The organism is Evansella sp. AB-rgal1 (assembly GCF_041820985.1).
GTDB lineage: Bacteria > Bacillota > Bacilli > Bacillales > Salisediminibacteriaceae > Evansella.
In genome coordinates this window covers 173,014-230,684 of sequence record NZ_JBGUAU010000003.1, presented here as the reverse complement: position 1 = coordinate 230,684, position 57,671 = coordinate 173,014, and the positions used below count along the sequence as shown (strand labels likewise).

Here is a 57,671-nt window from a genome sequence, read left to right as displayed (position 1 = left end):
GTTTATCTCCTTTGTCTAAACCAATTTATTATGAACAAAGAATATCATAGTAATTGACTATAAACAAAGAAGGAGCATTCATATACGTGAATATGAACACTCCTTCCTATTTAACGATTTTGTAAAAATACTCGTAACGCTTTTTCCATTTGTTGAACATCTTCCTCTGATTCGGAATGTACCACTATGTGATCGCCTTTTACTTCCAAACTCATGTTATGGAATCCTTGTTCATGTAAAAAGTCAGTAATAGCAGTTACGTCTTCATTTTGAGCAAACAGAGTGTGTTTCCCCATATAGTCATTGTTTACATAAACATCATAGCTATCCTCATTCATTTTTGATCCGTTATCATAATACTCTCTTCCTGCAAGAAAATAGATAGGTAATCCAAAACCATTTCCTATATTATTTTGTAGCATTGTATAACCTCCTTTACGCTTATTTTTTCCATTATTAAAGAAACAATGTACTAAAATAATAATTTCACAGCGCAAAAGTTAGAATTATCTGATTATTCCCTTGGTAATAATGTATTTCCTAATATTGTTGGTTTCTATTCCATTCGCTTCTGTCCACTCCTTTCCTGTGGGGAGTTGCCGAGCCTCCTCGAACGCAAGCGTTCTGCGGTGTCTCGCCTTTACTCTACTTCCCACAGGAGTTCGTGGACTTACGCTCATTCCATAGGAAGTTGATGTTACTTAAACATCTAATAATAATGATTTTCATACGCCATGGTGCCAGTTTTCTTTTTGCATGGGGGGGCGGCTTGGTAATTACGTTTTTAATTAACTTGTATTACTAACTTTAAACATTCTAAAAATATAAAAGCCCACTTCACAAATCTAAATGTGAAATGGGCGTTAATTGATATTAATAATTGTGATTTGATCATTAAAAATCCAACAGACTATCACTATTTGGGTCATCACCATCATCGTAGATGGATAGTTTTTCTTTTGAGCTCTTTGGACTTACATGGCTTTTCGTTTCTACATCTTTTCTTACATCTGCAACAGTGGCGTGTTTTACATTCGGTGTAACAAATGATTCCGTTGAGGTTGATGATAGTAACAAATCACAATAAGTTTTAATAGCTATCGCTTGTTCTCGATATGCTTGTGAATTGGGTTGATCCTCAAGAATAGCCTTTAAGCGTTGTAATTCCTGTTCCATTTTTTCCACAACAATTTTTGCTGGGATATTCATACACTCACCTCTTACTTCGTAAGCTCTAAGAATGTAGTTAGATCTTCTTTTACAAGATCTATGGCCTTTTGCCAAAACTCAGGTTGTGTTAAGTCAACATTCATATGCTTTTTCGCTAATTCTTCTACTTCCATTCGACCAGTGTCTCTTAATAATGCAATATATTTATCTTCAAATTTAGTGCCTTCTTCTGCAGCTTGAGCATAAATTCCAAGGCTGAACAGATATCCGAACGTATACGGGAAGTTATAGAATGGTACACCTGTAATATGGAAGTGGAGCTTCGATGCCCAGAAAGTTGGTGAATACTCCCCTAATGAGTCACAGTATGCTTCTTTTTGAGCATTCAGCATTAACTCATTTAACTTGGGTACACTTACTAAACCTTTTTTGCGTTCTTCATAGAAATTCGTTTCAAAGATAAAACGAGAGTGAATGTTCATGAAGAAGGCAATACTACGGTTTAATTTATCATCTAATAACTGGATTTTTGCGTCATCCGTTTTTGCTTGTTTGACCGTTGCATCGGCTACAATCATTTCCGCGAATGTTGATGCAGTTTCTGCTACGTTCATCGCATAACGTTGCGACATTTGTGGTAGATCGTTCATCACATATTGGTGATATGCATGGCCCAACTCATGTGCTAGTGTTGCAATGTTGCTTGCTGAACCATCATACGTCATAAAAATACGAGATTGTTCACTTAATGGGAAGCTCGTACAGAATCCACCAGGACGCTTTCCAGATCGACTTTCTGCCTCAATCCACTCATCTTCAAATGCCATTTTAGCAAAGTCAGCCATTTTTGGACTGAAGGAACGGAACTGATCGATGATTAGATTTGCAGCATCATCATAACTTACTTCTTCTACATTTTCAGAAACAGGAGCACCTACATCGACAAAGTCTAATTTATCTTGTCCTAAAATTTCCGCTTTACGCTCTAAGTACTTCAAGAAGTCTGGTTTGTTTTTTGTAATCGTATCCCACATCACATCTAGAGTTTCTTTTTTCATGCGGTTTATTTTTAATGGCTCTTTATGAATTTCTTCCCAACCTCTAGCTTCATATGTGTTTAAACGGAAGCCCGCTAAATGATTTAATGTATTTCCAAATAGCTCCGATTCTTTTTCCCAAGCCTTTTCATATTGTTCAAAAACATGTTTTCTTACTTCTCTACTTTTATCGTTCATTAAGTTAGCAGCTTGACCAACAGAGTAAGATTTTGTCTCTCCATCTTTTTCGATGTCCACAGTCATTCGACCAACTAGTGTATTATAGAAATTCCCCCACGCATGGTAACCATCAACAGCTAAGGAATCAATAAGTTTTTCTTTATCTCCTGAAAGTTTCTCTTTTGCATTCTCTCTTCTTTCATTTAAGTTAAAAAGAATGTCTTCCATACCATCTAATGTAACAAATTCCTTCCACTGTTCTTCATTAAACGCTAACAGTTGTTCATCAATAGAAGTTAACACGGCAGAGTACTTAGATCCTAATTGAGATATCGTTCCCGTTAATAGCTTTGCATTATCATCATGAACATTTTGAGCATTCAAGCAGCCAATAAACGCTCCTGCTTCTCTCACCTTTTTTCCAATTTCTTGTACTCGAACGATATTATCCGCAGTTACTTTTACAGTCACCTCTTTACTATCTATATCCTTTTGAAATTGAGTAATCTCTGTATCTAATTCAGCTAAGAATTGTTGTAAATGTCTAGAATCACTTCCGCCTTCAAAAATTGTGTCTAAATTCCATACTTGTTTATACTGTTCCGTCATGTCTAGACCTCCTATAATCGTTGTTCAAGATTTTTCCTAATCGTAGTATTTGATCCGATTCATAAATATGAACGCCGCTACTATCTTCCTGAGCGACTGTACACATAGCTTTTGCCAAATATGTTCCCTTTACAGGCTTATATTTTTCTAAAGGTCCAATGAGTAAAAGGGAAAAAGGTCTACCAACTAATTCTGCAGCTTTTTCTCCTAGCCTAAATTCTCCTCTATCCCCTACCAGTAGCGATGGTCGAAAAATATGAATGGATGGAAGCATCATTGAGATTAACTTCTCTTCCGTTTTACCCTTGACTTTACTATAAAAAAAGCGAGAATCACGATCTGCTCCTATGGAGGAAACAATAACATATTGCTTCACATCATTTTCCAAACCTAACTTTCCTATTGCAATCGGATATGTATAATCCACCTTCATAAATTGCTTCTTTGATTTTGCCTTTTTCATCGTTGTACCTAAACACACAAAAACATCATCAATGTTATGAAATAAATGATCATATTGATCAATTTTGTCAAAATCAATGATGTATTCAAGGACGAGGTGTTCATCATGATACTTTGTTTGCCTTCTCGTAATAATACGAATTTCGTTATACTGTCCACTTCGGATAAGTTCAAGTACAAGAAGTTCTCCTATTAAACCAGTAGCTCCAGCAACTAACGCTTTTTTCAAATTCTCCACCTCTTTGGAACCGTCATTAGTATCAATGTATCACGAATTGTCAAAAAAATGAAAGGATTATACTATGTGCTCCAATTTATTATTCCGATATTTTCTTGTTGCTACTGAGATTTAGAGTTTATTGTAGTTCTTATTCCTATTTAAGATTTTAGCAGATATATTTCGACAGACCCCCGCATTTATCAAGCTCATTCCGACAATAACAAAGACTGTTCCATATGAAAGTAATTTCAAATGGAACAGTCTCATTTTTCTATTGCTCTAGATAAAATTTATATAGTGCTTGAGTGCCTAAATCTTCATTTCCATCTTCTGCTAAGCTTTCATATAATTCCTTTGCTAATGCAACTCCATATGTCTCAAGACCAAGTTCTCTAGCAGAGTCCAACGCAATTTTTAAATCTTTAATAAAGTGCTTAATATAAAAACCTGGATTAAAGTCTCCCTCAATCATTCTAAGACCTAGATTACTTAGAGCAAAACTACGCGCTGCACCAGTTTCGATACTTTGTAGCACCTTCTTCTGGTCTAAACCAGCTTTTTTTGCATAAACTAACGCTTCCGATACCCCTAGCATCGTTCCAGCTATCACTATTTGATTCGTCATTTTTGTATATTGACCAGATCCCGCTGGACCTTGAAGCTGAATGTTAGTACCCATTTGTGCAAGTATAGGCTGAATTGTTTCAAATGCCTCTTCCTCGCCGCCAACCATAATAGAAAGTGTTCCCTCTCTTGCCCCTACATCGCCACCTGAAACAGGTGCATCGAATGCAAATACTCCTTTTTTCTTTGCTTCTTCACTAATTTGTTTCGCAAGTGTTGGAGTGGATGTGGTCATATCGATTACGTATGTACCTTTTTTTGCGTGAGCCAAAATACCGTCTTCCCCTAAATACACATCTTCCACGTCTGTTGGATAACCAATAATTGTGATGATAACATCCGATTTTTCTGTTAATTGTGCTACTGTATCACACCATACTGCTCCTTCAGCTATGAGCTCTTCTGCTTTTTCCTTTGTTCGATTATAAACGTTAAGTTCATATCCACCTTTTTGAATATTGCGGGCCATACTTTTTCCCATTACACCTGTTCCGATAAATCCAACTACTGGTTTTGTTGTCAAAATAATATCCTCCTTTAAAATTCGGTTCTATGTATTACTTTCCATCTGGGTTTTCCCAATCGATTTCTTGCATACCTGCATTTTTTAAAAATGTATTAGCTTTAGTAAATGGTTTGCTTCCAAAAAATCCTCTTCTTGCGGAGAGGGGGCTTGGGTGCGCTGATTCGATAATGAAATGATGGTTATTCGTTATAAGCTTCTTCTTTTCTTGTGCATGTTTTCCCCAAAGAATAAAGACTATTGGCGTTTTGCGAGAGTTTAAAACTTCGATAACTTTGTCGGTAAAGTTTTCCCAACCAATTCCTTTATGCGAATTTGCTTGGTGAGCTTCTACCGTTAAGACAGTGTTTAACAAAAGAACACCTTGATCTGCCCAAGTAAGTAGATTACCGTGATTGGGAATAAGACAACCGACATCCTCTTCAAGCTCTTTATATATATTAGCAAGTGATCTAGGAATAGGAACTCCTGGCTGAACGGAAAAACTTAAGCCGTGCGCTTGGCCTGGCCCATGATAAGGGTCTTGTCCTAAAATAACTACTTTCGTATTTTCATAGGACGTTCTCGATAGCGCATTAAAAATATCTTGTTGCTTAGGAAAAATTGTTTTTGCCTCATATTCTTTAATTAAAAAGCCTTCTAGCTCCTTAAAATAGTCCTTCTCAAATTCTTTTTGTAAAATCTCTGACCAATCTGAAGATAACACTGGAAGTACTATATCTTTTCACCACACTTTCCCAAAAAATCAACTGTTTTAGTTTCTCTCTTTCTTTCCCTCGCTATTATCAAAGCCTCATCCTTACGCGTTCTATGTGCTTCATTCCTTCTTTTGCTGATAAAGTAGATAATTGATTAGACAGGATGAATTTTTCAACTATTTCAGCATCCGTTTTCGAGTATTCTCGCAACGCCCAACCAATCGCTTTTCTTATGAAAAATTCTGTTTCATACTTATTGACTTCGATGATGTGAAATAGCAAATCCACATCCGTTTTCTCTTTATACTTCAATTGAAATAAGATGGCAGATCTACGGAGCCAAAAATTCTCATTGTTTTTCCAAAAAGGAATGTATTTAGTAATTAAGTCAGGTTCTCTAGAAAACAGGTGTCCGACAATATTTGGGGCAATCGTATCCACTGTGTCCCACCAAGACTTTGTTATTACTAATTCTTCCAGCCATGACATATGTTCGGGCACTATCCATTTCGTTTTTTTCACAAGAATGCTTAAAACAGCATACTGAAATTCTCGCTCTGGTAAGGACCAAATCTCTTTCAAAGATTCTAAAGGCAGCTCTTCTTCCTTCAATATCCCTGTTTCATCGTAAAACTTTTTTAGCAACTCTTTTCGTTGAGGAGTTTTTATCCCTAGGAAAGGGAACTTATTCTTCATATAATTTTCCATAGGAATTCGATTCTCTTCGTTTATTCCTTCTGAGAATATTTGAATTAACGTATCTTTATACATTCTTATTTCTCCCTTCAGCATAGTGAGACATAGAACAAGAGTCATAGAAGTATAACCGCACCATCAATTTAATAAATTTGTTATAGTAGTTTTTCACTATTGGTAAAGTGGAAATCACACCTTTTATTTGCTAGTGCATCTGAAACAGCGGCTAAAGGCAATTTGCCCTTTATATCAACACTAATACTTTCATTATACGTGTCAAAAAAAGAAAGAACAATTTTTGCCTCGTAGGGATTTAGCGGATGCACCGGTCCCGCGACATTTCAGCTTCAAAACCAAGTTCATTTGTCGCGGATGCACCGGTCTCGCGACATTTCAGCTTCAAAATCAGGTTCATTTGTCGCGGAAGCACCGGTTGCGCGACATTTCAGCTTCAAAACCAAGTTCATTTGTCGCGGAAGGGCCACTCCCGCGACATTTCAGCTTCATACGCAGGTTCATTTGTCGCGGAAGCACCGGTCTCGCGACATTTCAGCTTCAAAACCAAGTTCATTTGTCGCGGAAGCACCGGTCTCGCGACATTTCAGCTTCAAAACCAAGTTCATTTGTCGCGGATGCACCGGTCCCGCGACATTTCAGCTTCAAGACCAGGTTCATTTGTCGCGGAAGCACCGGTCTCGCGACATTTCAGCTTCATACGCAGGTTCATTTGTCGCGGAAGCACCGGTCTCGCGACATTTCAGACTCATACGCAGGTTCATTTGTCGCGGAAGCACCGGTCTCGCGACATTTCAGCTTCAAAACCAAGTTCATTTGTCGCGGAAGCACCGTCCCCGCGACAACCGCACAAGGAAAAAACGCGTAATTCCACAATCATTCTCTACAAAAATTCAAAGCTTTGGCAGTTCCTTTTGTAACTTGCTACAATACATATATGATATAATAACTATTCAGAGCAACCTGATCGGATAAATGGGGAAAAGGTGGAATAAACATGAAAAAAGCTTATATTATACATGAAAACAATGAGTGGACAGCTCCTTTACGTGCTGCATTACAAGCAGAAAATGTTCCCTTTGAAGAATGGCATTTACACGAAGGAACCGTTCCATTAGATGAAGCTCCTCCAGAAGGGGTTTTTTACAATCGAATGAGTGCATCATCCCATACGAGAGGGCACCGCTTCGCCCCCGAATTAACTCATGCTGTTCTCACTTGGTTAGAAGGGCACGGTAGAAAGGTACTCAATGGAAGGAACGCTTTACAACTTGAGTTGAGTAAGGTTGCTCAATATGAAGCACTAAAGCGTTTTGATATTTTAACACCGAAAACAACGGCAGCGGTGGGAGACAGTTCTTTGCTATCCGCAGCAGAAACATTCCCTACTCCTTTCATTACAAAGCATAATCGAGCAGGAAAAGGTCTAGGAGTTCATAAATTCGATTCGCCTACTGCTTTATCATCATGGTTAGAAAACGGACAACTTGAACCTTCTGTTGATGGAGTTATGTTACTTCAACAATATATTTACTCCCCTACTCAAACGATTACCCGTTGTGAGTTTGTTGGAGGAAAATTCATGTATGCTGTACGTGTCGATACTTCTGAAGGGTTTGAACTATGTCCAGCTGAGGCTTGTTCTATTGGAGATCAATTTTGTCCTACGGATGGCAGTGCTGCTCCAACAGTCAAGCCAAAGTTTGAAATAATCGATTACGACAATCCAATTATTGAAAAATATGAAACGTTTTTGCAATCTGAGGGAATTTACTTTGCTGGGATTGAGAATATTACCGATGAGCAAGGAAACATTTACACGTATGATGTAAATACGAATACAAATTATAGCCCACAGGCTGAAGAAGCTGCCAACAAGTTTTACGGAATGAAGGAAGTTGCACGTGCAATAAAAAGAGAATTAGAAGCTTTATAAATTACATTCACACCATTTTTTTAGTAGAATAGAAGTTACCATTGTAGTCTGGGAGGAATGACTGTGAAGCCAATTGACCCACGAAAGGTGCAAGAAACCCTTTCAAGTCTTATTAATAGAAAACTATATGTTCATTTAGAAACAACGAATGGTGCCTATGCCTCTCATAAAGACCAATCTTTCTTTTCCGCTGGTGCATTTATTAGAAACGCTCAGCTCACCTTTTTACAAGGATCCATAAAAGGAAACGGACCTTATCGAATCGGATTAGAAACAGAAATAGGTTGGTTATATGCAGAAGGACTCACTGATTGGGTGATTGATGACCAAAAGAGACTTTTATTTGCTGGTCATGATCCAGAAGGAAGACTAGCGATTGCTTTTGAGTTAAGCGAACTACCATTTCCTAAATAAATTCATGTGAAGCGGAGTGATTTTATGGAACGTCATGTATTAGTAGTTTTCCCACATCCTGATGATGAAGCATTTGGTGTTGCGGGAACTATTTTATCTCATACAGAAAATTCAACCCCTGTCACATATGTTTGTCTAACGTTAGGTGAAATGGGGAGAAATATGGGAAGACCTCTTATTGCTAATCGAGAAACTCTTCCGGAAATTCGAAAACAAGAATTAGATAAAGCTTGTGACATCTTAGGGATAAATGACCTAAGACGCTTTGGAATGCGGGATAAGACAATAGAGTTTACGGATCAAGAAGCGTTAATTAACCGTTTGCTAGATGTAATGGAAGAGATTAATCCATCCTTAGTCATAACGTTTTACCCAGGATATTCGGTTCATCCCGACCATGATGCTACAGGGGCAGCAGTTATTCAGGCAGTTCAACGCCTTCCAGAAAAAGATCGTCCTACCGTTCATACCATAGCATTTTCTCAAGGTTGTGAAGCAGTTATTGGAGCTCCCGACGTAATAATTGATGTAACACCTTATGCAGAAAAGAAAATTGCGGTAATGGAAGCTCACGAATCCCAAACAGCTGGAATGATTCCAACGTTAAAGAAGCAATTTAAGGAGAAAAATCAAGAAGCTATTAATAGAATTACGATGGAAAGATTTTGGACCTACCCACTTTAACATGAGAAATAGGTTTAGAAAGCGAGCATACGTTTTTATTTAAAACGTGAATGCTCGCTTTTATATCCTATAAATAGTAATTACACCCATGTTTAGAGTAATCCCTTCTAATTTCAAATATAATTTCCAGGAAATTTCTATGATTAAGAGTTGTTTTCCTCTAATTTCTCATACTTATAAGGCAACATTTTTTCTCCTGTCAATTGATGCAGGGCCTTCAACACTTTTGCAGACGAAAGTACAACAAATGGAAACGTTCGATAACGATTCGGAAAACGCGCAATGATTTCTACGTAAAGACGATCTGCTTCATATCGAATAATTTGATCTGCTTCAATGACAGTTTTAATTTTTTGAAAAACAGGAACAAACAGTACGAAACGTTTTGTAAAAACTAAATATCCTTTTCTCTCTTTTCTCATTCTTACAGCATCCACAATCAAGAAAGGTTTGTCTCCAACCATCGCCTTCACCTTTTGCTTCACCACGAAACGTGCCAACAGATCATAGCCGAATGATAGCATAAATGCTGCACTTACACATATGGCTACATACACCCAACCCCACTGCCAAAAAAGTAATGTTCCTGCTACTCCAAATAATAGCCAACTTACAACATATCGAAAATATTTTTCATAAATCGGTACGGATGGTCCAATCATACAAGTTCCTCCTTTTCTCTGTATTTAATTAGTTAATATAACATATTATTATCGTCATTAACGCTATATTCCTTTTTTGTTATAAAAATGTAATAAGCACCCCCTAAAAGAGACGGAATTCGCCTTTTTTGGAGATGCTTATCTTTCAACATGTCGCTTTTTGCATGAATTTTTACCTAAACCGAAATAAATCTCCGTAGATAATTTTGTCTGAGAAGAACAACTCCCATTCTCCCCGTTCCCTAATTTCACTACAATGAAACTCATCAACTATTTCTCCCGTTTCTATGGAAAAGCAGTCATTTTTGGAGATATATTTTTCTGAAATCACTGTTCCATCTCTTAAAACAGTAAAATCTGGTTTTTCTTCTGAAAACAAATCGCTTCCGAACATAATCTGATCGAACTGTTCCTGAATACCAAGTAAGTTTAGTACTGTCGGCATAACGTCAATTTGCCCTGAAACAGTGCTAATGGTGTTCCCGTTCATACCAGGGATATGGATGATTAGAGGAACTCTTTCTAATTTTACAGCTTCTATTGGAGTAATCTCTTTCCCTAAAAACTCGCCTACAGCTTCATTATGTGTGTCTGCTAAACCATAATGGTCTCCGTATAAAACAAGAATCGTATTTTCGTAGAGACCTTCTTCCTTCAGTCGTTCTACAAGAACACGCATTGCTTCATCTGTATATCGTACTGTCGGAAAATACCTCGATAGAATCTCACTATCACTTTCATACGGCGGTATAAAGTGGTCTTTTTCATCAAGCTCATAAGGAAAATGATTCGTTAAGGTTAATAATGTACTATAAAATGGTTGTGGAATATCTTTTATATATTCTATTGTTTGTTCTACAAAATCTATGTCCTTTAACCCCCAACCTACGGAGTTTTCTTCGGTAACTTCATAATGTTCAATAGAATAATATTTATCATACCCTAAGTTCTCATACATCACATCTCTATTATAAAAGGTCTTATCATTTGCATGAAAAGCAGCAGTAGAATAGCCTTTTTCCGATAGTATTTCTGGCAATGCTTTGTATTCATTGCTGTCATTCGTATGGAAAACAGCTCCTCTTCCTAAAGGATATAAGGAATTGTTCATCATAAATTCCGCATCCGATGTTTTACCTTGCCCTGTTTGATAATAAAAATTATCGAAATAAAAACTGTCCTCGATGAGTTCGTTTAGGAAAGGTGTTATTTCTTCCCCATTAATTGTTTCCCCGATCACAAAGTTTTCGAGTGACTCTAAAGAAACAACAATGAGATTCATATCTTTACCTTTAGCATAAAATTCACTACTTGGCGAGGTGCTATATTTCATTAGATGTTCTTCTACCCTCGACCAATCATCTTTTTCAGCGAAAACAGTTTGAGACGTCGTTGTAGTGTGAAGTAATACGTCATAAATATAAAAATTATATAACCCTATTTTTTGTACGATATGATCTCTATTAAAGGAGTGGGCGCGTGTTTCGGTAGTATCCACTTGAGAAATGACAAAAATCGTTACTAAGGCAATTCCCATAACTGCATACTTACTTTTCGACTTCCAGAAGCATGTTTGCGTTACTTGGAACCAACTTCGTTTTTTAATAAGGAAAAATAAAATGATAATTACATCAAGAAAATAAAAAATATCATACCACTGTATTAATTCCACGATACTTGTACTTAAGACCCCCATGTTCGCGCTCATGACTAACATTGGCAGTGTGATAATATCTGTAAATTCTCGATAATACACCATGTTCGCATACAAAACAGATGATAGTAAAATTGCTATACTAATGTAATACTTTGTTTGTAACTTTGGTTTTAAAAATGTTCCAACACAAAAAAGGAACAGCAAAAAGGCTAGCGGGTTAAAAGCAAAAATAAGTGTTTCTACAAATTGATTACTATTTATATGAAATGTAATACTAGAAACAATAAACGTCTTTAACCATAAAAGAGTGAGACAGAACAGCATAAAACTATGGTTTTTGACAAAGGCTTTCATAATGAGCATCCCTTTCTATTTCTTTACATTAATGTGGAATATAATTCCAACATTTTGAGTCACTATAGTTATTGACGAATCTCGTTGTGAAATAGTTTCACATATTTGTAGTTTTTCCCTTTTATATACCCTTTTTTGTTACGAAGTAAGCGCAAATCACACCATGAAGGTTGAAAGCATAGAAGACATCGTAAAGTATGAACGGATGTCGCACTTGTACACTTGGGTGAAAGGAGTGGACTGAAGCGAATGGATTTCAACTAACAAAGTTAGTCATACAAGATAAGTTAACCACTACTCAAGATTATGTATGTTCAGGGCAGCGTTTTAGGAAAACCGTTTGATTTTCTTCTCTACACATTACCTGATACAATATTCAGTAGTAAAAGATTACATATCGTCTATAATATAAATGGACTAATTTCAAAGATGGCATTGGTTCCCCTTGTTATTAAAGTATCTGGTCAAAGATCTCCACAACATATGTTCATGGAAGAGGATACTCGTGGTTTTCCAAAAAAGTACTCTTCAGAAAAACAAGGAGCAATACAGAGCCATAAAGAAAAGGGAGATGAACATGGAACAATTTGAACAAAAATTAGAAAAATACGCAGAACTAGCTGTAAAAATCGGTGTTAATATTCAAAAAGGTCAAACATTAGTGGTGAGCGCTCCAATTTCTTCTGCTGATTTTGTTCGTTTAGTTGCTAAAAAAGCATATGAAGTAGGAGCAAAAAATGTTCATGTAGAATGGAATGACGATGAACTTCTTCGAATGAAGTATGACATGGCCCCTTTTGAAGCATTTCAGGAATTTCCAAAATGGAAAGCAGACGGGTATGAGCAACTTGCAGAAGAAGGCGCTGCATTCATGACTGTGAAATCAACTGACCCTGAGCTATTAAAAGGTGTAGAACCAGAAAGAATTGCTGCAGCTAACAAAGCTTCTGGTCAAGCGATGGATACTTTTAGAGGATACATACAATCAGATAAAATTAGCTGGCTAGTTATTTCTTCTCCTTCGAAATCATGGGCAGCAAAAGTTTTCCCAGATGTTTCTGAAGAAGAACAAGAAGCAAAGCTATGGGAAGCAATGTTCGAAGCTACTCGAGTAAATACTGAAGATCCTGTTGCCGCTTGGAAAGAGCACGATCAAAATTTACAAAATAAAGCGAAATTTTTAAATGAAAAGAACTATCAACAGTTACAATTCAAAGCACCAGGAACAGATTTGTCCATCGACCTACCAGACGGTCATATCTGGCTTGGCGGTGGTGGACCAACACAAGATGGCGTTCACTTTGTTGCGAACATGCCTACGGAGGAAGTTTTCACTGCTCCGAAAAAAGATGGTGTTAACGGAACTGTATCAAATACAAAGCCATTAAATTACGGTGGAAACACAATTGATGGATTTACTCTTACATTTAAAGACGGAAAAGTCGTTGACTTTAAGGCAGAGGAAGGCGCAGATACATTAAAGCACTTGTTAGACACTGACGAAGGTGCTCGTTTCCTCGGTGAGGTGGCACTTGTTCCGCACAGTTCACCAATTTCTCAGTCTGGAATTCTATTTTACAATACGTTATACGACGAGAATGCATCTAACCACATTGCATTAGGAAGTGCCTATTCCACTTGTCTAAAAGATGGTGCAAAAATGTCAAAAGACGAACTTTCAGCACACGGCTTGAATACAAGTATTACGCATGTTGATTTCATGATCGGTTCCGCTGAGATGAATATCGATGGTGTAAAAGCTGATGGTTCTACAGAAGCTATTTTCCGAAATGGAGAATGGGCTGTTTAAAACATAATGAAAAGTTTCAGCCACTGGAATAGATTTATTTCAGTGGTTTTTTTTGTGGGTGTCCTTGCAATTTTCCGCTCAACTTATAGATTATCCCGATCGTACGGTGGAGATGAAGATATTATTTAGCTGAAATAATACCTTGCATTATTAAGTACTCTATATTACATTTAAATCAGCGAGGTGAAAAATTTGGAAATTAACAAAGAAGTTCTAAAAGGTCATATTGATACTCTCATTCTTTCCTTGTTAAAGATTAAGGCTATGTATGGATATGAAATAGCAAAGTTGGTTCGAGAAAAAACTAAAAACCAATTTGAATTAAAAGAAGGAACACTTTATTTATCATTAAAACGACTAGAGAAAAGCAAATGGATAGAGTCCTATTGGAGCGATGAACAAGGCCCAGGAGGAAGACGTAAATATTATAGATTAACCTCATTAGGTGAACATGGATTTGAAAATAAATGCAAAGAATGGGAATTTGTTAAAAATATTATTGATTCGTTTCTTGAAAGGGGAGAGAATAATTGAAACCAATTGAAGAGTACGTTAACAAGGTTTATCGGAATATGAAGGGGAACAAGAATGAAATACAAGATTTAAAAAATGAAATGAAAAGTCATTTAATTGAATCTGTTCACGAGTTGAAAATAGAAGGAAAATCTGAAAAGGAAGCAATCAAAATTGCTATTGACCGATTTGGTAAAGAAAATGAACTGCGTTCTTTAATCAATCAGGTATTTCAAACACAAAAAACATTTGGTAAAAGGCTATTGTATATTGGATTAAGTATTTTTCTTTTATCAATAATCATCTTCTTTATAACATTAATCCCAACAAACCAACTCCACGAAGAACAAATTGCAATCACTAACGAAATTTTAGAAATTATCCCAAGCAATGGACAATTAACAAAAGCAAATAAAGAACAGATTGAAGATCTCATAAAGAATGCGGAATTTTCTATTGGATCAGCGGTGGTAAAAAGCTATTTGAACGGTAATGAGGTTTTATACGAATACATCACATATGAAAACCCTCTTATGAGTAAATTTTACAGCGCTTATTACATTGGCAGAGGGTCAATTGGTGTATTTATAGAATCCGAGAATTATTCATTTTTGGGAGTATTAATTTTGCTCGTAGGTGGAACATCTTTTGTACTGTTTATTATATTATGGGTAATAATTAATACGTATAACAAACGACAAACAAAGTTATTAAACTAACATTGGTCAATACGAATTGGCATTCGGAACATTTCATTAAACACATATCAAAGTCGTAAATCTTTTAGTAATCCTCCCTATTCATATGGATCGAAATAACCATGTTCCTGCCTGTTGTTTTAGTTACTATTTAACGTGTGAATTACATTGTCTGTTAGAGACAGTTGGATATTTATGTTAAAACAAACGATACAAATATACAGAATTTGTAAAACGAAAACTTACTGAAAAGGAGGAAATATCAAATGGAAGGAACTATTCCAACACATATTGCTATTATGATGGACGGAAATGGAAGGTGGGGTAAACAAAGAGGACTTACTAGAAGTCAGGGGCATTATGCTGGTTCTAAAACTATGGAAAATATTATTAAGGACTCATTAGAAATAGGTTTAAAAGTATTGACATTGTATGCGTTTTCTACAGAAAATTGGACAAGACCTCCAAAGGAAGTTCAATACTTAATGGATTTACCTGCTAAGTTTCTAAATACAAAGTTACCTGATTTTATGGAAAATGATATAAAGATATGCATCTCTGGAGATATTGAAGGATTACCGAGTCATACTAAAAAGGCTGTAAAAAAAGCTGTTAGTGAAACAAAAAACAATAACAAGCTTATTGTAAATTTCGCGCTGAACTATGGAGGAAGACACGAGTTAATCTCCGTTGTAAAAAAAATACTAAGTGATATTCAAGATACAAAAATAACCATAGAAAATATAGACGAACAACTTGTAAATACATACCTTTACACCAGTGGTCTCCCCGAACCTGATATAATTATTAGAACTGGAGGAGAACAAAGAATTAGCAACTTTTTGTTATGGCAATCTTCAAAGTCAGAATTATGGTTTACTGATACATATTTTCCAGATTTCAATAAGAAGTTACTACTACAAGCAATTGAAGAAGTTAATAAAAGGAAAATAAAAGAATAGTTATTGCTATCATTATTGGATTCTATGTTCACCTCGGATATCATCCTAGTCACCTGTATTTTTCAATTGCACAGAGAAATTTATAGAAGAAAAGACCTTCGAATCAATCGGATTATGATTAATTTATAGATGAAAACCATTCAAATGAATCTTTCTTATTGCATATTCCCTCCCTACTCTATACATTATAATTATTGGTTTGGATAAAGGAGGCAGTATTTATATGAAAAAAGCTTTAACTATCGCAGGATCAGATACAAGTGGTGGTGCAGGTATCCAAGCAGATTTAACAACGTTCCATGAGCTTGGAGTATATGGAATGAATGCTTTGACTACTATTGTTACGATGGACCCTGATAACGGGTGGTCACACAATGTTTTTCCCCAACCTATAGAGGTTGTAGAGTCACAGCTGAATACCATCTTAGATGGAATAGGTGTAGACGCTGTAAAAACAGGTATGCTTGGATCTAGTGAAATGATTGAGTTAGCTGCGAGAAAAATGGAAGATTACGGATTAAAAAATGTGGTAGTGGATCCAGTGATGGTTTGCAAGGGAACTGACGAACCACTACACCCTGAACATACTGTTAGCTACCGGAACCATCTGGTACCAAAGGCAACCATTGTTACCCCTAACTTATTCGAAGCATCACAGCTTAGTGGAATATCTCCCATCTCCACGTTGAATGATATGAAAGCTGCTGCTGTAGAAATTAAGAAATTAGGTGCTTCCTATGTGCTGATAAAAGGTGGAAGTAATATAGGGGATTCTGCAGTGGATGTGCTATATGATGGTGAAACATTTGAATTGCTTGAGTCGGAAAAAATAGAAACTTCTTACACTCACGGAGCGGGTTGTACATATGCCGCAGCAATTTGTGCTGGTTTGGCAAATGGACTTGATGTGGTCACTTCCGTACGGCAAGCGAAAAAGTTTATCTCCAATGCAATTCAGGAATCATTCGCTTTGAACGAGTTTGTTGGACCTGTGAAACGATTTGCGAATAGAAAAGAAGAATTTACCAAACGATAGATGTTTTTAAGAGGATGTTTCGGGTAGTCTTACCTTGAAACATCCTTTTTTTTCACAAAAAATTCAATTATTCTCTTAACCTCAATAAGGAAGTCCATGTAAGAGTTTTCACCAAAAATTAATTTTTCAAAAGAATAAATAACGTTTCTAAATAATCTGAAAAATAAATACAATAGATTATCACATGTACAAGGAGGTAATTAGATGAAAGCAATTGAAAACTTTATTGGTGCTGTCAATGACATAGTTTGGGGTCCACCGATGCTTATTTTGATTGTCGGTACAGGTATTTTTTTAACGTTTCGTCTTGCATTTTTACAATTCCGTACTCTACCTTACGCTTTAAAACTTGCTTTCAGTCCTAAAGCTCAAGATAAGAAATCACCTGGAGATATTTCACATTTCCAAGCACTCACAACTGCTTTAGCAGCTACCATTGGTATCGGTAATATCGCTGGTGTAGCCACAGCTGTATTCTGGGGTGGACCTGGTGCAGTTTTTTGGATGTGGGTCTGTGCACTTTTTGGGATGGCCACAAAATATGCTGAAGCAATACTTGCTGTAAAGTACCGTGTTCAAGGAAAGAATGGCGAATTTTCTGGTGGACCAATGTACTATATTGAAAAAGGATTAAATCTCAAATGGTTAGCTGTACTATTTGCTATTTTTGGTTCTATTGCAGCCTTTGGGATTGGGAACGTTGTTCAATCAAATGAAGTTTCTTCTGTGTTGAAGAGTACATTTAGTATACCAACTTGGGTAACTGGTATTACTTTAACCATTCTTGCAGGCTTGGTTATATTGGGTGGAATAAAAAAGATAGGAAAGGTAACATCCTATGTTGTTCCTTTTATGGCTCTTTTCTATGTAGGAGCTGGACTAGTAATTATCTTTACTAATTTAAACTTAGTTCCTTCTGCAGTGAACCTTATTTTTACAGAAGCATTTACTGGTAGCGCTATTATTGGTGGAGGAATTGGGGCTGCTATTCGCTACGGTGTAACTAGGGGGGTTTTCTCCAATGAAGCAGGTTTAGGGTCTGCTCCAATTGCTGCCGCAGCGGCAAAAACAGACTACCCTGGTCGCCAAGCCCTCGTTTCCATGACTCAGGTATTTATTGATACCATTGTGGTGTGTTCTATCACTGGTATTGCTATCGTAATGGGTAACCTTTATGGTGGAGATTTAAATGGAGCAACATTAACATCACAAACCTTTGAATTCTTCTTAGGTGGAACTGGATCCGTAATTGTTGCTGTTGGTTTAGCATTCTTTGCCTTTTCTACCATACTTGGTTGGTCTTATTATGGTGAAAAGTGCTTTAATTACTTATTTAAGGAAGATAGAACAAAATTCTATCGAATCTTGTTTGTCCTGTTAATACTGGTTGGTGCCCTTGGTTCCAACGATCTTATCTGGGGATTCGCTGATGCAATGAACGCGATGATGGCCGTACCAAACTTAATTGGTCTCTTAGGTTTGTCAGGTGTTGTAGTTGCTGAAACACACCGATTCCTCAAGGTGGCCAAAGAGGAAAAAGCGGGGAAGAAAGCTTCCTAGATTGATGTAGTACTCCCGCTTTGAAAATTCGTGTTGTCTTTTTCATAGCATGTTGAGGGTCTGCCAATTTGGTGGGCTCTTTTTTGGTTGGGTTTTTGGGGTTGCTCGAGAGTGATTCATACGTTTTACTTCTTTTTTCTCCCGTTTGCTCTCAGATTTAACCTGCGACTTTGGTAGGCGCTACCTCGGTAGGCACTACCAAGTGACCTAGTCACTTTCTCACTCATGCTCCCGTTTACTCATGGATTTAACCTGGTCTTTTGGTAGGCGCTACCTCGGTACGCGCTACAAAATGACCTAGTCACTTTCTCACTTATTCTCCCGTTTGCTCGCGGATTTAACCTGCGACTTTGGTAGGCGCTACCTCGGTACGCGCTACAAAATGACCTAGTCACTTTCTCACTCATGCTCCCGTTTGCTCATGGATTTAACCTGGTCTTTTGGTAGGCGCTACCTCGGTACGCGCTACAAAATGACCTAGTCACTTTCTCACTTATGCTCCCGTTTGCTCGCGGATTTAACCTGCGACTTTGGTAGGCGCTACCTCGGTACGCGCTACAAAATGACCTAGTCACTTTGCTCCCTCATGCTCCCGTTTGCTCGCGGATTTAACCTGGTCTTTTGGTAGGCGCTACCTCGGTACGCGCTACAAAATGACCTAGTCACTTTTCTCCCTCATGCTCCCGTTTGCTCGCGGATTTAACCTGCGACTTTGGTAGGCGCTACCTCGGTACGCGCTACAATTTGACCTAGTCAAATTCTCCCTCGTTCTCCCGCTTGCTCTCGGATTTAACCTGGGCTCTTGGTAGGCGCTACCAGCTGACCGATATAATAGTAGATTCCACATACTAATAATTAACCAAATTGTTGAATAAAAATAAATTTTCTTATTGATTATTTTTTATTATTCTATTAAAATAAATTTTGTTGTATTTTTATTAATTTATGAGGTGATTATTTTGACTAATAATAACGGTAAAGAAACAGTGGTTTCCCGTTTTGCGATATGGAAGTTTCTTATTCCTTCCATCATAGGTATTGTATTGTTTATGGCTCCCTTTCCTGCTGGAGAGCGTAGCTTCAAAATCCCAGTTTCCATTATGGCTGATTGGTTAGGTGGACTGCTGGAAGGTGTATTACCAGTAATTATGATCATTCTTATTGCAGTGAGTGTGATTGGTGTGGTCATCCAGAAGTGGGTAAAACCAAAAGGAATGGTAAATAGTCCATTCTTTGTAAATTTATTTGATATTTCTCCACTGTGGTTTACTATTCGTATTGTCGCTTTCGTGTTAATTATTATGACTTTCTTTGAAGTTGGTCATGAATGGATATACGATGAATATACAGGTGGACTTTTACTTTACGATTTATTACCTATTCTCTTTACTATCTTTTTATTTGCTGGGTTGTTTTTACCATTACTATTAAACTTTGGTTTACTTGAGTTTGTTGGGGCTTTATTAACAAGGGTGATGAGACCATTATTTAGATTGCCAGGACGTTCATCTGTAGATGCACTAACTTCTTGGCTAGGTGATGGAACACTTGGGGTTATTTTAACAAACAAGCAATATGAGGAAGGATATTATTCAAAACGTGAGGCAGCGATTATCGGGACTACTTTCTCAATCGTTTCCATTACTTTCTCATTAGTTGTACTTGGATACGTTGGACTTGAGCACATGTTTTTCCAATTCTATTTAACTATATTTTTTGCTGGCTTAGTTGCAGCAATTATTATGCCGCGTATTCCACCATTATCTAGAAAATCGAATACGTATGTAAATGGAAAAGAAGCGCAGTTAGATGAATCCATTCCTTCTGGTCATACTTCTGTAAGCTGGGGTATAAAGTTGGCAAAGGTACGCGCTGATAAAAATAAAAGTGTGACAGAATTTTTCCAAGCTGGCTTTAAAAATGTGTTAGATATGTGGATTGGGGTTGTTCCTGTTGTTATGGCTATTGGAACAATCGGTGTAGTGATTGCAGAAAACACACCGTTTTTCACATGGCTAGGGGCTCCATTTGTTCCTGTACTTCAGCTGATGCAAGTTCCTGAAGCGGCAGCGGCGGCAGAAACACTAGTGGTTGGTTTTGCAGACATGTTACTTCCAGCTCTTTTTGCTGGGGATATTGAAAGTGAAATGACTCGATTCATTATTGCTAGTGTTTCCGTTACTCAGCTTGTTTACTTGTCGGAAGTTGGGGGAGTATTGTTAGGGTCAAAAATTCCTGTACGTTTTCGTGACTTAGTATTCATTTTCTTATTACGTACCATTATAACACTACCGATTATTACTTTGATTGCGCACATTATTTTTTAATATGCCAAACAAAAGCTAACGAGATGACTCATAACGTATTCACTTGTAGGGAAAAACGAGTGAACACCGGTGATTTCACAGGCTAAATTTCACAACCTGAATAACAGTATAATTCGAACGAAAAAAAGAACGGAGAATTTGTCTTCGTTCTTTTTTTCATAATTGTTTTTTCCACACACACACAAGAGAAAATCTTAACCAAGAAATTAACTCATAAAGTACAACATATTTGATTTTTCCATCACTTGAATAGCCAATAAAATTGTTTAACATACCTTACTATATGACCGCTAATAAGATTGTAATTAACAATGTGATTGCAGCTGATGATATTAATATCCCCTGAACATTGCCTTCTTTTCTCTTTTTTGTATTCTCATATTCTTTTTGAACTTTATCATGAAGATGTTCATCTGGTGGAATATGAACTGTGTAGGTTGGATTGCTCACTTTTCCTGCGTGATATACCGTTTGGTAAAAAGGAAAGGATCCAAAAAATAAAAGTAAAGTGACACCAAATCCCCACATTTTAATTATTTCTAAATCAAACGTGTTGGTATATAAAATAGAGATAAGTGCAATTAAAACATAGATTGAAAGAGATAGCAGAGTTCCATATTTAATATTTTTAATCATTAAATCCCCCTCCTCTCATTGCTATTTACGAAATAGTGAAAATTTGGTTTCAATCTCTTATTCATCTTAACGTCGATTACAAATAATTTAAGAAAAAAGTAAAAGCGCTTCTGCTATTTTCAGAAACGCTCCCTATAAGATTATAGTTTTCCAAGAATTCTCTTTAATTATTTTTTCCTGATTGCACTTCATAATTTCTTTGAATCATACCATTAGATTTAGCCATTCCAAACTTATTATAGTAAGCAACCAGGTCATCGTCGCAGCATAAGTCAACCATATATATGTCTTTTAACTCGCTAAGCATTCGTTTTACTAATTCTCTTCCAATTCCCTTCTTTTTGTACTCCGGAAGAACCTCAAGTAGTGGTATGTAAGCAGTAAGGACCTCATCACTTACGGCTGTAATAAACCCCACAACCTTCCCACTCTCTTCATCTAAAGCAACGATTACTTTCCAGCTATTTTTTAATAGTCGTAAATGCGTTTCTGGACTTGGCGGATTAGGCCAATCTACAAAAAATCCTTCCAACATTTCAGCAGTAATTCCATCTGTAGATATTTTATAAATCATATATATCAACTCCTAATTTATTTTTATCATTTAGAAAGTTGATGGGGATCAATAGAAAAGTAACAAAAAATTACCTCCAAGCTTTAATAACCTAATTTAATAATATACATAAAATACAATTCGACATATCAAATTAATTTCCTTTTTTACTACACATGTTAAAAACTATACTTTTGAGTTATAAAAATCTGTGCACTATTTATATATAATGAACCATAGTTATGGAGTTCCACTTAAATGATACAATCCACATTTTTCATCGAGAACTCACATTATTAATCTATTTTACGGAGGTGGATTGCATGGATACTGAGAGCACGGCTACTTCAGTTAATACCGTTGTAGAGAACACACAGGAGCAAATGTCTGTAGGAAGATGGTTCATCACGTTACTTTTACTGTCTCTTCCGTTTATTAACTTAATTCTTCTCTTTGTTTGGGGCTTCGGATCAGACAATCCTCGAAAAAACTATTGCAAAGCGATCTTATTATTTATGGTAATTGGCTTTATTTTTTCACTAATAACATCACTTGTCATTTTCTTTAGCTTTGGGGGACTTAGTTTGTTTCAGTTTTTCTAATCAGATTACAGAAGATATGTGGTTCTCACTACTATAAAGAAGGTAAAACCTTTTTTTGCGAATGGCTTGGTTCTCACTTTTGTGAGCCGAGCCGTTATTATTTTACTATCTATCTCTTTGTTTACAGGGAGGTAGCCACTATTCAATATCTAAATAAAAAACATAGCTTGCATTACCCTGCTCCCAACTTCCTAGAAGCTCAAAAATCTTTTTTCCCTCGTGAATGGAAAGGTTTAATTCCCTCTCTATTCCCAACACATTGTGTTCCGTATCCCATTCTCTTATCAGATATGTTATAGGCATGGTTGAAAATTCGATAGAAATATCTGCATCCGCATCTACTTTTTGTGGTTCTCTCCCTTCAACAATGGTTGAAGGTGAATCAGCATCTGCTTCGATACTTTCTGTGGTGCCATTTTCATACTTATAGGACCAGCTATACGTGCCGAGTACTGGGGTTACTTTTTCCTCACCTATAAAAATTTCTAAATTAGGTGGCTCTCGCAATTGGGCTGAAATTTCGTTTGTCTTATCATTGATGTTCGATGCACTGTTTGTTCCTGTAATATTATTAGAACACCCAAATAAAATTCCTATGAAGATAAGAATAAAAAAAACTTTGCCAAATTTCATTCTTTTCTCCTCCTTGTTTATCTGTTAGACGAAAAGAATTCAAATAAAGAGTCACTTTGGTAATATTTTTTACAGAATAGCAATCTTTATAGGGGTATCGGTATTTATTTTTCAGAAATAAGCAGATTCGTTGATTTAACAAAACGTTACAAGTTACAAGTAATTAAACATGGCTCCATTCGCAAAAAATTGTGAACGGAGCCATGTTCTATTTTGCAATAATGCTACTTCTCTTAATTAATATCCTTTCTTGAAGCATTTGTAAGACCCAATATCCGTAGATAATAATGTTCACTACTAATGTTAAACTAACCCAAGTTGGAGCCGATCCTATCAAATCGGTGATCATCCAAATGCATGTTATATACAATAAGATTCTTATGAGATTTAATCCCCATGAATTTTTATGTAAGAGTAGTATTTTCCAAGAAAAGGATTGTTCAGGAAATTTTTTAATAGAATTAACATACACAGTAAGGTAGAAAACAATAGTAAACATACCTAACATGAAAGGCGCAAATACCATAGCTAGACCTACTGCTGCAACGTTGTCAATGTCAGGGTAACTCTCTAATACAATAAGTGACGTCTCGTAAAGTTTGTACAAAGTGTAACAAGAAAAAAAGGAGATTAGTATACTCACAATAAATATTCTATTTTTATTTGGCTTCACGCTCTTAACTTCCTCCACCCCATTAGCAAAACAGCAGTGGGAATAGCTTAACCGCTCCCACTCGTTACTTCACTAATTACTTTTATCTTGAGAATCATTTTCCATTTTCTTCATTATGTAATCCACTTTCTCTTCCAGTTGTGTTAATCGTTTTTTATCTTCTTTACTTTTTCGTAGAAAAGAGACAACGAAAATGATAAGACCTATCAATAATACAAATGCAATTAATTGATATAAGACATTAATGACATTAATATTTACAAACATTACAACACCTCGTTTTCTTTTTTCAAAACTAAACTAGCTACTTCCGTTTTGCAGCCAAATTTTTAAATAACAACTCTAGTCAAATTTATAGGTTTGGCTCTGTTTTAATACAATTAGAAAAATAATACCTCCCAAAAATGTTATCATTGACACTATCAAAGTTGAAGTATCATAAAGTCCATCTAAATTATAATATATAGCATAAATGGAACCACTTACTAAACCAATCATCGCCGCATACGTTTCGATAGTGTAGTTTGCTAATAAATAACGAATTAGCTTACTGGTAAACAAAACCCCTATTACGATGCCTGTACCTATCGCTATTACAATAGGTAAATGAAATGAAATTAGAGAAGCTGTGGCTATTTCATATATTCCAAGTATAGTTAGGATTAAAGCACCACTTATTCCAGGAAGTACGAGAGCTGTACTTGCGAAAAAACCTGAAATCGTGAAGAATACATAGTCGCCAAGAGATAAGTTATTGAGGTCAATACTATTCATGTCCCCTAATAATTGTCCGATAATAACTAGGCTCAGAAACAAGAAAATGATTACATAGTGTTTTATTTGAAGGCTTCCTTTGGAATAACTAAGCGTTTCTTTATATAGGTAAGGTAAAAACCCTACAATAATACCCGCAAAAAACATGAGTGTTGGTGTACGATAAGCGTCTAATAGATAGCCAATTAAACGGAATGAAAACCAAAATCCTATTACCATTCCTGTTCCAAATGTAAATAAAAAAGGCAAAACTTCTTTTCTATGTTTCGTTGATAAACTACTTAACGAATATAGAAGTCGTTCATAAATTCCTAAAATCATTGCCACTGTACTACCACTAACACCTGGAACGGTTTCCGTTATTCCTACTGCCATACCTCGAAACAGAATTCCAAACATAATTTTTCCACACCTTAATGAGTTTTTACTTTATTCATAATCGCCATTTGCGTAAATTATTCGGACAACTTTGTTTGTTACATTTAATTTTAACATAATTAACCAAAACAGAATCCTTTAATTTACAATTCCCCTTTTAATAGATAGTATTTTTCTCGCACTAATATCGAAAAAATAGAAAAGAATACTAGATTAAACATTAAAAAAATGACTAACAAGTTGGAGTAACTTGTTAGTCAAAATTTATACTACTAATGAATCCTTTAATAAAACTCTAGTTCAATTTTTCATATCGGATTAAATACAAACCGTACTAGTTTCCTTTGTTTATAACCAATTCTCAATTATCTTTCATATACTAAATGATACATGGATCTTCTATGGGTTGGATTTTGTGGATCCACACCACAGCTCATTAGCCACCTCGCTGCATAATCTCTCGTTTGAGGTGTTATTTGTACCTCACAGCAATGGGCAAGTCTATCTACTAAACCGTACGCACCTGCTGGTGTACATAGATCATGATAGCTACACGAACGCAACACTTTATAGACTCGGTAAGCACATGCTGGGTTTGCAATACGTGAGCGAAATACGCTCATTAAATATGGGTCTACTCGTTCCATACTTTCACCACCTCTCTGTTTCCATTCTATGAAGAAAGATGGAGGTAGTAACGGCATATTCCCCGTAGCCTTGTACCTAAACTACTAATCATATAGTCTAGTTGGAAAATGTGCTTATAGTTTGCTGTGAAAATCTAGTAATACTAACTTTTCTGGTATGATTTACATTTGCAGACCGGGCATGGGTCAGTTTATGCGCGGTAGCTTTCTCTATACTCGGCTCAAGCGTCTTTATGCTCGGCTTTGGTCTTTTTATGCGCGGCATTCACACTTTTATGCTTGGCTTCGCTACTTTTATGCGCGGGTAGCATGCTCCATACGCGGGATTCCGCTCATTCCATAAAAGCCTACAGGAACAATCACAGTATACTTTCACCACCCATTCACCGGCCTGAAGGTCTACCATATTTATCCAAATAATGACTTACTGCCAGCAACGGCCAAATCGTATTATAGCTATGATAATTAATATAAAAAGTTCCTGGAAGGCCCCCTCCAGTTGGATATGACACCTCATCTACATGGTCCAGTAGAAATGTTATCCCACGGTTAATCTCTACACTTGGTTCATCATTTATTGATATAAGAGCGTCCAACGCCCAGGCGGTTTGTGGTAATGTACTAATTGGTAATCCAACGAACGTCCTTTCTACGTCACTTTTGCACGATTCTCCCCAACCACCATCTGTATTTTGAACAGAAATCAACCATTCTTCGGCTCTTTTTATAGCCACATGAGTATTTAATACACCTACAGATCTTAGTCCTGTTACCGCAGCCCATGTGCCGTATATATAGCACACTCCCCATCTTCCATACCATGCTCCAGACTCCTCTTGATTTTTTAGTAACCACTTTACTGCATTGGATACTCTAGGGTGCTCATCATTCATTTTTACATATTTTCCTAAAAACTGAAGTGTACGTCCTGTTAAATCTGCGGTTGATGGATCGATGGCTGTGTCCTTTATATTAGGAATAGGTAAATTTGCGATCAAATGCTTCCCTTTATTTTTATCAAAAGAACTCCACCCACCATCTTTGTTTTGCATAGACAATAGCCATGTTAAACCTTTATTCCAGGCTTGAAGATGGTCTTTGGAATAAAAAGTGAATGGCTGTATTGCTCGCAACGCCACTTGCGTATCGTCTATATCTGGGTGAGACGAATTATTATGGGAAAAACTCCATGCCCCCTTGGCAGTATTAGATTCGTTATTCTGTTGTTGTTGCTTTAATAAAAATTCCGCGGCGTTTCTAATTATTGAATCACTGGCTGGAACACCTGCTTCTTGCAATGCATACGTAATTAAAGCAGTATCCCAAATGGTTGAAGAAGCATTTTGGATATGCATCTCCTTATCTATTTCAGTAGCAGATTTTTTTATTCCATTAATGGCATGTTTTATTAATGGCGATGTAGCATCATATCCAAATGCTAAAAGACTATAAATCATATAAACTGTTGCTGTTACATAACTACCTAACGTTCCATCTCCTTCAATACGATCTAGAATATAGTTTTCAGCTCGTTGGAGTGCTTTTCTTTGTAAAAAATTTGTTTTGTGGTACGGACTTCCTTCCAGTTGTTTCGAAAGGCGACGTTTTACCTTATCTTCTAGAATTAAGTGTGTAATGGAAGGTAAACCAGAGTTTTTTATTGCAAAGCGTTTCTTCGCTGCAACCAATACAGAAGCAAAGTGAACCTTTACATATGATGTCATATTTTCAAAACTGGATGGAAAAATTTTAGGAAGTAAGATGGTCGTGAGCGGTATTGGGAAAAAGGTAGGCCATGGATATAATCCGTTTAGAGCTAACATAAATTTTGTTGAAACATGTGCCGCTTTCACTCCGCCTTGCTTCAGAATAAAGTTTTCAGCAAGCTTCATTTCTTTATGATTCTTCGTTCTCTTTTCGGAAAACAATAGTGCCGTATAGGCCTCAATTGTTGCAGATAAATTCCCTTCCTCCTCATCTTCATACAATTTCCAAGCACCGTTTGGCAATTGAGTAGAGAGAATTCGATTTGCTAACATAGTAATGAATGGTTCTTCCTGATAATTTAATGCCGTCAAAACAATAATCATATAAGCATCCGTAATTGGCCCATTTTCACAAGGGTAATTCCAAGAACCATCATCGAACTGCTCATCCCTGAGGCAAGAGATGAGCTTTTGTTGATACTTCTTTAATTTTGATTCCAATTCCATAACCATAACGAAGCTCCTCTTCACCGTTTCAAGATTCATACCTTTAACATATGAAGAGATACGAAAGATGGACTGAGGTAAACGTTTAGAATAAGGAGTTTTCTTTTTGGCACAGGAATGCTAGATTATATCAGGGATGAATGTCTCTTTACCATGTAGTTCAAGAACAAAATTTGCTTTATCCCTGCTTATGGCGGGGATTTTTAATGCTCCCCCCTTAATCTAATGGTACTTGTGCAACCCAATGGACATATTAATAATGTATTTGTAAGATTTATGTCTACAATTGTAAGATTACCCTCCACATTTGTAAGATTTCACTCCAAAATTGTAAGATTTTCCCCCTCAATTGTAAGATTAGCCAATTAACTGGAAACTACCACCCCACAACAACCAAAAAACACCTCAAAAAACCCCCTGAAAAGGGTTTTTTGAGATGTTCATCACACTTATTTTTTCTCCATATGAGGATTAACTGAAACCATGTTCAACTTTAAGCGAAAAATCATAGTTTTCCCCAACAAAAGCTGGAAACCCAACTACAGCGTCAATTTTATGTGCGAATTTCTCGATTTTATGTGCGAGTTGAGTGAATATATGTGCGGATTTTCATCTTTTATGTGCGGATTCCTCGAATATATGTGCAGATCCCCGTCTTCGATACAATTTACAACTTTTCACTTCAACCAAAACACAATCACTGAACCGTATACCCTCCATCCATCACAACTGCTTGCCCAGTTATCCCACTAGCTTTTTCGCTCGCTAAAAATATCGAGTAATCAGCAATCTCCTCTACAGACAACAACCTTTTTTGAGGTACAAGCGGATAAATTACCTCATCTAAAACCTGTTCCAAAGATACGTTTCTCGTACTCGCCAAATCTGCTAGTTGGTTTTGAACAAGTGGGGTGTCCACATATCCTGGGCATAGTGCATTTACTGTTATACCATCTAACGCTGTTTCCAATGCTGCAACCTTCGTTAACCCAATCAAACCATGCTTTGCACTGTTATAAGCTGATTTTCCAGCAAAACCAATGAGACCATTTATTGAAGCTAAGTGCAGAATTCGTCCGTATTTCTTTTGCTTCATATGAGGAAGAATGTTCTTCATTGTTAAAAACGGTCCAAAACACATGACTCGCCATAGCTTCTCAAACATGTCACTAGGATAATTTTCTAATAGTGAAACGTATTGAAGGCCAGCGCTATTAACCAATACATCTATCTTTCCATGCTTACTGATGATGGAGTTGATAGTTTCGCTTACCTCGCTTTCGTTTGTAATATCAAAAGGAGATACATATAAGCTAGTGTTTGCCACCTCTGTCTCCACTGAATGTTTCATGACTGAGAGTTGTTCTCTATAAATATCACAAGCGATGACTGTAGCTCCTTGCTCCACGAACTTTAACGCAATTCCCTTCCCAATACCGCTAGCTGCTCCCGTCACAACTACGACTTTATCTACCCATTCATTCAAGCTACACTCCCCCATTTCTTGATAAGAAAATTAATACCAAAATCGATCTCTGCAACATAAGTTGTATCAAAAAACAGTAACAAACCAGTAACAAAAGTTCACAAAACCCTCACAGGTCTGGTCCCCGAACAAAAATTCGGGGACCAGACCTGTGAACTTCAAGTACTAAATTTACTGAAGGAACTTCGTACAGTGTTGGATTTCGTTTTGTTTAGCAAACCCATCCGGCGGCTTATAACTTAACCAACTGGTTGCGCGACCTTTTTTCCAGAAGGACAGAAGACCATGCAAATCGAAACCATACGTACACAGATTATTAAGGTTGCTAGTAAATTAGTGAAGTCAGGACGCTCTTTGTATTTTAAACTAAACTTGCTTCAAGTTTCATGTACCAAGAATTCTTTTGGCAAGTACTTCAGCGAGACCATAAACTGAAATTTGAATAAGAAATTATCTTGTAGGCAATTTTAAAACACCAAACTATGATTTGAAATAATATGAGGTGACTTATCGATTTTTTGGTTATGACTTAACTTCGAAGTATGAATAATTCAATTAATTGATTTAATACTTCTCTACTAAACTAGTAAATTGTCGTTGCTAAAACTATAATAAGATAAATTAAAAAAATACAACAAAAAAGGAGTTTTTTGTTAATAAAAAAGTCTTTATTTAGTAGTTTAGTATTCTTATTCTTTTTAAGTATTTCCCATAGCGTTTTTGCGGGTGAAAATGTGACCTCATTTAATTCCAATGCTGAAGGGAACACTCAATTAGCAACTGTCGAGATTTACGATAAAAATGATAATTTAGTAGAGACTATTTATTATGAAGAAGAAAAAAAAAGGTCTACAAAAATCTTTAATGGCCTCTTGGACTACATATAATATTGGTAGAACAACTTTTTCTAATTTTATTTGGGTCAACAATGGGATCTACTTTTATAATCCTGGAGTTATGAGTGTGGAATTGATGAATAGGGTTGATGCTTTTGCTATTGAAGTTTATGAGCTCGGTGGTGTTTATGCGGGGAAAGCAGTTTGGAGAAATCGTGCAGGTTGGGTTGCACTTGATTGGCGAGATACAACCCTAGTCACACATCCAGGTGGTTATGGATTTAGATTTGTAAATGAAGGAAACACCAGTGTTGTGAATATTTTACATGGTGCTCTTGAATATGGATATAGGAATGTCATAATAAGGGAATAATTCTAGCATTGGTAAAAGTCAACTATGATGACTTTTACCAATATTCATTATGAATTTTAAATTTATTTATAATATAACTGTCGGATTAATTTGTCTAGTGGTAAATCTATGATAAATTTTATTGTAATAGAATTATATAGGAAGATATCGCTGTTACTATGAAAAGACTATAAAGGGGAAATTATATAAATGAAATATATTATACAATATATTTTAGTGTCGATACTTTTGTTATTGTCAACATTTGCTGCTTGGTACGAAGGGAGTGCAATAAGGTACTACCCAGAGGAATGGAAAAACACTGCATTGTTTTCAAGAGTTCTAAATGGAGAGATTATAAATAGCTCAGAAATATCACAACTTGACCATTTCATATATGCAGCAAAATTTACTCCGCTATATCCAACTTTAATTATTTTGTGCTTGTCATATATAATAATTTTAAGTGGTTATATGTTATTTAAAAATAATATGAAAAAAATCACTATTTTTTACTTATCTATAGGTGCTCTTTACATTTTTCTTGGAATTACAGTTTCTAACTCATCAACAATAGGCGGAAGATATATGACTATGACTTTCGTAACTGTTGGTATTATTAATTTGAGTTTAGTTTTTTTATCTTTCCTAAGTATGAAAAAGAATATGAGTTAATTATGAGATTGGTCTCCCTCATGGGGGAGTATGGTGTAAAGGTATTTAAATGTCTCCAAAACCTCTCAGTTTATATACCAGTAAGCAAAAAGCTTTGTCACAAGCACTAATAATTTTTCACTAGGAAGTTTTCGAACAATATTAAAACTGTCGTATAATTAAGGGTGAGTATTTTGAAATGGAGGTTGAATAAGAGCATGAGAAAACTTGATGGATACGAAGCAGAGTTGATTAAAAGCATTATCGGTTATCCTGATGGAGAATCAGTCATAGAGTTAGACAGAAAAAATATCATTTAAGTTTAATTGAAAAACCAGACCTGTGAATTTTATGTGTTTACCATACTAAATATAAGAAGATGGTCGTCGCCTAATGGACTGTGGCATCTACTTAGTCAAAATTTAGGGGGTTGCCCAGTGTAATAATCAACATCAACGTTTTTCAAAGACGTTACAGTAAAATATCCACTACCAACAATTATGTTAGGTAGAGGATATGAAAAAGCAGGTTTTACTGTATAACTCTGTTATTTAAATTTATCAATTACTTGCTTTTTTAGGTTATTAAAATGAGCAATCTCATTATCATCACCAAAAAACTCCACATCTTTTACATCCTTATATCTGTTTAAAGTAGTGACAGGTTTTACCTCTCGAGTGCTAGTCATGTCATATTTCCCTTGGTACATCCCTGTAATAATGCCTCCGTAATATTGATGATCTTTAAAATAAGCTGGTTCATTCACAATAATGATTTCATTATTACTTAGGGAACCCTTGTAAACTTCTAAAATTTCCACCGCACTTTGTGTACCACTTACACCAGGATCAGTCGAATCGTATTCATCCTTCCACGTTACAAGTTGCCTATCGCCCGTTACTTTCACTTTAACAATATGGTCTGAATATTGCTCCAACTCTTCCACCTTATGATAAAGTTGATAATCATAGTTACCGGCATTAATTACTGTGGCAGTTTCGTCAATGTATTTTTCACTTGGATCCAACTCCAAGTTCTGACTAGATGTTTGATTATCATTATTATGAAATACAGTAAAAATAATACCACTAACCAATATGATTGAAATTAAAGAAGTGAATAATATAATTTTTTTCTGCTTACTTCTTTCCTCCATAGATTCTATTCCCTTCCTAATATTTCCACGCTAAATTAGATTTGTCGTGTAGCTTGGGGTACATACTAAGGTTCTTCCCCTGTACACATTACAGATTTTTTTATATGAGACTCTTGATGCCTTAAGCTAAGGGCATGCCCGAATTCTTTAATAACCTTTGTTACTTCCAATGGTACGGAATACTTCCCACCACCCATGACCGCGTCGTTCTTCTTACCTCACTTTCCATATAATAATTTCATAGTAACCCATTTTTTTTGGTTAAAACAAGATAATTTTACACTTTTTTGTAATCTTTCTATACACTAGTCTCTTAGTTATTTACTTCCCAACAATATTCTTAACTCGTAGTCATCGTAAATTCGGGAACCAGACCTGTGAATTTTTCTTTCACAATATTGTACGTGGCCCTAGTCCCTTGTCTATAATGGGGATGAGGTGATTTTGATGCGGTCGAAGCAAGAAATACGTGAGGAAATATGGGAAAAGATGATGACGGAGAAAGTGGGAAGATTTCCTTTTCCATTAAAGGGGAGAATCCCTAATTTTAAAGGAGCTGAAAAAGCAGCTCAATTTGTTTTTCAAATGGAAGAATACATACATGCAAAGGTTGTGAAGGTGAATCCTGACTCACCACAACTTCCTATTCGTGCACAAGTTTTAAAAGATGGTAAAACATTACTAGTTCCTACCCCAAGATTAAAGGATGGGTTTATTAAAGTGGACCCTGCTAATGTTCCTCCAGGAGAAGAGAAAAAAGCAGCAAGTTTAAAGAATATCCACCAATATGGGAAGGTGATTCCCTTAACTGAATTACCTAAAATCGATCTGTTTTTCGCCGGTTCCGTAGCGCTACATAGCGATGGTCGAAGAATAGGAAAAGGGGAAGGCTATGCTGATAGAGAGTATGCCATCTTAAGGGAATTAGGAAACCCACCTATCCCCATCGTAGGAACAATCAATTCCGTACAATTAGTAGATGAAGAAATTCCAATAGATGAGTACGATTTAACTTGTGACTGGATTGCAACCGAAGAGGGCTTACTGAAAACAGATTCTCCCTATCCTAAACCAGAAGGAATTATTTGGTCCGAGGTTAGTGAAAAAGAAATGGAAGAAATGCCAGTATTAAAAGAAATTTGGAATCTAACGAAAGGTTCCAAATCATAATTTGGGTTAGGTGTGAAATAGTCTATGGAAATTCTAGTAGTAAGACATGGGGAGTCTCTCGGGGATATTGAACAACGACATGAAGGTAGAGCTGATTTACCATTAACAGAAAAAGGGATAGAGCAAGCTCTTTTAGCTGCAAAGTGGATACAACATAATTATCCTCCAACCAAAATTATCACTAGTCCTTTGCAACGAGCATCAAAAACAGCAGCTATTATTTCTTCTGAAGCTACGGGAGTACCTGTACAAACATCAGAAGAACTAATGGAATGGAACAATGGGCTTCTAGCAGGAATGCTCCGTTCAGAATCTGCCATAATGTATCCTCTTCCAGAGGGAGGAAGAAAAGCTCATGATACTTTCTATGAGTGTGAGTCTGCTATAGCGTTCCGTTCTCGTGCAGAGCATTTTTGGTCCAAACTGTTAGACTCTAATTTAAATAATAACAACGAAAGAGTTTGTCTAGTTTCTCACGGTGGAATGATTAACATGCTTTATCGCTGCTTTTTAAACCTTCCTATAATAACAGAAGTGAATATCAGAACAGGTGATACTGGGATACATCTATGGGAAGTAGATGGCAAAGAACGAATTGTTACTTTCTCAAATTACTTAGGGCACCTTGATAATAAGTAAAGCATAAAAACACAATTTAAATTTAACCAAATAGTATGCGTTAGTAAAATTTCGAGTTGCAATGTTGCAGCTCTTTTTTATGTTCATAAAATGGAAAATAGTGTTAACGAAAAGGGAGATTTTTTTAATTGCAGCATTAAAGGATTAAATTAAGGCGCACTATACCGGTAACGAAATTTTCGAGAGGAATCTCAGGGGTTGTTTGTTATATAATTTAATGACTATTTCCAGAATTGATTTCTTCCGTAATCTTAAATTGTTATAATGAATGCAAGAGTCTTAATGAGAGGAATGATACCATTGGCTATGGATGAATCTAAAGCAAAAGTTGGAATTAATCCTGAATTCTTGCCTTTTCTAAAAGGGGCACATGTAAATTCAGTTGATGAAGATGTTAATATTTCACTAGCCATGTATTTGTTTACTGCAAGAAAAATAACACTCGCACGAGCAGATGAGCTAGGTGGTAAAAGCATATCAGATTTTATTCAAATCTTAATTGATCATAATATTCATTGGGCTGAATATACAGATGAGCAAAAAAATCAAGATGATGAAACAATTGAGTTTATTCTAAAAGAAGATGGCAAAGGGAAACAAGATGAAAGCGATATGTAATACTAGTCCTATTATCGGGTTATCTATCATTGGTCGTCTTGATCTACTGTGGAACTTTTTGATATCTATATACCACAAGCAGTATATAATGAAGTTGTGAATTAAGTGGTTATATGTTATTTAAAAATAATATGAAAAAAATCACAATTTTTTACTTATCTATAGGTGTTCTTTACATTTTTCTTGGAATTACAGTGTCTAACTCACCAACAATAGGCGGAAGATATATGACTATGACTTTCGTAACTGTTGGTATTATTAATTTGAGTTTAGTTTTTTTATCTTTCCCAAGTATGAAAAAGAATATGGGTTAATTATGAGATTGGTCTCCCTCATGGGAGTATGGTGTAAAGGTATTTAATTGTCTCCAAAACCTCTCAGTTTATACACCAGTAAGCAAAGAGCTTTGTCATAAGCACTAATTATTTTCCACTATGAAGTTTTCGAACTATATTAAAACTGTCGTATAATAATTAAGGGTAAGTATTTTGAAATGGAGGTTGAATAAGAATATGAGAAAACTTAATGGATACGAAGCAGAGTTGATTAAAAGTATTATCCTTGATGGAGAATCAGTCATAGAGTTAGACGGAAAAAAATATCATTTAAGTTTAATTGAAAAACCAGAAACTACTGTAAAAGAAGATATTGATGCTGATCCAGAGCTAAAACAAAAATTACTCCAAGCAAAGAAGGATATAGTAGATGAGAAAGTTTATTCAACTGAAGACGTATTAGAGATGATTGAACAAGGTGAAATATAGATGGAAATTAAATGGACACATCAAGCATTAAAAGGATTTCGTAACATTCATAGTCAGCACTTCACTTTACAAGAGACAAAGGAATATAAGAAAAGCCTAGTAAAAAATATCGAAGAAAAGGTTTCTTTGTTAGGTACTAGTATCCCAGTAAATAAACCAGAATGGGAAGGCAGTTATAAAATAATTATTGATAAATATATTATTTACTATTCGTTGTCAGATGACCGAACAACATGTTATATAGAATATTTTAAGCACTCTAGACAAAGACGGTAGCTAGGAATGATTTTAAAGTAATTTAAAATGTCATTCCTAGCTTATTTTTGTACAGTATGTAGTGCTACGGTGATACGTTAGTGAAAATCTGATTGCAGCATTAAAAGACTAAATTTAAAGCGTTCTATACCAACTCAATCAAGTGTCTTTCTTTAACTCAAGTTTTATTCTAAGAAAAGTAGCAGTAGTATAATACATGAAATCGATATGGTATTATTACAAAAAGAAAACATAATGGTGGTGATAACTATGGGAGAAATCCTTACTTCCGAAGAGCTTTTGAAGTATATCTCTAATATGGATAGTGAGAATTCTGTATTTCAGTTTTCAATTCCTGGAAAGGGGAAATTTGCACTTGTTCTTCAAGAAGAAGATGAGCAATCCATACAAGTTGACGCTGAGAAAAATCTTGAACTAAAGCGTATGCTAAAGGAAAGTATGGAACAGTACGAAAATGGACAGGGCATGACTACCACAGAGTTATTAAAATCACTATCCAAAAAGGACTTTATGTAATGTATGCCCGGAACGTTATTTGGTCCCCTGCTGTTATGGAAAAACTTACTTTATTTAGAAGTAAGAGATTTACACCAGAAGAAACATTAGACTTTATTTCTCAGTTTATTATAGAAGCTGAGAATGTCTTAGAGGATGATATTATTGGTAAATCCTATACAGAAGAATTCGGTAAATACAAAGGTATTTTTAGAGTTGTGGTTAAGAGATTTAGGGAATATTACAAATTAATCGATTAGGATGTTGTTATTTAAACGTATTATTCCCTGGTGAAAAATAAATAGACCTCTCACGTGACCATACAATTAAAAGGTGATACAGGAATTCACCTATGGGCAGTTCACGGAAATAAAAGAACTGTTTCTTTCTCCAATTAACTAGGTCATCTATCAACATAGGAACAGGGTCATACATCCTCTGTAATCCAAGGAAGTATGACCCCTTCTTTTAGTAAAACTTCTTTATCGTTTTCGAAAGTTTCTTCATCTTCTGTTTTTCCACAAGCTGAGCCTTCAAATTTGCTTTTCTTTCTAAATGAGCAATTTCCTTTTGCAACTTCACATAGCTATCATAACGCCCACGGTCTAGCTCTCCACTATCAATTGCTCCCTGCACTGCACACCCTGGCTCACTCTGATGACCACAGTCTCGAAAACGACATTGTTCCCCCAACTTCTCTACATCTTCAAAGCTCTGCTTAAATCCATCCTCTGATTCCCAAAGCTGCAGCTCCCGCATCCCGGGAGTATCCACAAGTACGCCTCCGCTTGAAAGCAAGAACAATTCTCTGTGTGTTGTGGTATGTCTCCCTTTCGCGTCATCCTCACGAATATCTTGAACGAGTTGAATTTCTTCCCCTAATAATGTGTTAATTATCGTTGACTTTCCAACACCAGAAGAACCTAACAATGCTACGGTTTGACCTTCTTGGCAGTATGAACGAAGTGACTCCATTCCTTCTGCTAACACAGCGCTCACTTTGTGCACAGGAACCCCGAAAGCGACTCCTTCAACATCTGCAATCCTTTCCGCTAATTCACCTTCATCACACAAATCGGCCTTGCTCAATACGATCACAGGATTAGCTCCACTTTCCCAAGCCAGTGTTAAATACCGCTCTAACCTACGTAAATTAAAGTCTTTATTCACTGCCATTACTAGAAAAATAGAGTCCACATTCGTTGCAACAATTTGTTCATCTGTCTTTAATCCAGCAACTTTTCTTGAGAAACAGCTTGTTCTCTCTAGTACTTTGTGAATCGTACCTTTCTCTTCATCCTTCCAAGGGTCTAAAACAACCCAATCACCAACAGCAGGAAAATCTTCTCGTGCCAAAGCCTCAAAACGAAATTTACCGGAAACTTCACAAGAAAGAATTCCTTTTTCAGCCCACACTCGATATAACCCTTTTTGCTCTTCGATTACTCTTCCTACTATTTTATTATCTGTTAAAAATACTCTCGCTTTATTTTCCCATTCACTATTCCATCCATATTGTTTTATCAACATTAGTTCCTCCTAAATTATCCCTCGTTTTTAAAAATGTTAGAACACAAAAAAACCATCGACTCTTCTTCAGCCCATGGGAAAAATAACAAGGTTATACGTTAGTTGGAAACTAATGAAATACATAAAAATAAATTTAGGTAACCAGAAATAAACCTTCCATGGGCTGTTCATATGCTATTGGTAACGTATAATTCGTATTAAATTTGCGCATAAACACACACCCCCTTGGATTGGCTATTTCATTACCATTATATTCCTACCTGTTCCATTTGTAAATAGTGGAAAGTTCCGTTACTGATTGGTCGCTATTAAGATCAGCTTTTTATCTAAGGAATTAACAAAGTGAGACTACTGCTCAAATTGACTTGTGTATGGTTTCTGTTTCTTAGTCCAATGACCTCTATTTAATATATATTAAAGAGAAGTGCTTGATTTACTGTGTTTTTATAGTCTATTCGTAAAGATTCTTGTTTTAGTAACGAAACAATTATTGCCAATTTTCTGTACATTACAATAAAGTAATAGTAAGTATTATTAAATAGTGGGAGGGTTGACTTATAGAAGAATGGGTAATTGTTGTTATTATTGTAACGATCGCTTATACACCAATTCTATACAGATTCCAAAAGCGACTTAATGAACTAGAAGAAGAAGTGAAAAGGCTGAGTAAGCAGAATCATGATAGTTAAATTTTACGACCTCCAATCAGAGGTCTTTTTTATTGTTGGAACCTATTTATCCTGTTCTTTAGACAACTATGAAAGTAGTTTACGTTGAACTTAGTGGTGCAAACTTTGACCCGTGATTTTTGTCTCTCGATAATATTCTAGTGTTTAAACCCTTACATTTTTACGAATATCTAAGAATTTCTCACTGAATCTGTAGATAACAGACAATCTATTAGTGTTTTTTAAGGAGAAACTATCGCACCCTCACCATCAACCCCAACCAATCCTCCAACAATTTTACACATCTTACGAACCCCATATCATTTTACTTCCACCTCAAAAGTGAGCAATAATAATATCGTAACCATAACAAGTAAGGAGCACACTTTATGAAACTTCGAACACTACTAAACATTATCGGGGCTTTATCTGTATACAATATCATCGTTTTTTACATCGGCTGGAACGGGTGGGTATGGCTTCAAACCATCACGAATGACGTCAATCTGCCAATATACACAATCATCATTCTTCTCCTAGCTTACGGATTCATGATCGACCGCTACATTCATTTCACTAATTTTTTCAAAATAATCGGTTCTTACTGGATTGCCCTTGTTCAATATTCACTACTTGTATTACCAATCGCCAACATAACTGCATTGCTCCTAAGGTTTAGTCCTTATGACCAAGAACTCATTACGTTTTGGACAGGTATCGTCACACTAATCACCTTTACCGTTATTTTTACATACGGCGCTGTCCAAGCTTACTCACCAATAATAAGAAAGTATGAAATTACCATACCGAAACAAAGCAAAGATCAGCAATCTCTTCGAATAGCGATGGCTTCCGATATGCACTTCGGACTTTTGTCAGGCAGAGCACATGCACAAAGACTCGTGGATTGCGTTAACAAGATCAAGCCTGACTTGATCCTCCTTGCTGGTGATATTGTGGACGATGATCCGAAAGAGTTTCAAGCGAAAAAAATGGACGCCATACTTAAGCAAATGGACGCTCCACTCGGCAAATACGGTGTATTAGGCAACCACGAATATTATGGAAAACAAATCCCAGAATTTGTCGCTGCAATGAAGGAAATAAATATTACGATTCTACAAGATGAGATTATACAATTAGAAAACAATGTCACGATTGTTGGAAGAAAAGACAAGACTGATAGAAAACGCCAGTCCATCGAAGAACTGCTTCAAGACACAGACAAAAACACCCCAATCATCCTGCTAGATCACCAACCTCTCGAGTTGGAGCAAGCGATGAATCAAGGAGTAGATATAAGTCTCTCAGGGCACACACACCGTAGGCAAATGTGGCCCAACCATATTTTTACAAGAAGAATCTTCGAACTAGATTATGGCTACAAACACAAAAACCAGCTTCACGCATTTGTATCTTCCGGTTTCGGCTTTTGGGGTCCACCTGTGAGATTAGGCAGTAGATCAGAAGTTCTCCAAATTGATATAAAATTTATATCTTAACTTCAAAAACACAAAGTGGGCATTGAAAAAGAGTAAGTAGTTTCGATTGTGATGAGAAAATTCAAATAGAACCGTAATTACTAGTCCAAAAAGATAGCTAATTGGACTAGTTATATTATTGATATAATAAAGGCTTTCTTAATTTGGTCTTTAATCTCCCCACAGCCTTTCAATTAATATAAATACAGTTAATTTCATTTCTTGCATCACACGATCTCTTTCGCAATAAGTTCACAGTATAATGCGCATATTACAATGGCACGAAGGTTCTTCGTACCATTGTTTTTATATTTGCTTATTTCACTAACCCGTTTGTTGAAGTAAAGAGGTTTTCTTGGAAATTTATTAGATAAACTTACCTAATCGCCAAGTCCATGTATCCTTTTCCTAACCAGTGAAATAAAATAAGCGGAGAAATATCGTTTAAAATCAAAATTCACCTAATTTCTTAGCAAATAAGTGGAGTTTTTCCGACTACGCAAAGGAAACTCCCCCTTTTTAAATAGATTTAAGTAAATAAGCGGAATTTCTCCTTTTATTCAAAGTAATTTCCGTGCTATTTATTGAATAAGGGAAAATTCTCCGTTTATTTATTCCATTGAGCATATCTCCTCGTTTCTTTCATTACAATGCTTGAAATTCATTAAAACACTGATATACAAGAAAAAATCATGCTTGCGAATGGCTTGTTTGCACTCCTGAAGTAAACCCGTTTTTTCAACGCCCACTAACTTTTATTTCAATATCCGGAACCCATACCCCTCTATCGCCAAAGGCCCAGCCAAACTAACTTTTCCCCCGGAAAACAAATCAATCCCCGCTAAACCATCAAATCCAGGAACAGCCACCTCAACCACTTCATCACTATTATTCAACACAAACACCAATCGCTCAACGCTCTCCGAAACCTTCTCATACACAACCGTATTTCCATCCACAGATAGGAATCGAAACTCTCCCTTACTTCCAAACGCATCATACGACTTGCGAAGCGAAATCAACTTCTGAACAAATCGAAACAATTCTAAATCCTGCTTATTCTCATCCCATTCCATACACTCTCGACAACCAGGATCGATGCCACCAGTCATTCCAATCTCATCTCCATAATAAATACACGGAGTGCCTACGAACGACATTTGGAATACATACATCAACCGGGCTACATCCTTGTTTTCATCCGCAATTGTCAATACCCTCGCCGTATCGTGACTTCCCAGCAAATTAAAGCCAACCTCATTCACATTACGAGGATACATATGAAGAACACCTGATATTATATCAGCAAACTTCTCCCCCGTCGTCACCCGTTTCGCAAAGAAATCAAGAACCGCATCTGTAAACGGATAATTCATCACCGCATCAAACTGATCTCCCTGAAGCCATGGCATAGAATCGTGCCAAATCTCCCCTAAAATATACACATCAGGCTTCACCGACTTCACCACATCACGGAACTCACGCCAAAATCCATGATCCACTTCGTTCGCCACATCCAAACGCCAGCCATCAATATCAAATTCTTCAATCCAATAACGAGACACATCGAGCAGGTACTTCTTCACCTCAGGATTTTGCGTATTCAACTTCGGCATCGATGCCCCAAACGAAAACACATCATAATTAGGCAAAGGCTCCGTTTTCACAGGAAACTCTCGTAAATGGAACCAATCTACGTACCTAGACGTCTCTCCATTTTTCAACACATCCTGAAACGGTTCGAAAAAGTAGCCACTATGATTAAACACGGCATCCAACATAATCCGAATTCCCCGCTTATGACACTCCTGAACAAGCTCCCGAAACTTCTCCTTATCCCCAAACTGCGGATCAATCTCCATATAATCAATCGTATCGTATTTGTGATTCGACTTCGCTTTAAAAAATGGCGTAAAGTAGATACCGGAGATACCTAAAACCTCTAGATAATCTAAATGATCAATCACACCTTGGAAATCCCCGCCAAAGAAATTATTATATTGCGGTTCCTCACTCCCCCAAGGCAACGTACCCTCAGGATCATTCGTCACATCCCCGTTTCCAAATCGCTCCGGAAAAATCTGATACCAAACCGTATCCTTCACCCACTCTGGCGCATGAAACGCATCACTATTATGCACAAACGGGAAACAAAAGTGATACCGAATATCATCCTTCAAAACCTCATCATAAAAACCCTTCTCCGTATACACAAGCTCCTCCACACCATCACTCAACTGAAAACAATAACGAAGGCGACGGAACGCGGGCTCCACATCCACAAACCAATAATCAAACAAAGCATCGGATCCAGAAACACGCATCTCCTTCGACTCCACCTGCCAAACCCCATCCACCAAGTGATAAGGATCCCCATACACAAGCGTCGCCGACCTCACATCATCCTTCTTCGTTTTCAAAAAAATGTGCAACAAATTCCCTTTATATATGTACGCAAAATTGTTTTTTGGCCGATGATAAATCGCTTCTCTTAACATAATCCTCCACCTTTCTTTGATCACAACTATAGAAAAAAGGCGACCCGAAAAGCAAATTTTCACTTTTGAGCCCACCTTTTTTATGAAAAACATATGATCCCTTTCCCTACTTAGTGGAAAAGAAAGAGTTCGTTCCCTACCCTTTCGTTCCTCCTGCAGTCAACCCTGCAATCAAGTAACGTTGCAAGAATAAGAACACTAACGCAATAGGAATCGCTACTAAAATAGCACCAGCTGCGAATCGAGTAAAGTTATTATCAAATTCATTACTTACGAAATTGAAAAGTCCAAGTGCCAACGTAAATTTGTCCTCACTTCGAAGAACAATTCGCGGTAGCAAGAAGTCCATGAATGGCGTCATAAATTGGAACAATGCAACAACTGCCAAGATCGGCTTCGCTAATGGAAGCATGATTTGGAAAAAAATTCGCAAATGCCCTGCACCATCGATTTTTGCCGCTTCATCTAACTCTCTCGGTATCGTATCAAAATAACCTTTTACCAAGAACGTCATCATTGGAACACTCGCACCAACGTAGATGATAATTAACCCAGTTAACGAGTTTAATAGTCCTACTAAGCTAAGTAGCAAATAGATCGCCACCATGGCCATTAAAATTGGGAACATTTGTAGAACAAGTAAAATGAAAATCCCATTTTTTCTACCTACGAATTTGTAACGGGCAAAAGCATAGGCAGTTAATGTAGCTACTAATACCGAGAACAGTGACGTAAATCCTGCAACAATTAAACTATTTTTATACCAAGTAACATAACGACCTCGTGGGTCATCAAAGAATAACCAGCGATAATGCTCCAAACTCCAGTTTTCCGGAATCATACTAGCAGAGAACATACTTCGCCCTGGGTTTAAGGACATCCCTACTGCCCAAAGAAGGGGATAAGCAATAATGACGAACATAACCGCAAAAATAAGGTAAATACCAACAAGCTCTAGTCTATTTTTCGTTTTCATATTCATTAGTACACTTTCCCCTCCTCTTTAAACGATCTTGTCTTACGGAATTGGAAGAATGCAAATACTGCTACGATGAAACCAATAATCATCGAAATAGCTGCAGCAATACTATAGTTTTGCTGCTGGAACGTTAAACTGTACACCCAGGAAATAAGGATGTCTGTTCCCCCTGCATTTTGGCCACGTACCGCCGGACCGCCTTCATTAAATAGATAAATAATATTAAAGTTATTAAAGTTATGCGTATACTGCATGATCATTAGCGGCGCAGTTGCGAACATAACATGTGGGAATGTAATTGCTTTAAATTTTTGCCAACGATTCGCACCATCCACAGTTGCTGCTTCGTACCAATCATCGGAGATACTTGTCAGTACCCCAGAGAACAGTGCAAATACAAACGGGAATCCTAGCCATACTTGAATAGTTATGAGGGCTACCCTCGTCCAAAGAATATCGGTTAGCCAAGGTATACTAACATTGAAAAATGGCTCCATAATTTGTCGATTAATCGCACCAAAACCATCGTTAAACATTGCTGCGAAGATTAAAATGGATACAAACCCAGGTACTGCCCATGGTAGGATCAACATTGTGCGAATTGCTCGCTTAAATTTCACACGCTTGTCGTTTACTAAAATTGCCAGAAATAAACCTAACACAATTTGAAGTGTTGTTGCTACTAACGTCCAGATAATGGTCCAACTAAAGACACTTATAAATGTGTTTTGCCACATAGGCGTTGTTGCTAATGCAACAAAGTTGTCGAAACCAACCCAATCAAGAAGATTTGCTGGTGGTGAATTTCGTAAATGATAGTTTACGAATGCTAAAGAGAGCATAAAACCTAATGGTAGAATAACGGCAAATATTACTAAGATTAATCCTGGTCCTACTAAGAAGTAAGGAAAGGTCTTATCATACGTATTATGAAATGCTTCCCCTAATGTTGGAATGCGAAAGCCGTCCTTTAACTTCTCTGCATCTTTATATGCATCTCGAAAATTAATAAAGTAGGATACTAGTGCAAAAGAAAGTAGAACAAAAGTAACCAGTCCTTGAATAATTAATTCTAGTGAGTGGTCTCTACCCGGAACAGTTCCAAGTGTAAATATTCCCCATAACCCCATATCAATAAAGTCGGCAAAAGCTAATAGAAATGCTGCAGCTAAAACTAGAAAGACGGTTCCTTTCATAAATCGGCGATTATAATACTGACCTAAGCCAGGAATAATCGACAAAGCACATGCCAACTTAGGGTTATGGCTGGAAAACTTATTTTTTGTTTTTATTGAATCATTTTGATTTGAGTCCATCCATGAACCTCCTAACCTATAGAATGGGATAGAGGGTGACGTAAGGGAACTCCCCTTTTTTGCCACCCTCTTCTATGCCTGTAATACTTATTCTTAAACTTATTGCATTAATTCAATGTTCGCTCTAATTTCGTCCACTGCTTCTTCTAAAATTTCTTGTACATCATCCCCGTTAGCATTGAACTGAAGGGAGTCTTCCATTGGACCCCAAACTTGGTTCATCTCAGGAATGTTTGGCATTGGAATTGCTGTTTGAGATTGTTGTAAGAATCCTTCTGCAAATGGATTATCAACATCAGCATCTGGACGTGCTGGAATTTCACCAGTTTCTGCATAATAGTAAGCTTGTGAATCAGCTGTTGTTAAGTGTAGAGCTAATTGAGAAGCCCAATAAGTGTTATCTGAATAATTCGATACAAGCCAACCTTTTACCCCTGCAAATGGAGTTGGTTCCTCTCCATTAGATAGTGTTGGAATAGGAGCAACACCTAAGCTATCTCCTAATGCACCAGAGAAGTTTGCTAGTGCCCAAGGACCAGAAACAACCATACCTACTTTTCCATCAGTGAATAAGCCATTTAGAACATCTTCGGTTACACTTCTTGGAATAAGTCCACGGTCAAATAATGACTGAATTTCTTCAAATGCTGCAATTGTTCCCTCATTATTTAATCCAATATCATCTGGATCATAGTTACCTTCAGCATCTTGAGCAAATACATATCCACCGTAACCACCAATCCAAGGGTGAACGTGGTAGAAGTTCAATGCTTCAAAAAGGAATCCATACTCGTCATTAGCAGTGTTTGTTAATTCTTCTGCTAACTCATATAACTCTTCCATTGTGCTCGGAACTTCTGGTACTAAATCTTTATTATAATAAAGCGCAGTGTTTTCCATTACAAGTGGCGCTCCGTAAACTACTCCGTCCATGGAGAAGGCACCGATAGCATCCTCTGTGTATTGTGCTAATACATCTTCAGAAGCTTCTAGTGGAGCTAATAAATTTTGTGCAACTAAATTACCTAAACGGTCATGTGGTTGGAAAATTAAGTCTGGTCCAATTCCACCAGGTGCATCAAGTTGAAACGCTTCATCTTGGTCTGCCATTAAACGAGGTGTTACAGTTACCTCAATCCCTGTCTCTTCCACAAATTGCTGAACTAAGTATTCAACAGCAGCAAATTGATATTCATCATCATTTGCCCATATTTCTAATGATTCAGGCTTTTCTGGTACATCAGATGCAGAGTTGTTTGTTCCATCGTTTGTACTATCGTTATTTCCATTTGTAGCACTGTTGTTGTCACCGTTATTCGCTGGTGGATCATTATCTGGGCCACAAGCAATAACCATCAGTGATAAAACTACCATCATTGCCATTAACATGATTCTTTTCATTAAAATTTCCCCCTTAATATTTTTTACTTATATTGTAAAGATAGTAAAACTATCAAACACACAATTAACTATTCTTTGAAACTACATTAAATGCATTCGCTTGCATAAATGAACTTACAATTGTGAGTAAAAAAATAATTGACAATAATAAATCCATATTGAATACGCCTAACATATTATTAGATTCAATATGTACAACACCGTTTTATTTATATTAATAACCTCATAAAAACAATTATTCCTACAAAAAAACGCAATCAGGTGCACTACAGATCATAAAAAACCAACACCCTTAAAATTGCGAAATCGTTTGCGTTAACTCACAACTTAATTATACATCCAAACAAAAATAATGCAAGCGTTTTCTGTGTTTTTTCAAAATAAAAATTTCTTCAATAACACGTTATACCCTATAATATTTTTTATAAAACATGAATAATATCTATTATCGCAACATAGTAATGTACTATTTGACGCAAACGATTGCTAGATAGCAAATAAAAAGACTACAGAGGTGGTATGCATAGTTTTGTTTCAAACATTACTAGAGATTCATAGGAAATGTTTGAAGACTTTAATATATTGGATAAAAAACCTTTGGGGAGGTAAACAATTTGGTACTGAGGAATATTAATTTTGCAAAAAAACTCAAAAAAGAAAGTATTGCATTCGCAATGGGGAAAACCTGAAGGTGCAACGCCTTGTGAATAGCAACCTACATGATACAACTGGGAAGGATGAGGTTTCATAGTAGAGTAAAATCTATTAATACACCCTCCCCACTTTTTATGTATATAATGTTTCTTTTTCTATTTTCCGTATCCACTTATAATATCCTAGTATTAAAAGTAATAAGAAAGGATCCATAATGATGGAATACCATAGATTCCACCAACCATAATGAAAGTAACCCCACGGAGCTGGGAGTAATGCGATTACTTCATATATCACAATAGCTACCCACCACCCAAGAAAGTAAACAAATTTTCTTAATAAGGTTGAGCCAAAGGGAAACCAATTTAAAAAAATCATATTTACAGGTGGAACGAGAATTGTCACAGGAAGAAAATCGTACCAACTTATCTCTATATCAAAATACCAGTAGGCTTGATATTTATGGTCAATATATCCATCGAATAACATCTGTGCAACGATAGTAAACATCCAAATATGTACAATTTGATTTTTAGTAAGTCGTTTGCTTGTTGTAAATGCAATAACATTAAATAAAATAGCAGCTAGTATAAAGCCATTCATAAGACAATTCCTTTATATGTAATAATTTTTATCTTCTTTGTATCTTTTCTACAATATGTACCTTAGTATTAGTAAAAACACTCCTTTCTAATCTAAGAACACTAGGATCTTGAAGTTTTCCTTTTATAACAATAAAGGCACTGAAAAAGTATTTCCTTTTCCAGTGCCTTTATTGTTATATTACTCCATTTATTGTTTCATTTACGTTGCCAACATTTACCCTTCAAATATATCTATAAACACAACTTCTTCTTCTGATAATGAATAACGCTCAAGTACCTTCTTTATTTTTTCGGTTGGAGAAAGTGATTCATCTTCTAAAAGCAGGCAAACGTAATTTCCATTAATGATATACTCCGTACTCGAGTAAGGGTCTTCAAACTCTACACCATCTGAGTCGCAAACGAAACAGTCATGATCAGCTATGTAAATATATGTTTTATATGGTGTAAAATGAATGAGCACATGTATTACAGTATCATCCTCATCCATCTGTAAACTACCACCGAATCCGCTTAACTTCTTAAATATATTATTAACCAATGTTAAACACCACCTTCTGAAATAAATTATTTAGTCCTTTTATCATTTAAACTTGTTAACTCATCCTTAGTATTACGTATAGTACGAAAAAAAGTTACATTCTAAACTAGGGTAGCACCTACAAATTGACCTAGTCACTTTTCTCCCTCATGCTCCCGTTTTCTCACGGATTTAACCTGCGACTTTGGTAGGCGCTACCACGGTAGGCACTACAAATTGACCTAGTCACTTTTCTCCCTCATGCTCCCGTTTTCTCACGGATTTAACCTGCGACTTTGGTAGGCGCTACCACGGTAGGCACTACAAATTGACCTAGTCACTTTTCTCCCTCATGCTCCCGTTTTCTCGCGGATTTAACCTGCGACTTTGGTAGGCGCTACCACGGTAGGCACTACAAAATGACCTAGTCACTTTTCTCCCTCATACTCCCATTATCTCGCAGATTTAACCTGCTACCCGGGTAGGTGCTACCACGGTAGCGCCTACAAAACGACCTAGTCACTTTTCTCCCTCATACTCCCGTTTTCTCGCGGATTTAACCTGCGACCCGGGTAGGCGCTACCACGGTAGCGCCTACAAAACGACCTAGTCAAATTCTCCCTCATGCTCCCGTTTTCTCGCGGATTTAACCTGCGACTTTGGTAGGCGCTACCACGGTAGTGCCTACCAAAGAACCCGTTGAAAAACACAAAAAAGCGCATAGTTTTCCATTGGGAAATCCATACGCTTTACTTAAGGTTTACTCTACTTTACCAAACTCTATTTAATTACTTCTTTACAGCAATTACTTCAATTTCAACTAACCCGTCCTTAGGAAGTCTCGCTACTTCTACTGCGCTTCTTGCAGGGAATGGTTGTTCAAATTGTTTTCCGTAAATTTCGTTTACTGCTACAAAATCGTCCATATTTTTCAAAAATACAGTAGCTTTAACAACATCATTCATTGTGCAGTCTGCTGCTTCAAGTACCGCTTTTACGTTGCTAAATGCTTGAGTTGTTTGTGCTTCAAGTCCTTCCGCCATTTCTCCTGTTTCTGGGTTTAATCCTAGTTGTCCAGAACAATATACGAAGTTACCTGTTACTACAGCTTGCGAATATGGTCCAATTGCTCCTGGTGCATTTGTTGTTTCAATTACTTGTTTTGTCATTTTCATCTTTCCTTTCTTTGTCGACGCTTTTCTTTTTCTATTTTACATTTTTCATTCAACTCTGAAAATACGTGATTTAGCATCATCAAATTTATCTAGTGTTACTAACTTTGTATTCCATTCGTTTCATCCTGCTCGCTTTCCCGTGGGGAGCTGGTAAGCCTCCTCAAGCGCAAGCGCTCTGCGGTGTCTTGCCTCTGCTCTGCTTTCCCACTGGAGTCTCGTGGGCATACGTTGATTACATATTTAATGGTCAGTTCTAAGGAACTACACAGCGTATTTTCATGGATGTCTACCCTAGAAAATACTCGTTATTAGTGAATCTATCTAGCACTACAAATTATGTTTCAATTGTATCCATTCTATATTAAGAATACATTCTTCCAGCTATTTGAAGTTGTTTAAATATTTTTTCACGTTTGTGGAGTTCTTGATGTGCTTCTTCTAGTTCGATTTTTTTAAACGTTAGTGCTTGTCCTGGGAGTCTTTGTGCAACCTTCCACATGTCGACACTTATGACATTAGCGATTTTTGGGTAGCCTCCAGATGTTTGACGATCTGCCATAAGAACGATGGGATTTCCATCGCCAGGAACTTGAATGGATCCTAATGCTACTGCGTCCGTAATCATTTCCCCTTGGTTTTCACAATGCAAGTATTCACCCTCTAAACGATAACCCATTCTATCTGAACTCGTAGTTATCTTAAATGAAGATTGATAAAACGCTGTAATTGCCTCTTCGGAAAACATATCTTCTTGTGGACCGGAAATAACCCTTATTTCATCGTCTCCACTCATATTTGGGAGGACATCATGCGCAAGTGTCCGTTTTCTAAGAAACTTACTTGTTAGATTACTTCCAACAATCACATCTTCCTTCTCTAATGCTCTTCCTTCCCAACCACCAAAACGACCTTTTATGTTCGTAGAACGACTTCCCATTACTTCAGACACTTCAATACCCCCAGCAACAAGAATGTATGCTCTAGCGCCTATCTGTGGTTTGCCAAATTGTAGCTCATCACCTTTATGTAAAAAGAGTGTAGACCACATAGCCACAGGCTCCCCATTTACGGCAGGAGAGAGATTTGCACCTGTAATGGCTATTACAACATCTTTTACTATACGTAAGTTTGGGCCAAGCATCGTTATCTCAAGACCTGCAGCATTTCTGTCGTTTCCCAGAAGGAGATTGCCTAGCTGAAAGGAGTAGTCATCCATCACTCCAGATTGCCCGATTCCATATTTCTGATAACCAATTCTACCTAAGTCTTGAACAGTTGTATGAAGACCAGGCTCAAGTACCTCAAAAACGTTCATCGTACCGTACCCCTCCTGGTTTTTTTACAGTAATTGCATTATCATTCAAAATTTTCTTCAGTTGTTTTACAAAAAGTACTGCTTGAGGTTCATCACCGTGAACACAAATAGTATCTGCTTGAATGGGAATTACACTCCCATCAACAGCAGTAACTGAACCATCCTTGATCATTTGTAGAACCTGCGCCATCGCTTTCTTTGGATCGTGAATGATTGCATTAGGATCTGATCTTGGTGTTAATGTTCCATCTGGTTGATATGTACGATCGGCAAAAACTTCATTGGCTACTTGTAATCCTATTTTCTCTCCTTCAATAATTAACTCACTACTAGAGAGTCCATATAAAATGAGATTAGGATCTGTATCTCTTACAGCTCTTGCTATTGCACAGGCTATTTCTTTGTCCTTGGAGGCTTTGTTGAAAAGAGCGCCATGAGGTTTTACATGCTGAAGCTTTTGTTGATATAGTTGTGCAAATCCTTTTACTGCATTCACTTGATAAACTACCATATTATAAACCTCTTCAGTAGATACATCCATCCAACGTCTCCCAAAACCCAATAGATCCGGGAGACCTGGATGTGCACCTATTCCAACATTGTATCGAGCAGAAAGTTGGACTGTTTTATGAATAACATTATGATCTCCTGCATGAAAACCACATGCAATATTTGCAGATGAAATATGTTTTAATACTTCTTCGTCATTACCTACTTTAAAAGAGCCGAAGCTTTCTCCCAAATCGCTATTGATATCAATAAATTTATCCATATAGTCGTTCGGCCCCCTTTTTTAAAAAAATGCCTACAACACCGCTGCCTCATAAGTTCCATTCTTACACTGAAGCGATATCTCCTCAAACTCTTTTTTCGAAATAGATTGAAACGTTATTAAATCACCCGCTTTAAATAATGTGGGAGTTTCTTCCTTAGGTTGAAAAAGCGGAACTGGTGTCCGTCCAATAATCTGCCAGCCACCTGGACTATCCACAGAATACACACCTGTTTGCGATCCAGCAATCCCTACTGACCCCGCTTTTACCATTGCTCTTGGATTTTTCTTTCGAGGTGTGGTTAATTTATCAACCATTCCTCCTAAATAGGGGAATCCTGGAGAAAAACCAATCATATAGGTGATATAATTTGGCTCAGTATGGAATCGTATGACATCCTCTTCTGAAATAGAATGATGTTTTGCTATATATTCTAGATCAGGACCAAAATCTCCCCCATAAAAAACAGGTAAAATTACTTTTCTTCGTTTTATTGCTACAGAAGACAGAAGCTGTTGAGCTTTTTCTCTTAATCTCTTTTTCAATAATTCGTACGAAATAATAAGTGGGTTATAATATACCGTTACCGTTGTATAGGCTGGAACCGCTTCAAAAACACCATTCCATTTACTACTTTCCACGGCTTCTACTAGTTGATGAACGCGTTGGTTAATTAATGGAGAAATTACGTTACCTAATTCCACACGAATCCCTTGATCACCTAATGGCTTGATCACAGAGTTCATTCTCTCCACTCCCTTTATATTATTTTTACGAAAACCTGACGTACTTTAAATTTTACGCATTTTTATCGACTCTACTAGATGATGATCCCCTTTGGATAAAATCAAATCGGATCGGTAACGAGTCGGTAAAATGTTCTCATGTAAATTCACTTTATTTATTCTATTCCAAATATCTCTAGCTATTTCTAATGCTTCTGATTCTGTGAGGTTTGCATAATTATTAAAGTAAGATTTTTCGTCTTTAAATGCCGTTTCCTTCAAAATCATAAAGCGATCTACATACCACTTAAAGATATTCTTTTCTTCTGCATCCACATAAATAGAAAAATCAAAGAAATCGGAAACCGAAATTTGATCCACTGCTTTGCCGTCAATTAGCTTAGGTGGCTGCAGCACGTTGATACCTTCAACGATGACAACATCCGGGCTCTCTATTACTTGTTGTTTATCTGGAATCACATCATACGTAATGTGAGAATAGATTGGTGCTGTTACTTTTTCATTCCCTGATTTTAGTTGTGATAAAACATGAAGAAGACTTGCAATGTCATAACTTTCTGGGAATCCTTTTTTGTTCATTATTTCTCTTTCTTGAAGCACTCTATTAGGATAGAGAAATCCATCTGTCGTAAGTAGTTCTACCCTCGGCTGATTCGGCCATCCTGAAATCAACGTTTGTAGGACTCGAGCCATGGTACTCTTACCAACTGCAACACTTCCCGCAATTCCGATAATATATGGTACTTTTTTGACCTGCGTTCTTAAAAAGGTATTTCTACTATCATAAAGCTCTTTCGTTGCTCTAGCATGTAAATAGAGAAGTCTTGATAAAGGTAGATAAATTTCCGAGACTTCCTCTAGATTTAAAACATCATTTAACCCTTTTAACTCTGCTATATCTTTTTCTGTTATCGTCATTGGTGCGGATGATCGTAGACTTGCCCAATCATCACGATTAAACGTTATATAAGGAGTAATATTTTCTTGATTAACCACAGTAGACACCTCGTTCGTCGATTGTTTCCTAAATGATTATAGCCTTTTATTATGTTCTTTAGTGGATAGACTGTTTTATCTTAATCCTCATTTTATCTAAATAATGCAAATAAAGCGATTCATTAATCTTTTGTCTTCCAACTTTTTATAGGGAACAAGGAATATGTATTGAATTTAGTGAAAAATAATGTGAAAGACTTCATAAGTATTTTTGTCGATCTGAGCTTGAGCGCGCCTTTCAGAAGCGTTTTGTCTCGGGAAAGGTGCGTTCCACCCGTTGGCGCGCCTTTCAGAAGCATTTTGTCTCGTGAAAGGTGCGTTCCACCCGTTGGCGCGCCTTTCAGAAGCGTTTTGTGTCGTGAAAGGTGCGTTCCACCCGTTGGCGCACCTTTCAGAAGCATTTTGTCTCGGGAAAGGTGCGTTCCACCCGTTAGCGCGCCTTTCAGAAGCGTTTTGTCTCGTGAAAGGTGCGATCCAACCGTTGGCGCTCCTTTCAGAAGTATTTTGTCTCGGGAAAGGTGCGTTCCACCCGTTGGCGCACCTTTCAGAAGCGTTTTGTCTCGGGAAAGGTGCGATCCAACCGTGAGCGCGCCTTTCAGAAGCGTTTTGTGTCGTGAAAGGTGCGATCCACCCGTGAGCGCACCTTTCAGAAGCGTTTTGTCTCGGGAAAGGTGCGATCCACCCTTTGGCGCACCTTTCAGAAGCATTTTGTCTCCTGAAAGGTGCGATCCACCCGTGAGCGCACCTTTCAGAAGCGTTTTGTGTCGTGAAAGGTGCGTTCCACCCGTTAGCGCACCTTTCAGAAGCATTTTCTCTCGTGAAAGGTGCGTTCCACCCGTTGGCGCGCCTTTCAGAAGCGTTTTGTGTCGTGAAAGGTGCGTTCCACCCGTGGGCGCGCCTTTCAGAAGCATTTTGTCTCGTGAAAGGGGCGATCCAACCGTGAGCGCGCCTTTCAGAAGCATTTTGTCTAGGGAAAGGTGCGTTCCACCCGTTGGCGCGCCTTTCAGAAGCATTTTTCGCCCATGAAATGCTCAATCAAGCCTTTATTTTCCGTAAGTTCTTCAAAACTCTTTCCTAATGAAAAGTAAACGAACTTTGTTTTCCCATAGCACTTGAAATTCCGTAACAAATGGAAGTTAACGAACCATTAACAAAACACTAAAAAATCCAACTAATCTTCGGTCCGCAAAGCTTTCGCCTCCCAAGTCATGAGACCACATACGACCAAAAGGAAAATCGAGCTTACTAACATGATGATGTTAATAGTTAATTGATCTGTTTTAACGGTAGATGGAGAAGTGAATTGCTTGCTTGGAAAAAAAGCGTATTTGTTGTTAATACGAAAATGAGACACTGAAACTGGAAGCTAGTGTTGTTAAAAAAAGTAAGACAAAACGATATTCTTTCAAAATAGAAGACTCCTTTTCCTTCATTGAGCTTTTTTCTAATACTTGATCCACAATTACCAAATCCTTATTTTCTAATACAACTACATTCACATACAACCCATATGAAATATCTCTTGCTACACACTGTTGTTTTTCCTTCGTCCAATAATGACATTGCCCCCCTAACAAACCTTGGTTTTATTTCCTAAAATAGTTTTTGCAAATAGAATTTTTTTCTGATTTTTCAAAATAGTTATTGCAATATTTTTTGAATTGTAGTAATTTTCTAATAACGGGTTTACATATAAATTAAATATAGAACTAGCTATTACATATGAAATTAGTTTTTTAAGATAAATATAATTTAATATCCTTAAAAAATATCGACAAGGAGGTTTCTATGAAAAAACCAGTTCTAGAAGTGAATAATCTAGAAACACACTTTTTCACCGATCGTGGTCAAATCCCTGCCGTTGATAACGTTAGCTTTCACATTGATGAAGGGGAAGTCCTCGGTATCGTTGGTGAATCAGGTTGTGGAAAAAGTGTTACCTCCCTTTCCGTCATGGGTCTCGTTCCTAACCCACCAGGAAAAATTGTTGGAGGAGAAATCTTATTTCGACAAAAAGTGGATAACAATTCTGCGGAAAATTTAGTAAAAGTAAAGAAAAAAAGATTACGGCAAATTCGTGGAAACCAAATTGCCATGATATTTCAAGAACCCATGACTTCTCTAGATCCTCTTTTCACTATCGGGTTTCAAATTATTGAAACAGTAAAAAACCACCATAAAGTATCAAAGAAGGAAGCTCGAAAAAAGGCAATAGAAATGCTTCAGTTAGTTGGAATCCCAAGAGCAGAAGAGATCGTCGACGAATACCCTCACCAATTATCTGGTGGAATGCGACAACGTGTGATGATCGCTATTGCAATGGCTTGTGATCCAGAGGTTCTCATTGCCGATGAGCCAACCACCGCACTAGATGTAACCATCCAAGCACAAATTTTAGAATTAATGAAAAAGCTCAATAAAGAAAAAGGAACAGCAATTATGCTTATCACCCATGACCTTGGGGTTGTTGCAGAAATGTGTGACCGAGTCGTTGTCATGTATGCAGGTAACATTGTAGAACAGGGCGATGTTCGAACTATCTTGAAGGAACCAACTCACCCATATACAAAAGGACTTATTCGTTCCTTACCTAAATTGAATAACCGTGATGAACGATTATACTCAATTCCTGGAAATGTTCCAAAGCCTGGATCTATTAAACAGGGCTGTAGATTTGCCGCAAGATGTAGCGAGGTGTTTGATCGTTGCTACGAAGAAGACCCTAAGCTACTTCAAGTAAAAGAGGGACATTCATGCCGCTGCTTCCTCTATGAAAAAGAAGGAGTGGAAGTTCATGTCTAAACCTTTATTACAAGTAAAAAATCTCAAAAAATATTTTGATGTGACCGGTGGTATTTTTTCACGAAAAGTGGGAGAAGTAAAAGCCGTTGATGATGTCTCCTTCGATGTGTATGAAGGGGAAGTACTCGGGATTGTGGGGGAATCTGGTTGTGGTAAATCAACGACTGGAAAAACACTACTTAGACTCATCGATCCAACCGAAGGGCAAGTCATTTTTAATGGTGAGGATATTACCGAACTAGATGACGAACGTATGAGAAAAATGCGTAGAGATATGCAAATTATTTTTCAGGATCCATACGCATCATTAAATCCGAGACATAAAATTGAAAAGATTCTTAGTGAACCTTTAATTGTTCATGGAATTGGAACAAAAGAAGAAAGAAAGCAGAAAGTGAAAGAAATTCTTGAGGTTGTTGGCTTACCGGGAGATCATGCATCAAGATACCCTCACCAATTTAGTGGGGGACAACGACAAAGGATTGGGATTGCTCGTGCACTCATAGTTAATCCAAAGCTTATCGTTTGTGATGAACCCGTTTCTGCTCTTGATGTATCTATCCAATCACAAATATTAAACCTCATGGAGGATTTACAAGATTCATTTGGACTTACATATGTATTTATCGCTCATGATTTAAGTGTTGTGAAACACATTAGTGATCGCGTTGGAGTGATGTATTTAGGTCGCATGGTTGAATTAGCTAATAATGAAGGGTTATACGATAATCCACTTCACCCGTATACAAGATCTTTACTATCCGCAGTACCTAACCCTGATCCTGATGTAAAAACGGAACGAATTATACTAGAGGGAGATGTTCCTAGTCCGTCTAAACCACCTACAGGTTGTGCCTTCCACACTCGTTGTCCAGAATGTATGGATATATGTAAAGAAGTGCGCCCTGAATTCAAAGAATATTCCGATAACCATTTTGTAGCTTGTCATTTATATGAGTGACAACTACAGTTTCAAAAAAATTTATAAAAAACTTTAAGGGGGCAACAACATGCAAAAAAGGAGTCTTTGGTTTTTAGTACTGTCGCTTGTACTTATTATTGGTCTAGCTGCTTGTAGTGGGAATAATGAACCAGCAAACACCGGGGGCAATAACGATGACACAACGAACAACGATAACAACAATGATAACAACAACAACAACAATAATAATAACAATGACGGAGCTTCCGCTGCTGATCAAACACTAGTATTTGCTCGTGGTGGTGACTCAGTTAGTCTCGACTACGCAAGTGTTACAGACGGAGAGTCTTCCCGTGTAACGAAGCAAATTTTTGAAACACTACTTGAATTTGATGCTGATTCCTTTGATATTGGGCCAGGATTAGCCCATGACTGGGATGTTAGTGATGATGGTCTTACATTTACATTCCATTTACGTGAGGGAGTTACATTCCATGATGGAACTGACTTTAATGCAGACGCTGTAAAACTAAATTTTGAGCGTTGGGCAGATCCTGAGCACGAATATCACTTCGCAGATGAGGGATATACGTATTCTGTGTATGGAACGCAATTTGGTGGATTTAAAGGTGACGATGGTCACGTTATTAGTGAAATCAATGTAATTAATGACTACGAAGTCGAATTTGTTTTAAAAGAACAATTAGGTTCTTTCCTTCAAAACATGGGGATGAGCTACTTTGCTTTCACATCTCCTGCTGCATTTGAACAGTACGGTTCTACAATTAACGAAAACCCTGTTGGAACAGGACCTTTCAAGTTCGTAAGTTGGACTCGTGAAGACAATATCGTTCTTGAAAAATTTGAAGACTACTGGCAAGAAGGATT

General features: G+C 36.9%; 56 protein-coding genes and 1 pseudogene (1 of these 57 running past the window's edge). 26 read left to right on the top strand and 31 right to left on the bottom strand.

Features of this window, described 5'->3' with window-relative positions; translation table 11 throughout:
* Window positions 1-110 precede the first annotated feature (110 nt).
* The 7 genes from ACERII_RS03865 to ACERII_RS03835 all read right to left on the bottom strand — a co-directional run bounded on the left by ACERII_RS03865 (window position 111) and on the right by ACERII_RS03835 (window position 6,294).
* Window positions 111-422, bottom strand: coding sequence for a hypothetical protein (locus tag ACERII_RS03865; RefSeq protein WP_373640185.1), 312 nt, complete (start codon window positions 420-422; stop codon window positions 111-113).
* Between the two features lie 472 nt (window positions 423-894).
* Window positions 895-1,209 carry a YwdI family protein gene (locus ACERII_RS03860; protein WP_373640183.1) on the bottom strand — a complete coding sequence of 105 codons (315 nt, stop codon included), beginning with the start codon at window positions 1,207-1,209 and terminating at the stop codon, window positions 895-897.
* 11 nt (window positions 1,210-1,220) lie between these two features.
* Window positions 1,221-2,996 carry a M3 family oligoendopeptidase gene (locus tag ACERII_RS03855; RefSeq protein WP_373640182.1) on the bottom strand — a complete coding sequence of 592 codons (1,776 nt, stop codon included), beginning with the start codon at window positions 2,994-2,996 and terminating at the stop codon, window positions 1,221-1,223.
* On the bottom strand, window positions 2,980-3,687 hold the full coding sequence (locus ACERII_RS03850; protein WP_373640180.1) for an NAD(P)H-binding protein: 708 nt from the start codon (window positions 3,685-3,687) through the stop codon (window positions 2,980-2,982). The genes ACERII_RS03855 and ACERII_RS03850 overlap by 17 nt, the downstream gene beginning before the upstream one ends.
* 262 nt (window positions 3,688-3,949) lie before the next feature.
* Window positions 3,950-4,828 carry an NAD(P)-dependent oxidoreductase gene (locus tag ACERII_RS03845; RefSeq protein ID WP_373640213.1) on the bottom strand — a complete coding sequence of 293 codons (879 nt, stop codon included), beginning with the start codon at window positions 4,826-4,828 and terminating at the stop codon, window positions 3,950-3,952.
* Between the two features lie 31 nt (window positions 4,829-4,859).
* Complete coding sequence (locus tag ACERII_RS03840; RefSeq protein WP_373640178.1) at window positions 4,860-5,531, bottom strand: uracil-DNA glycosylase; 672 nt, start codon at window positions 5,529-5,531, stop codon at window positions 4,860-4,862.
* 79 nt (window positions 5,532-5,610) lie between these two features.
* On the bottom strand, window positions 5,611-6,294 hold the full coding sequence (locus ACERII_RS03835) for a DNA alkylation repair protein (RefSeq protein ID WP_373640176.1): 684 nt from the start codon (window positions 6,292-6,294) through the stop codon (window positions 5,611-5,613).
* Between the two features lie 937 nt (window positions 6,295-7,231).
* Between ACERII_RS03835 and ACERII_RS03830 the strand changes: the two genes are divergently transcribed.
* The 3 genes from ACERII_RS03830 to bshB2 all read left to right on the top strand — a co-directional run bounded on the left by ACERII_RS03830 (window position 7,232) and on the right by bshB2 (window position 9,268).
* Window positions 7,232-8,170 (top strand): ATP-grasp domain-containing protein, encoded by a 939-nt coding sequence (locus tag ACERII_RS03830; RefSeq protein WP_373640174.1) that lies wholly within the window; start codon window positions 7,232-7,234, stop codon window positions 8,168-8,170.
* 63 nt (window positions 8,171-8,233) lie between these two features.
* Entirely contained in the window at window positions 8,234-8,584 is a 351-nt protein-coding gene (locus tag ACERII_RS03825; protein ID WP_373640172.1) for a YojF family protein, read from the top strand.
* A gap of 24 nt (window positions 8,585-8,608) precedes the next feature.
* Entirely contained in the window at window positions 8,609-9,268 is a 660-nt protein-coding gene (gene bshB2, locus ACERII_RS03820; RefSeq protein ID WP_373640170.1) for a bacillithiol biosynthesis deacetylase BshB2, read from the top strand.
* A gap of 143 nt (window positions 9,269-9,411) precedes the next feature.
* On the opposite strand, the gene ACERII_RS03815 is transcribed toward bshB2, so the two are convergent.
* Window positions 9,412-9,930, bottom strand: a complete 519-nt coding sequence (locus ACERII_RS03815) for a hypothetical protein (protein ID WP_373640169.1) — start codon at window positions 9,928-9,930, stop codon at window positions 9,412-9,414.
* 172 nt (window positions 9,931-10,102) lie between these two features.
* Window positions 10,103-11,941: an LTA synthase family protein gene (locus tag ACERII_RS03810; protein ID WP_373640168.1), complete on the bottom strand. Its 1,839-nt coding sequence runs from the start codon at window positions 11,939-11,941 to the stop codon at window positions 10,103-10,105.
* A gap of 429 nt (window positions 11,942-12,370) precedes the next feature.
* Here ACERII_RS03810 and ACERII_RS03805 point away from each other — a divergent pair, with 429 nt between their 5' ends.
* The 8 genes from ACERII_RS03805 to ACERII_RS03770 all read left to right on the top strand — a co-directional run bounded on the left by ACERII_RS03805 (window position 12,371) and on the right by ACERII_RS03770 (window position 20,847).
* Window positions 12,371-12,532, top strand: coding sequence for a hypothetical protein (locus ACERII_RS03805; RefSeq protein WP_373640166.1), 162 nt, complete (start codon window positions 12,371-12,373; stop codon window positions 12,530-12,532).
* Window positions 12,519-13,751 carry an aminopeptidase gene (locus ACERII_RS03800; protein WP_373640164.1) on the top strand — a complete coding sequence of 411 codons (1,233 nt, stop codon included), beginning with the start codon at window positions 12,519-12,521 and terminating at the stop codon, window positions 13,749-13,751. Before ACERII_RS03805 ends, ACERII_RS03800 begins: the two co-directional genes overlap by 14 nt.
* Before the next feature lie 192 nt (window positions 13,752-13,943).
* Window positions 13,944-14,285 carry a PadR family transcriptional regulator gene (locus ACERII_RS03795; protein WP_373640162.1) on the top strand — a complete coding sequence of 114 codons (342 nt, stop codon included), beginning with the start codon at window positions 13,944-13,946 and terminating at the stop codon, window positions 14,283-14,285.
* Complete coding sequence (locus tag ACERII_RS03790; protein WP_373640161.1) at window positions 14,282-14,983, top strand: permease prefix domain 1-containing protein; 702 nt, start codon at window positions 14,282-14,284, stop codon at window positions 14,981-14,983. Before ACERII_RS03795 ends, ACERII_RS03790 begins: the two co-directional genes overlap by 4 nt.
* 245 nt (window positions 14,984-15,228) lie before the next feature.
* On the top strand, window positions 15,229-15,924 hold the full coding sequence (locus ACERII_RS03785) for an undecaprenyl pyrophosphate synthase (protein ID WP_373640160.1): 696 nt from the start codon (window positions 15,229-15,231) through the stop codon (window positions 15,922-15,924).
* Between the two features lie 217 nt (window positions 15,925-16,141).
* The gene (gene pdxK / locus ACERII_RS03780) at window positions 16,142-16,960 is read left to right on the top strand and encodes a pyridoxine/pyridoxal/pyridoxamine kinase (RefSeq protein WP_373640211.1); all 819 of its coding nucleotides are present in this window, start codon (window positions 16,142-16,144) and stop codon (window positions 16,958-16,960) included.
* Window positions 16,961-17,164: 204 nt separating this feature from the next.
* On the top strand, window positions 17,165-18,520 hold the full coding sequence (locus tag ACERII_RS03775) for an alanine/glycine:cation symporter family protein (RefSeq protein ID WP_373640159.1): 1,356 nt from the start codon (window positions 17,165-17,167) through the stop codon (window positions 18,518-18,520).
* A 1,049-nt stretch (window positions 18,521-19,569) separates the two neighbouring features.
* Window positions 19,570-20,847 (top strand): YjiH family protein, encoded by a 1,278-nt coding sequence (locus ACERII_RS03770; protein ID WP_373640209.1) that lies wholly within the window; start codon window positions 19,570-19,572, stop codon window positions 20,845-20,847.
* Between the two features lie 279 nt (window positions 20,848-21,126).
* Here the strand turns inward: ACERII_RS03770 and ACERII_RS03765 are convergent, their stop codons facing one another.
* Together ACERII_RS03765 and ACERII_RS03760 are read right to left on the bottom strand one after the other, a co-directional pair.
* A complete protein-coding gene (locus tag ACERII_RS03765; RefSeq protein ID WP_373640157.1) occupies window positions 21,127-21,483 on the bottom strand; it encodes a hypothetical protein in 357 nt (118 codons plus the stop codon).
* 163 nt (window positions 21,484-21,646) lie between these two features.
* Entirely contained in the window at window positions 21,647-22,057 is a 411-nt protein-coding gene (locus tag ACERII_RS03760) for a GNAT family N-acetyltransferase (protein ID WP_373640156.1), read from the bottom strand.
* A gap of 302 nt (window positions 22,058-22,359) precedes the next feature.
* Here ACERII_RS03760 and ACERII_RS03755 point away from each other — a divergent pair, with 302 nt between their 5' ends.
* Complete coding sequence (locus ACERII_RS03755) at window positions 22,360-22,638, top strand: hypothetical protein (RefSeq protein WP_373640154.1); 279 nt, start codon at window positions 22,360-22,362, stop codon at window positions 22,636-22,638.
* 138 nt (window positions 22,639-22,776) lie between these two features.
* Here ACERII_RS03755 and ACERII_RS03750 read toward each other — a convergent pair whose 3' ends face one another.
* From ACERII_RS03750 to ACERII_RS03720, 7 genes are all read right to left on the bottom strand, one after another.
* A complete protein-coding gene (locus ACERII_RS03750) occupies window positions 22,777-23,271 on the bottom strand; it encodes a hypothetical protein (protein ID WP_373640152.1) in 495 nt (164 codons plus the stop codon).
* A 208-nt stretch (window positions 23,272-23,479) separates the two neighbouring features.
* A complete protein-coding gene (locus tag ACERII_RS03745; protein WP_373640150.1) occupies window positions 23,480-23,944 on the bottom strand; it encodes a hypothetical protein in 465 nt (154 codons plus the stop codon).
* 72 nt (window positions 23,945-24,016) lie between these two features.
* Window positions 24,017-24,211: a hypothetical protein gene (locus tag ACERII_RS03740; RefSeq protein ID WP_373640148.1), complete on the bottom strand. Its 195-nt coding sequence runs from the start codon at window positions 24,209-24,211 to the stop codon at window positions 24,017-24,019.
* 75 nt (window positions 24,212-24,286) lie between these two features.
* Window positions 24,287-25,117 carry a DUF368 domain-containing protein gene (locus ACERII_RS03735; RefSeq protein ID WP_373640147.1) on the bottom strand — a complete coding sequence of 277 codons (831 nt, stop codon included), beginning with the start codon at window positions 25,115-25,117 and terminating at the stop codon, window positions 24,287-24,289.
* Window positions 25,118-25,461: 344 nt separating this feature from the next.
* A complete protein-coding gene (locus ACERII_RS03730) occupies window positions 25,462-25,743 on the bottom strand; it encodes a hypothetical protein (protein ID WP_373640146.1) in 282 nt (93 codons plus the stop codon).
* Window positions 25,744-26,126: 383 nt separating this feature from the next.
* A complete protein-coding gene (locus ACERII_RS03725; RefSeq protein ID WP_373640145.1) occupies window positions 26,127-27,962 on the bottom strand; it encodes a terpene cyclase/mutase family protein in 1,836 nt (611 codons plus the stop codon).
* A gap of 691 nt (window positions 27,963-28,653) precedes the next feature.
* On the bottom strand, window positions 28,654-29,442 hold the full coding sequence (locus ACERII_RS03720) for a 3-hydroxybutyrate dehydrogenase (RefSeq protein WP_373640143.1): 789 nt from the start codon (window positions 29,440-29,442) through the stop codon (window positions 28,654-28,656).
* A gap of 230 nt (window positions 29,443-29,672) precedes the next feature.
* On the opposite strand from ACERII_RS03720, the pseudogene ACERII_RS03715 reads away from it, so the two are divergent.
* The 3 genes and pseudogenes from ACERII_RS03715 to ACERII_RS03705 form a co-directional block, all read left to right on the top strand.
* Window positions 29,673-29,888 (top strand): annotated as a pseudogene (locus tag ACERII_RS03715) (transposase); the annotation flags it as partial.
* A gap of 382 nt (window positions 29,889-30,270) precedes the next feature.
* Window positions 30,271-30,651, top strand: coding sequence for a hypothetical protein (locus ACERII_RS03710; protein ID WP_373640142.1), 381 nt, complete (start codon window positions 30,271-30,273; stop codon window positions 30,649-30,651).
* Window positions 30,652-30,840: 189 nt separating this feature from the next.
* Window positions 30,841-31,305, top strand: a complete 465-nt coding sequence (locus ACERII_RS03705) for a DUF4306 domain-containing protein (protein ID WP_373640140.1) — start codon at window positions 30,841-30,843, stop codon at window positions 31,303-31,305.
* A gap of 526 nt (window positions 31,306-31,831) precedes the next feature.
* On the opposite strand, the gene ACERII_RS03700 is transcribed toward ACERII_RS03705, so the two are convergent.
* Window positions 31,832-32,440 (bottom strand): hypothetical protein, encoded by a 609-nt coding sequence (locus ACERII_RS03700; protein ID WP_373640138.1) that lies wholly within the window; start codon window positions 32,438-32,440, stop codon window positions 31,832-31,834.
* A gap of 447 nt (window positions 32,441-32,887) precedes the next feature.
* Here ACERII_RS03700 and ACERII_RS03695 point away from each other — a divergent pair, with 447 nt between their 5' ends.
* From ACERII_RS03695 to ACERII_RS03665, 7 genes are all read left to right on the top strand, one after another.
* Window positions 32,888-33,610 carry a 5-formyltetrahydrofolate cyclo-ligase gene (locus ACERII_RS03695; protein WP_373640136.1) on the top strand — a complete coding sequence of 241 codons (723 nt, stop codon included), beginning with the start codon at window positions 32,888-32,890 and terminating at the stop codon, window positions 33,608-33,610.
* Between the two features lie 24 nt (window positions 33,611-33,634).
* Window positions 33,635-34,249 carry a histidine phosphatase family protein gene (locus ACERII_RS03690; protein ID WP_373640135.1) on the top strand — a complete coding sequence of 205 codons (615 nt, stop codon included), beginning with the start codon at window positions 33,635-33,637 and terminating at the stop codon, window positions 34,247-34,249.
* A gap of 306 nt (window positions 34,250-34,555) precedes the next feature.
* Window positions 34,556-34,867: a UPF0175 family protein gene (locus ACERII_RS03685; RefSeq protein ID WP_373640208.1), complete on the top strand. Its 312-nt coding sequence runs from the start codon at window positions 34,556-34,558 to the stop codon at window positions 34,865-34,867.
* A gap of 488 nt (window positions 34,868-35,355) precedes the next feature.
* Entirely contained in the window at window positions 35,356-35,631 is a 276-nt protein-coding gene (locus tag ACERII_RS03680; protein ID WP_373640134.1) for a hypothetical protein, read from the top strand.
* Entirely contained in the window at window positions 35,632-35,907 is a 276-nt protein-coding gene (locus tag ACERII_RS03675) for a type II toxin-antitoxin system RelE/ParE family toxin (protein WP_373640132.1), read from the top strand.
* A 249-nt stretch (window positions 35,908-36,156) separates the two neighbouring features.
* Window positions 36,157-36,423: a hypothetical protein gene (locus ACERII_RS03670; RefSeq protein WP_373640130.1), complete on the top strand. Its 267-nt coding sequence runs from the start codon at window positions 36,157-36,159 to the stop codon at window positions 36,421-36,423.
* Window positions 36,423-36,662 carry a hypothetical protein gene (locus ACERII_RS03665; RefSeq protein WP_373640128.1) on the top strand — a complete coding sequence of 80 codons (240 nt, stop codon included), beginning with the start codon at window positions 36,423-36,425 and terminating at the stop codon, window positions 36,660-36,662. The genes ACERII_RS03670 and ACERII_RS03665 overlap by 1 nt, the downstream gene beginning before the upstream one ends.
* Window positions 36,663-36,870: 208 nt before the next feature.
* Here the strand turns inward: ACERII_RS03665 and rsgA are convergent, their stop codons facing one another.
* Window positions 36,871-37,932, bottom strand: a complete 1,062-nt coding sequence (gene rsgA / locus ACERII_RS03660; RefSeq protein ID WP_373640126.1) for a ribosome small subunit-dependent GTPase A — start codon at window positions 37,930-37,932, stop codon at window positions 36,871-36,873.
* Between the two features lie 1,057 nt (window positions 37,933-38,989).
* Between rsgA and ACERII_RS03655 the strand changes: the two genes are divergently transcribed.
* The gene (locus tag ACERII_RS03655) at window positions 38,990-40,102 is read left to right on the top strand and encodes a metallophosphoesterase (protein ID WP_373640124.1); all 1,113 of its coding nucleotides are present in this window, start codon (window positions 38,990-38,992) and stop codon (window positions 40,100-40,102) included.
* Between the two features lie 734 nt (window positions 40,103-40,836).
* On the opposite strand, the gene ACERII_RS03650 is transcribed toward ACERII_RS03655, so the two are convergent.
* From ACERII_RS03650 to coaA, 11 genes are all read right to left on the bottom strand, one after another.
* On the bottom strand, window positions 40,837-42,579 hold the full coding sequence (locus ACERII_RS03650; RefSeq protein ID WP_373640123.1) for an alpha-glycosidase: 1,743 nt from the start codon (window positions 42,577-42,579) through the stop codon (window positions 40,837-40,839).
* Window positions 42,580-42,715: 136 nt separating this feature from the next.
* On the bottom strand, window positions 42,716-43,561 hold the full coding sequence (locus ACERII_RS03645; RefSeq protein ID WP_373640121.1) for a sugar ABC transporter permease: 846 nt from the start codon (window positions 43,559-43,561) through the stop codon (window positions 42,716-42,718).
* A complete protein-coding gene (locus ACERII_RS03640; RefSeq protein ID WP_373640119.1) occupies window positions 43,561-44,874 on the bottom strand; it encodes a carbohydrate ABC transporter permease in 1,314 nt (437 codons plus the stop codon). Before ACERII_RS03640 ends, ACERII_RS03645 begins: the two co-directional genes overlap by 1 nt.
* 99 nt (window positions 44,875-44,973) lie before the next feature.
* Window positions 44,974-46,275 (bottom strand): sugar ABC transporter substrate-binding protein, encoded by a 1,302-nt coding sequence (locus ACERII_RS03635; RefSeq protein ID WP_373640118.1) that lies wholly within the window; start codon window positions 46,273-46,275, stop codon window positions 44,974-44,976.
* A 786-nt stretch (window positions 46,276-47,061) separates the two neighbouring features.
* Window positions 47,062-47,532, bottom strand: a complete 471-nt coding sequence (locus ACERII_RS03630) for a hypothetical protein (protein WP_373640117.1) — start codon at window positions 47,530-47,532, stop codon at window positions 47,062-47,064.
* A gap of 216 nt (window positions 47,533-47,748) precedes the next feature.
* A complete protein-coding gene (locus ACERII_RS03625; protein WP_373640116.1) occupies window positions 47,749-48,075 on the bottom strand; it encodes a hypothetical protein in 327 nt (108 codons plus the stop codon).
* A gap of 767 nt (window positions 48,076-48,842) precedes the next feature.
* Complete coding sequence (locus ACERII_RS03620) at window positions 48,843-49,223, bottom strand: RidA family protein (protein WP_373640114.1); 381 nt, start codon at window positions 49,221-49,223, stop codon at window positions 48,843-48,845.
* A gap of 367 nt (window positions 49,224-49,590) precedes the next feature.
* Window positions 49,591-50,544 carry a 5-oxoprolinase subunit C family protein gene (locus tag ACERII_RS03615; protein ID WP_373640113.1) on the bottom strand — a complete coding sequence of 318 codons (954 nt, stop codon included), beginning with the start codon at window positions 50,542-50,544 and terminating at the stop codon, window positions 49,591-49,593.
* Complete coding sequence (locus ACERII_RS03610) at window positions 50,531-51,316, bottom strand: LamB/YcsF family protein (protein WP_373640112.1); 786 nt, start codon at window positions 51,314-51,316, stop codon at window positions 50,531-50,533. Before ACERII_RS03610 ends, ACERII_RS03615 begins: the two co-directional genes overlap by 14 nt.
* 33 nt (window positions 51,317-51,349) lie before the next feature.
* On the bottom strand, window positions 51,350-52,063 hold the full coding sequence (pxpB, locus tag ACERII_RS03605; protein ID WP_373640111.1) for a 5-oxoprolinase subunit PxpB: 714 nt from the start codon (window positions 52,061-52,063) through the stop codon (window positions 51,350-51,352).
* A 45-nt stretch (window positions 52,064-52,108) separates the two neighbouring features.
* Complete coding sequence (gene coaA / locus ACERII_RS03600) at window positions 52,109-53,059, bottom strand: type I pantothenate kinase (RefSeq protein WP_373640110.1); 951 nt, start codon at window positions 53,057-53,059, stop codon at window positions 52,109-52,111.
* 1,788 nt (window positions 53,060-54,847) lie between these two features.
* Here coaA and ACERII_RS03595 point away from each other — a divergent pair.
* The 3 genes in view from ACERII_RS03595 to ACERII_RS03585 are tightly spaced (at most 49 nt apart) and all read left to right on the top strand, a layout consistent with a single transcriptional unit that may run on beyond the window.
* The gene (locus ACERII_RS03595; protein WP_373640108.1) at window positions 54,848-55,861 is read left to right on the top strand and encodes an ABC transporter ATP-binding protein; all 1,014 of its coding nucleotides are present in this window, start codon (window positions 54,848-54,850) and stop codon (window positions 55,859-55,861) included.
* The gene (locus ACERII_RS03590; RefSeq protein ID WP_373640106.1) at window positions 55,854-56,822 is read left to right on the top strand and encodes an ABC transporter ATP-binding protein; all 969 of its coding nucleotides are present in this window, start codon (window positions 55,854-55,856) and stop codon (window positions 56,820-56,822) included. The genes ACERII_RS03595 and ACERII_RS03590 overlap by 8 nt, the downstream gene beginning before the upstream one ends.
* Before the next feature lie 49 nt (window positions 56,823-56,871).
* A protein-coding gene (locus ACERII_RS03585; RefSeq protein ID WP_373640105.1) for an ABC transporter substrate-binding protein crosses the window boundary here: on the top strand, window positions 56,872-57,671 show its 5' end (the start). 901 nt of this gene lie beyond the right edge of the window; the window shows 800 of its 1,701 coding nt (coding positions 1-800); it begins with the start codon at window positions 56,872-56,874; its stop codon lies beyond the right edge, outside the window.

Coding starts and splice junctions, on each gene's coding strand:
- ACERII_RS03865 (WP_373640185.1), bottom strand. CDS start 422: ATGCTACAAAATAATATAGGAAATGGTTTTGGATTACCTATCTATTTT.
- ACERII_RS03860 (WP_373640183.1), bottom strand. CDS start 1,209: ATGAATATCCCAGCAAAAATTGTTGTGGAAAAAATGGAACAGGAATTA.
- ACERII_RS03855 (WP_373640182.1), bottom strand. CDS start 2,996: ATGACGGAACAGTATAAACAAGTATGGAATTTAGACACAATTTTTGAA.
- ACERII_RS03835 (WP_373640176.1), bottom strand. CDS start 6,294: ATGTATAAAGATACGTTAATTCAAATATTCTCAGAAGGAATAAACGAA.
- ACERII_RS03830 (WP_373640174.1), top strand. CDS start 7,232: ATGAAAAAAGCTTATATTATACATGAAAACAATGAGTGGACAGCTCCT.
- bshB2 (WP_373640170.1), top strand. CDS start 8,609: ATGGAACGTCATGTATTAGTAGTTTTCCCACATCCTGATGATGAAGCA.
- ACERII_RS03815 (WP_373640169.1), bottom strand. CDS start 9,930: ATGATTGGACCATCCGTACCGATTTATGAAAAATATTTTCGATATGTT.
- ACERII_RS03810 (WP_373640168.1), bottom strand. CDS start 11,941: ATGAAAGCCTTTGTCAAAAACCATAGTTTTATGCTGTTCTGTCTCACT.
- ACERII_RS03805 (WP_373640166.1), top strand. CDS start 12,371: ATGGCATTGGTTCCCCTTGTTATTAAAGTATCTGGTCAAAGATCTCCA.
- ACERII_RS03800 (WP_373640164.1), top strand. CDS start 12,519: ATGGAACAATTTGAACAAAAATTAGAAAAATACGCAGAACTAGCTGTA.
- ACERII_RS03785 (WP_373640160.1), top strand. CDS start 15,229: ATGGAAGGAACTATTCCAACACATATTGCTATTATGATGGACGGAAAT.
- ACERII_RS03775 (WP_373640159.1), top strand. CDS start 17,165: ATGAAAGCAATTGAAAACTTTATTGGTGCTGTCAATGACATAGTTTGG.
- ACERII_RS03770 (WP_373640209.1), top strand. CDS start 19,570: ATGGCTCCCTTTCCTGCTGGAGAGCGTAGCTTCAAAATCCCAGTTTCC.
- ACERII_RS03765 (WP_373640157.1), bottom strand. CDS start 21,483: ATGATTAAAAATATTAAATATGGAACTCTGCTATCTCTTTCAATCTAT.
- ACERII_RS03760 (WP_373640156.1), bottom strand. CDS start 22,057: ATGATTTATAAAATATCTACAGATGGAATTACTGCTGAAATGTTGGAA.
- ACERII_RS03755 (WP_373640154.1), top strand. CDS start 22,360: ATGGATACTGAGAGCACGGCTACTTCAGTTAATACCGTTGTAGAGAAC.
- ACERII_RS03750 (WP_373640152.1), bottom strand. CDS start 23,271: ATGAAATTTGGCAAAGTTTTTTTTATTCTTATCTTCATAGGAATTTTA.
- ACERII_RS03740 (WP_373640148.1), bottom strand. CDS start 24,211: ATGTTTGTAAATATTAATGTCATTAATGTCTTATATCAATTAATTGCA.
- ACERII_RS03735 (WP_373640147.1), bottom strand. CDS start 25,117: ATGTTTGGAATTCTGTTTCGAGGTATGGCAGTAGGAATAACGGAAACC.
- ACERII_RS03730 (WP_373640146.1), bottom strand. CDS start 25,743: ATGGAACGAGTAGACCCATATTTAATGAGCGTATTTCGCTCACGTATT.
- ACERII_RS03725 (WP_373640145.1), bottom strand. CDS start 27,962: ATGGTTATGGAATTGGAATCAAAATTAAAGAAGTATCAACAAAAGCTC.
- ACERII_RS03710 (WP_373640142.1), top strand. CDS start 30,271: ATGAAGAAGAAAAAAAAAGGTCTACAAAAATCTTTAATGGCCTCTTGG.
- ACERII_RS03705 (WP_373640140.1), top strand. CDS start 30,841: ATGAAATATATTATACAATATATTTTAGTGTCGATACTTTTGTTATTG.
- ACERII_RS03700 (WP_373640138.1), bottom strand. CDS start 32,440: ATGGAGGAAAGAAGTAAGCAGAAAAAAATTATATTATTCACTTCTTTA.
- ACERII_RS03695 (WP_373640136.1), top strand. CDS start 32,888: ATGCGGTCGAAGCAAGAAATACGTGAGGAAATATGGGAAAAGATGATG.
- ACERII_RS03690 (WP_373640135.1), top strand. CDS start 33,635: ATGGAAATTCTAGTAGTAAGACATGGGGAGTCTCTCGGGGATATTGAA.
- ACERII_RS03685 (WP_373640208.1), top strand. CDS start 34,556: ATGGATGAATCTAAAGCAAAAGTTGGAATTAATCCTGAATTCTTGCCT.
- ACERII_RS03675 (WP_373640132.1), top strand. CDS start 35,632: ATGGAAATTAAATGGACACATCAAGCATTAAAAGGATTTCGTAACATT.
- ACERII_RS03670 (WP_373640130.1), top strand. CDS start 36,157: ATGGGAGAAATCCTTACTTCCGAAGAGCTTTTGAAGTATATCTCTAAT.
- ACERII_RS03665 (WP_373640128.1), top strand. CDS start 36,423: ATGTATGCCCGGAACGTTATTTGGTCCCCTGCTGTTATGGAAAAACTT.
- rsgA (WP_373640126.1), bottom strand. CDS start 37,932: ATGTTGATAAAACAATATGGATGGAATAGTGAATGGGAAAATAAAGCG.
- ACERII_RS03655 (WP_373640124.1), top strand. CDS start 38,990: ATGAAACTTCGAACACTACTAAACATTATCGGGGCTTTATCTGTATAC.
- ACERII_RS03650 (WP_373640123.1), bottom strand. CDS start 42,579: ATGTTAAGAGAAGCGATTTATCATCGGCCAAAAAACAATTTTGCGTAC.
- ACERII_RS03645 (WP_373640121.1), bottom strand. CDS start 43,561: ATGAATATGAAAACGAAAAATAGACTAGAGCTTGTTGGTATTTACCTT.
- ACERII_RS03640 (WP_373640119.1), bottom strand. CDS start 44,874: ATGGACTCAAATCAAAATGATTCAATAAAAACAAAAAATAAGTTTTCC.
- ACERII_RS03635 (WP_373640118.1), bottom strand. CDS start 46,275: ATGAAAAGAATCATGTTAATGGCAATGATGGTAGTTTTATCACTGATG.
- ACERII_RS03630 (WP_373640117.1), bottom strand. CDS start 47,532: ATGAATGGCTTTATACTAGCTGCTATTTTATTTAATGTTATTGCATTT.
- ACERII_RS03620 (WP_373640114.1), bottom strand. CDS start 49,223: ATGACAAAACAAGTAATTGAAACAACAAATGCACCAGGAGCAATTGGA.
- ACERII_RS03615 (WP_373640113.1), bottom strand. CDS start 50,544: ATGAACGTTTTTGAGGTACTTGAGCCTGGTCTTCATACAACTGTTCAA.
- ACERII_RS03610 (WP_373640112.1), bottom strand. CDS start 51,316: ATGGATAAATTTATTGATATCAATAGCGATTTGGGAGAAAGCTTCGGC.
- pxpB (WP_373640111.1), bottom strand. CDS start 52,063: ATGAACTCTGTGATCAAGCCATTAGGTGATCAAGGGATTCGTGTGGAA.
- ACERII_RS03595 (WP_373640108.1), top strand. CDS start 54,848: ATGAAAAAACCAGTTCTAGAAGTGAATAATCTAGAAACACACTTTTTC.
- ACERII_RS03590 (WP_373640106.1), top strand. CDS start 55,854: ATGTCTAAACCTTTATTACAAGTAAAAAATCTCAAAAAATATTTTGAT.